The organism is Pseudoalteromonas sp. BMB (assembly GCF_001709235.1).
In the GTDB taxonomy this organism is placed as follows: domain Bacteria; phylum Pseudomonadota; class Gammaproteobacteria; order Enterobacterales; family Alteromonadaceae; genus Pseudoalteromonas; species Pseudoalteromonas maricaloris.
This window is the reverse complement of the sequence record NZ_MBQA01000067.1, coordinates 57,672-115,342: the sequence shown is the minus strand read 5'-3', so window position 1 is coordinate 115,342 and position 57,671 is coordinate 57,672. Positions and strand designations below refer to the sequence as shown.

The following is a 57,671-nucleotide window of genomic DNA, read 5'->3' as shown; positions in this document are numbered from 1 at the left end:
ACTTAATACAACTGGTATTACTTGTTAAGTTGTCGTTTGATCTTAAGCATACCTACCCCACAAATAGTGAAATACACGAGATACAAAGCGATGCGGTTAGGCCAAGTAGACTCTGGTGAAGGCATGATAACACGCAGGTAATCGTTCAAAACCAGCATACCGGCACCGACAATGATTGCTGTCAATTGAAAGTGGCGATGATTGGCTGAAGAAATGGTAAACAAGGAAACTAGGAGCAGTGCAAGGCTTAAGTAAAATGCTAAAACAGCCATGCTACCAGGTACAACACTTGGGGCTAACGCTAGCGCAGATAGACCTACAACGAACCAACCTACGAGATTTTTTACTGATTTATACGACATGTTATTTCTCCTTAAATAAATGGTCGTTTATTTATGCAACTTTGTTTGATGTATTGAATACAAACAGAACTATCAAATGTATCGGTATCGAAACAGAACATGTCGAGTGTATCGATAATGACACGCAAAATACAGTAAGAATAACGCGATAACAGCCTACATCATATTGATTGTATGAATAAAAATATAAAAAGTAAAAGCTGGTATCAAAACTGCTAATTAAGCTTACGTTAGAAAACACACAATAGTGATAATGGACACACTAAAAAGGACACAACATGTTTATTAAATCGCTTATATACATCTCTTGCACAGTTATTATTTTGTATAGTGCTTTAACTCAGGCACAGCAACCCAATTCTCAAATAACAATGCTTGAGTCTGCTTTTTATCATCGTCAGTATCAGCAAGTCACTAAAATGCTTAACACGCTAAAAGATAAAGAGCTTGATGCTGAAATAATGGTCGTGTCAGTTGCGGTTGCGCAAAATGATGATAATAAAGAAACACTGTTAAACACCTTGATTAAGCGCCATATAGACAATGCAAAGGTGCATTTTACTGCGGGTAATTTATGGTATCAAATTAAACAACAGTCAAACCTTTTTAATAAACTTAGCTTAGTTGAAAAGTCTAACAAGCACTTTATAAGAGCTGCAGAATTGGCGCCAAATAATCCTGAGTACTTAGTATCTGCAGCGAAAGCATTAGCTATAGAAAGTGGCTTTTGGGATTCTGAAAAAAAAGCATCAAAAGCGATAGTTGATAGGCTAAAAGCAATGGATGACCGTTACTATAACTTGGCTTTGATGGATTACTTACAAAACACACAAAATGAAGAGTTAGCCCTAAAAACGATAGCTTCTGTGGGTCAACATTATGCACAAGATATCGTTTTGATCCATCGAGCTGCTAACTTATTGTGGACTTTTTCAGCGAAAGACGCAGCGCAGCGTTTATTCACTAACGGGTGCCTGATTGAGCATATCGCATTAAGCCAACTACCAACGTGGAGAGATGCTTGTATTTCATCGGCTTATTTAGCGCTTCAGCAACACGGTGATAAGCGTAGGGCTGTTGACGCTATGGAACACTTATTGGAAAAAGAGCGAGTACAGGATGAGCAGCATATAGAGTATTTAATGCTTCAGGCTGAGTTATACCGGGAGCTCAAACAAAGCGAAAAGGCTAGAAGTGCCTACCTTCAGGCATTGAATCTCACCACAGAGCGTTCAATTGAGCGAGATATTCACCGGGCTCTCGCTGGACTAGATGGTACATAAGCTAGGCTCGAACAGCGGGTGGGATATGTAGGGGGAATAGATAAACTCAGGTATTGAGAGATGTTCAACAGGTTATTTTATGCAAAATAAATCTACGCCCATGTATCTAGATTCTCACCCTTATGTTCTTCGTGAGATTTTTCCTCCTCATCCTCTTCATCTTCGCTTTCTTTAATTTTCTCATGCTCAGCAGCTTGGCGTTTAAGTTCGATCTCGGTTTTTAGATCTTTCTTAACCTTTTCAATCTTATAGTGCTGCACACCAGCTACATGAAATGCAGACTTATGAGTTACATCTAGCCGTACGATTGGGCCTAAAAAAGGTTTGAATGCATCCATCTGTTCCCCCACTAACCTTCTGTTGGTCTTACTTATTATCGGCTGTTATAAGCTATTCTTTAATTTGCGTTAAAAAATGATTGCCAAGAAGAACAAAATTATGTTTATCTATAAATGAACTTTTCGAACAGCAGATATATTACAAAGGTAACATCATGCTAATGACACTGACAGCAATTCATCATCACCATCATCATACGGGATAACCTGTCAGTTATTTCGCTGGTGGGTTATTCCTTAAAGGAACCTCCGGCGAAGCAAAAAGTATAGTCAAAGTTTATTTCGCCCCGAGGTTCCGCCTCGGGGTTTTTCGTTTAAAGAATTAGGAAATAAATAATGAGCAACAGCAACCGTTTAAGAATCGCAATCCAAAAATCAGGCCGTCTTTCAAAGGATTGCCAAGCCCTACTCAAACAACTTGGTGTAAAACTAAACCTACGTGAACAGCGTTTAATCGCCCACTCTACCAACATGCCTATTGACGTACTTAGAGTGCGTGATGACGATATTCCAGGCCTTGTAATGGACGGCGTTTGTGATTTAGGTATTGTTGGCGAAAACGTGTTAGAAGAAGTTCAAGCTGAACGTGTTCGCAACGAGCAGTTTGCTGAAGTCACTAAACTTTCAAAACTGGACTTTGGCTTTTGCCGTTTAGCGCTGGCGTGGCCACAAGAGCTAGGTCAACAGGATAAAGCGTGGTTTAACGGCAAACGCATCGCAACCACCTACCCTGAGATTTTAAAGCAATATCTAAAACGTGAGAACATCGATGCTAGCGTGGTCATGTTAACGGGCTCGGTAGAAGTAGCACCTCGAGCAGGCCTTGCTGACGCCATTTGTGACTTAGTATCAACCGGTGCAACGCTTGAGGCTAATGGCCTTATGCAAGGCGATACCATCTTAGAATCTAACGCTTGCCTCATTCAAAATGCAGCATTGACTGACCAAAGTAAGCTTGCACTGATCGATAAGCTAATGCCACGCCTTAAAGGGGTGAAACAAGCAAAAGAAAGCAAGTACATCATGATGCATGCACCAAAGAATAAGCTAGATGAAGTATGTGCGTTACTTCCAGGCACAGGCCAACCAACTTTACTTGCACTTGCTGGCAGCGATGAATATGTTGCACTTCACATGGTCAGCTCCGAAACCCTATTTTGGGAGACGATGGAAGAGTTAAAAGCGCTTGGTGCTAACTCGATTCTCGTCATGCCAATAGAAAAGATGATGGAGTAACAGCATGTTTGATTGGCAGCAAGCCACCAGCGAGCAACGCAGCGAATGCTTGAGCCGTCCTGCGGTCAAAGTGGGTGATAAGGTAAAAGCGGCAGTTGAAAAGATAATTGATAACGTCGCTCGCAATGGTGACACCGCGTTACTAAGTTATGCCGAGCAGTTTGACGCCCGTGTTAGCCCAAGAATACGGGTAACGGGATCAGAGCTTATTGAAAGCGAATTTGCGTTAGCACCTGAACTTAAAAGTGCTATTGACCAAGCTTATAGCAACATTAAGAAGTTTCACCAGTTGCAATTACCACAAAGCAAGAAAATTGAGACTCAGCTTGGTGTGACCTGCGAGCTCAGATATCAAGCGATAGAAGCCGTGGGTTTGTATGTACCTGGTGGTAGCGCGCCACTGCCTTCTTCTGTCTTGATGCAAGGGGTGTGTGCGCAGCTAAGTGGTGCAAAAACAATCGTGTTGGCGACGCCAGTCAAAGGTGATTGCCAAATACATCCTGCTATTTTGTATGCGGCTAAACTGTGTGGCGTTACCGATGTGATTGAATGTGGTGGTGCAGGTGCAATTGCTGCCATGGCGCTAGGTACTAACAGCGTACCAAAAGTGAACAAAATTTTTGGTCCAGGCAATAGCTTTGTCACAATGGCAAAACAGCTGCTTTCTCAATCAGTGCCGGGACTTGCGATTGATATGCCGGCAGGTCCTTCAGAGGTGTTAGTGATTGCAGATAAGGGCGCTAACCCAGAATTTATCGCCGCCGATCTACTTTCTCAAGCGGAGCATGGGGAAGACTCGCAAGTCATATTATTGGCGTCTGACAGTCAACTTATTGAAGAAACTGAAGCTGCAATCGAGCGTCAACTAAGCAAGCTTAGTCGCGCTGATATTGCCAGAGCTGCGCTTAAAAACAGCACGCTGATTTTAGTTGAGAGCATAGAGCAAGCATTTGAGATCTCAGCAGAGTATGGGCCAGAGCACCTTATTTTACAGATAAGAGATGCAGAGCGTTTCCTGCCGCTAGTAAAAAACGCAGGCTCAGTGTTTGTTGGTGACTATACGCCAGAATCAGCAGGTGACTATGCGTCTGGCACCAACCATGTATTGCCAACCTATGGTTATTCAAAAACCTATTCAAGTTTAAATCTGATGGATTTCTATAAGGCTTACACTGTACAAACCATCACAAAAGAAGGCCTGCGTGGTTTGCGCTCTGCCATTTTACCTTTGGCACAAGCTGAGGGACTAGATGCACATGCGAATGCCGTCAAAGTGAGGCTGGAGAATAATAATGACTAATATTGCGCTACCAAATAACATTGAAAAGCTTAAGGCCTACAGTTCTGCGAAAAGTGCAAAGCTAACAGGCACCACGTGGCTCAATGCCAATGAAAGTCCATACGCTCGTGTGCTTGAAATGCGCTTTGATAACTTAAACCGTTATCCAGATCCGCAGCCTCAAGCGGTAATTGATGCCTATGCAGGCTACGCTAAGGTCGAGCAAACAAATGTACTGATGACGCGTGGTGCCGATGAAGGCATTGAGTTATTAATACGCACATATTGTGAACCGGCTAAAGATAGCATTGCAATCTTTACTCCTACCTATGGTATGTACAAAGTTACGGCAGACACCCACAACATCGCTATTAATGAATTGAGCCAAACGCAGCTTGCCAATGACGATGTGGATACACTAACCGCTGCAATTGGAGACGCTAAACTTGTCTTCGTTTGTAATCCAAATAACCCAACTGGCGCAATACAACCTGCCAGCAAAGTCGCTGCACTTGCAGATAAGCTTAAAGGCCGTGCAATCGTGGTCGTAGATGAAGCTTATATTGAGTTCTGTGAAGAAAAAACCTGTGTTGAGCTTATCAAAGAATTCTCAAACGTTGTTGTGCTGCGTACGCTATCTAAAGCGTTTGCACTGGCAGGTCTTCGCGTTGGCTTTATGTTAGCGAGTGAAGTGCTATTGGCTCCGGTGAGAAAAGTGATTGCGCCCTATCCTGTTTCTACAGTCGTGGCACAAATAGCAGCAACAGCGTTAACGTCAGATGCGATAACGCAGATGCGCCGGCAAGTCTCTATTTTGAACCTAGCAAAAAAGAAGCTTATACAATGGCTACAAGACAGCGAGTTCGTAAGCGCAATGTTATGCGGCGAAGGCAACTTTGTTACTTTACAGCTAACCGACAAACAGTTTGTGGAGCAAGCGATGCGCCAGGGGTTAATCATGCGGCCATTTGTGCTGTTTGGCGAGGACAACTGGTTGCGGATCTCTATCGGCAACGAGCAGGAATTAAAACAAGTAGAAAACTGGCTGAAACAATGCCAAGTGACTGAGGAAGTATCATGAGCGCCCCCTATTTATTCATCGACCGCGATGGCACTATTATCGAAGAGCCAATAACCGATAAGCAAGTGGATAGCCTAGAGAAGTTGGCACTATTACCCAATGTGATCCCAGCGTTATTACAACTGCAGTCGTTTGGTTACAAGCTAGTGATGGTATCTAACCAAGATGGTCTCGGTACAGATAGCTTCCCTCAAGCTGATTTTGATGCGCCTCAAGACAAAATGATGCAAATCTTAACAAGCCAAGGGATCCGTTTTGAAGAAGTACTGATCTGTCCTCACTTTGACGAAGACAACTGCCAATGTCGCAAACCCAAAACAGGATTACTCACTGAATTGATGCGTTCTGGTAAAGTGAACCTTAGCAAATCATTTGTTATTGGCGATAGGCAAACCGATATTCAGCTTGCAGAAAACCTCTGCATTGAAGGTATTCTCTACGAAGATAACTGGCCTGCTATTGTGACGCAGTTAACCACCTTAAATCGCAGTGCACAAATTGCCAGAAATACCAAAGAAACACAGATTTCGGTAGCGATAAATCTGGACCAACAAGCCAATGGAGAGATTTCAACGGGGCTTGGTTTTTTCGACCACATGCTAGATCAGATCAGAACTCACGCTAACCTTGGCCTGAATATTCAGGCGAAAGGTGACTTACATATAGACGAGCACCACCTCGTAGAAGACATCGGAATTGCCCTTGGTCAGGCCTTTAAGACCGCGCTTGGTACAAAATCACAAATCGCACGTTATGGCTTTGCGTTGCCTATGGACGAATGTAAAGCAGAATGTCAGTTGGATTTATCTGGACGCGCGTCTTTTGTACTTAATGCTGACTTTACACGAGATAAAGTGGGTGACTTAGATGTTCAAATGGTTGAGCATTTCTTTAAGTCCTTCGCGGATAATGCGGCAGTGAGTTTAATTTTGAGCGTAAGCGAAGGTAATGCCCACCACCAAGTTGAGGGTTTATTTAAAGCGTTTTCTCGTGCTATTCGTATGGCAATTGCAACGGATGCGTCACAGCAAATGGCAAGTTCTAAGGGGTGTTTATGATTGCAATTATTAATACTGGTTGTGCCAATATTAACTCAGTGCGTTTTGCATTTGAGCGCCTTGGTGTTACGCCTGAAGTGATCACTGCACCGGAGAAATTAGTCCGCTTTGAACGAGCCATTTTACCCGGCGTCGGCCACGCTAATGTGGCAATGAAACGGTTAAATGAGCAAGGCTGGGCAGACGCAGTAGCCGACTATCAACGGCCTTTGATGGGGATTTGTTTAGGGATGCAGCTGCTTTGTGAGTCGACTGAAGAAGGGGATATTCCGTGCTTAGGTCGCATTCCGGGTAAGGTTGAGTTATTAGAGACTAACGAGTTAACTGCACCGCACATGGGCTGGAATAATCTTCGTGTGGTGAAGCCTCATGCGCTCACTACAGGGCTTAGTGAACAAGACCAAGTGTACTTCGTGCACAGTTTTGCGCATACCATCAATCAATCGACACTGGTTTCGGGTGAGTACGGTCAAGCGTTTTCTGCGATTGTCGCAAACGACAATTATGCCGGCATGCAATTTCACCCTGAGCGTAGCGGCAAGGTTGGCGCGCAGCTTTTACAAAACTTTATTAATTGGCAGCTATAAAAGGACGAACAATGATTATTCCCGCTTTAGATGTATTAGAGAACAATATTGTTCGTTTGTATCAAGGCAAGTACGAAACCGCACAGTTTTACCCATTTAATTTAGCTGAGCGTTTACTTGAATACCAAAACGCAGGCGCAGCCAAGCTACATTTGGTGGATTTAGAAGGCGCTCGTGACCCGAGCAAAAAGCAATGGCGCACTATCCAAGCGGCGACTAAGGCTTTATCTGTTCCCTTTCAGGTAGGCGGTGGTATTCGCAGTATTGACGATGTAAAGCAATGGCTAGATGCCGGAGCCGCCCAAGTGGTGATAGGCTCGATGGCGGTCGATAAACAGCAAGAAGTTGCAGCATGGATTAAAGCATGTGGCGCCGATAAATTTGTGATAGCACTTGATGTGAACAAAACTGAAAGTGGCTGGTCCCCTGCCACTCACGGTTGGCTAAATGATGCGAAAAGCGATCTATTCAAGCTATTAGATTTTTATGTTGAGCAAGGTGTAAGTGATTTTTTATGCACGGATATCAGTAAGGATGGCACAATGACAGGTCCATCGTTTTCCTTATACGAAGACATCACTAAGCATAACAGTGCAATTAAAGTACAAGCATCAGGGGGCGTGAGCTCTCTTGACGATATTGCACGGCTTGCAAAGCAACAAGTAGGTGGAGTGATACTTGGCAAATCACTACTTGAAGGTGTATTTAGCGTTGAGGAGGCTTTAGCATGTTATCAAAACGCATAATTCCTTGTTTAGACGTAAAAGACGGTCAGGTGGTCAAAGGTGTTAAATTCCAAGGCCATGAAGTCGTCGGTGATATTCTTGACCTCGCCCAGCGTTATAGTGAGGCAGGTGCTGATGAACTGGTGTTTTATGAGATCAGTGCCAGCGTTGAAAAGCGTTTGCTCGATGTCAATTGGGTAGCTGAAATTGCCAGACATATCGATATACCATTTTGTGTAGCAGGAGGGATTAAATCGGTGGCTGATGCGGCTCGAGTGCTTGAGCAAGGCGCAGATAAGATCTCTATTAACAGCCCTGCTATTGCGAGGCCTGAACTCATTAAAGAGTTACATGACGAATTTGGCAAGCAATGTGTGGTTGTGGGCGTAGACAGCTTTTATGATAAGCAAACTCAAGAGTATTTAGTGTACCAGTTAACTGGCGATCCGAATGCGGCAAGTCGTACTCGATATAAAACGCAAGAATGGGTCAAACGAGTTCAAGATCTTGGTGCTGGAGAGATTGTACTTAATTGTATGAATCAAGATGGCGTGCGTAATGGCTATGACATAGCGCAGCTCAGCGCGATTAGAACGCTGTGTAAAGTGCCACTTGTCGCCTCTGGCGGCGCAGGCAGTATGCAAGACTTTGTTGATGTATTTAAACAAACTAATGTCGATGGTGCTTTGGCTGCAAGTGTGTTCCATAAAGGTGTGATTGACATTCCAAAGCTCAAGCAGTTCTTAATAAATAATAATGTGGCGGCACGACAATGATAATTAATAAACAAAACATCGCAGAAGTAGATTTTGATAAGTCAGCACTCATTCCCGCTATCGTACAAGATGTATTAACCGGGGTAGTGTTGATGCAAGGCTTTATGAACAGAGAAGCCCTTGAAATGACGCTAGAAAAGCAGCTCGTCACTTTTTATTCGCGTTCAAAATCGCGTCTTTGGACCAAAGGTGAAACCTCAAACAATGTTTTAACCTTGGTGGAAGTACATACCGATTGTGATAAAGACAGCTTACTGATTTATGCAAAGCCGCAAGGTCCAACTTGCCACCTCGGTAGCGAAAGCTGCTTTGCGGAAACCATGCCAGAGCTTGCATTTTTAGGAAAGCTTGAGCGAGTGATTGCCCAGAGGAAAAATGCATCTCCTGATAGCAGTTATACCGCTTCTTTATTTGCTAAAGACTTAAGCCGTAGTTGTCAAAAGGTCGGAGAAGAAGGGGTTGAAGTGGCGCTGGCGGCGATGAAAAACGACAACGAAGAGTTGCTCAATGAGTCCGCAGACTTACTGTATCATCTTATTGTCTTATTACAGAGACAAGGGCTTACGCTCAGTGATGTGGTCAATACGCTCAAAGATAGGCATAAGTAATTTGCGCTTTGGGTAAGTAATCCTTTCGCTTATCTTTTCGTTGGCTTGTTCTAGGCATCGTGCAGTAACAAGCCAACCTACCATAATCGGGATAAATCTGTAATTAGATCAACCCCTGTTCATATAAATAAGGTAAACTTCTCATAGTCTTACAACTATGCAGTGGCAAAATATTAGTCTAACTTTAATGGTGCGATTGCGAACAGTATGGAACGGTTTATGAAAACAAGATTACTTGGTCTAATGCTGGCAGGGTTGACAGCTGCCGGATGTTCAACATTGACCCCTGAGCAACAAGAGAAGCTCGATGATATGTCTAATTGCGAGAAACTTAATGCGCTTCTAAGTGCATCACCCAATGGATTTTCTGCGCTTAAAGGTGCTGAAGTCGGCGCAAAGTTAATCAACTCTTGGCAGGCCAAGGCACATCTAGTTGGCAATAAATGCCAAATCATAGAAAGCGCTTCTGGAAAATCAAAATATACCTGTTCTGAGCAGTTCAAGGAATACGAAAACGCGGTAAAAATCCATAACTATGCGCAGAGTCTCGCAAAGCAATGTTTAGATCACTCTTGGGTTGGTGATAGCCAAAAGAGTGGCCAGCTAATGCGTACGGAAATTATGTCACCGAGCTCTACTAGCAAAATTGCAATTGAACTAGGCAAAGGCCTCGACAAAGTCACGCCATGGATCGTTACGTTTAATGTGACTGAAAAATAAGATATAAGATACGGAGAAGCGTTGTGCTTCTCCTACCCTGTCCCCTAGCATTCCTCCTTTGCAATCCACTTCACTTTGTCTGTTTGAGCGTTAATAAATTTTTAATTGTTGCTTTACTCGATTCTAATGTCGCTTCGCGTGGCGTCTTTTATATGAAAATAGTGAATAGTAATTGTGGTGTAACGCGATAAAAATTTAGAAAAAATAAGCAGTATATATTTTGAGCGGAGTTGGGATCTGCAACAGTCTATATTTAATTGATGCTAATTATGCATTTCTCTGGTTTTTATGTGTTAATAAAAAGCTTGTTTATTAAAAAAAAGTAGCATTTAATTCAGCTGCTATTTTTGTTGTTAGCGCTAAATTAACTACTATTTTTAAAGGAATTAAGATGAACACATTGATAAAGTTGTCTGCTCTATCCCTCTCTCTTGCTATGTTTTGTAACCCTGCTTCGGCTAATGAACAAGCTAAGCCATTTGAGTATACAGTAAATGGCAGTGTATATGAGATCCCCGCTTCTCAAGCTAAGAATCTAGATGAGATAATTGCGCTAATAGAAACTAATAACGATGTTTCAGCTTATGACGTTACTGAGACTAAGTTAGCAAAAACTGAGCGCACAGAAATTGCCAGTGATTTTTCAGCGCTAGCTGGTGGTAACTTACGCGTTTATAGTGAACTCAATACGGGGTATTTAAATGATTTTGACCAAGCATTTACTTACACTTGTCCAAGTAATATGTTTATTAAATCAATCTCAAGCTACCACCAAGATAAACAAGAAGACAGACGCTTTAGCTTAGTCTGTGCAAAATTTACAACGGATAGCGGCAGTCGCATTTATCGTAAAACGACAAAGTGGAGCGGTTACGTAAATTCATACGATCAAGCGTTTAACTTTGTTTGTCCTAATGGTCAATTCTTTGTCGGAATGTCAAGTCGTCACGATAATGGCACAGAAGACCGTTTGTTTAACTTTAATTGCGCATCTATGGCAACCTCGAGCACAGGCGCTGCACTATTCGCTGAATCATGTATTACAACACAATACACAGGCTACGACCAACCTTGGACATTAGGCGGTAATGGTGCAATCATCGGCATGTCAAGTCGCCATGATAACAGAACGGAAGACCGTCAGACTGCAGTGAGTTATTGCTCAGCTGCGAGTGATTGGTAATACTTCCCTATAGAGTAGGGTTGATACCCTACTCTATGTCAAAATTTCGTCATTTCACTGTCATACAAAAGTCGCACACTCAAAATGTAATTAGTTAGCGGATTTAAGACTCATTGTGACCAAACCGAATATTTTTCTCATCAATTTAGATTCTTGTACTGATAGACTCAAGGAATCTACTCTCCAGTTTGATAAGTTCTCACTACCCTTTGAAAGGATAAGCGCTGTAAAAGGTGCAGAGCTGAGCGCAGACGTTTTAGATGCGAGCTATTGTAAGTTAAAAAACGCTAAGCAATATTTCCGGCCTTTAACGTTAGGAGAGATAGGTTGTTATTTAAGTCATATAAAAGTACTGAGCAAAATTGTTGAGTTAGAACTGCCCTATGCTTTTATTTTTGAAGATGATTTCCAACTACACGACGACTTAGCACAGATTGACCAACTGATCGCTTCATTGCCATTTGATTGGGATATGATCAAGCTATTCCAGTCTCAGAAGAACAAACGCACTCCGATAGCAAGCTTTCCGCTAAATAAATCGTTATCGTTATTTATGCAAAATAAGGTACCTGCCGGAACCGTTGCCCAGCTCGTAAGTCTTCAGGGAGCAAAGAAAATATTATCCAAATCGATTCCTTTCGGCAGACCGATTGATATTGATTATCAACATTTTTGGGAAAAAGATCTAAGTGTTTTTGTAATGAGTCCTTGTCCTGTTAGCCATGGTGAAAAGTTTGCGAGTACCATAGATAGAGCACCAAGTGTTACAGGAGCAAAGCGGTATTTTTGGCGCAAACAATTGCTTCAGATAAATAAGTTTATAAAAAACAAGTTTTATCGCGGGTTGGTTCTCAAACGCTATCAACAACACTTCTAGTTATATGGTGCGAAAGCCGCTGTACGCCTTTTGAACAATGGGTTTTATACTTGTACGTAATAGAGAAAAATTCGTGTTAAAAGTGTAATTTATGGGAAGACTTCTGAAAAAGATGTGCTAGTATCTAAGATTATTGCAATAAGTTTAACTTTTTGCTTAAACCATTAATAATAACAACGTTGAGGGAGCACAGACGTGTCTATAGAAATCAACTTTGAACTCTCTGATTCAGATCTTGAACACTTCCGTGGAATGATGAAAGCTGCTATTGAAAAAAGTGGCGATGTAAGTGATGCCGAAATCATTGCTAAAGCGCGTGATTTAGTGGCAACGATGGAGAAATCCAACCTTCCTGAATTTGTAAGCACTCGTCTAATTTCGTTACAAACGCTAATTGACGCAGTGTTAGATGAAGAATGGCAAATGCCTGAAGATGAAAAACGCGAGATCATGGCTTCTCTTGCTTACTTCAGTGAGCCTGAAGACATCGTTCCAGATCATATCCCAGTATTGGGCTATGTCGATGATGCGATTATGATTGAACTTGTGTTACAAGAACTGTCGCTAGATTTAAAAGCATACCGTGAATTCTGTGGCTTTAGAGCTACTGAAGAAGCAAGACGTGGTGATAATGCTAAGGTCGATCGTGAAAGCTGGCTTGCGGGCACACGCTCTCAGATCCGTTCTTCTATGCGTAGAAGTCGTTCTAAAAACCGTTCACGCTTCTTTTCTCGCATTATGTAAGTTAAGTAGCCCTAAGCTTAGCTAATTGCTTTTTAGCTTAGGGCTGCGGACTATAAAAGGGCTGATAATCATCAGCCCTTTTTGATTGCCATTATTTTATTTCATTTGGGTGAGAAACCCCCATCCACGCTTTATAAAGTAACGCTTGCTCGCTTGATAGGTTAGGTGTAAATGTTATCTTTTTGGGCTTATCATGGTCGCGGTCAAGCTTGATTTTCGTATTCATCAACTTATCACGACGGATAAAATCTACCGTGATTGTTTGACCTGGCTTGAAGTTTTCTAAGCTCGCTTTTAAATCTTTACGAACATGGTGCTTATCAAATGCAACGATAAGGTCGCCTGCTGTTAGTCCCGCTTGCCATGCATTTCCATCTCGAGCTACATGGGTCAGCTCCAGTAATTCACCCTTTTGTCTTGCCATACCATCTAAGCCTGCGATCATTTTAGCCGACTCTGGATAATCATAAACAAGTCCTACTTTGTCGAATAACTTGTCAAAGTCTATGTTCGCTGGTGTGTCAACATATTCATTCCACCAAGTATTGTAGTCTTGACCGGTAAGCGCTTTTAGGATGTTTTTAACATCTTCACTGGTGAAGCTATTTGGCAATTTATGCTGTTGGTAAAGCGCTTTATGAACGTCACGGTAGCTAATTTTTCCTTTTGATTTTTCGAGTAAGTCGATATCAAGTGCCATGGACACCAACGCACCTTCTGAATAGATATTGGTGCTGTAATTTATCCCATGATCGCCACCTTGATTGATCCATTTATCAAAGCTCGTTGCAGCAACCGACTGAACATGACGACCAGGAGTTTTCAAATGACGATTAACACGCTTAGTCAGCATTTTAAGATATTCGTCATTGGTGGTGATCCCTGCACTTAGCAGCAAATAATCCTCAAAGTAGCTGGTTGAGCCTTCAGCTAGCCACAACAAATCCGTGTAATTTGGTGCGACGTAATCATAAGGAACCATGCCCGCCGGGCGATAGTTTTTAACATTCCACGTGTGGATGAATTCATGTGCTGCTGTAGAGATAAAACCAATATAGTCATCTCTTTCTTTAAAACTGTCTCTATGTCTTTGAATAATCGTCGAGTTTAAGTGCTCTGTTGCCCCTCGTGCACCACTGGTTGCATGCACCATAAAGACATAACGGTCATAAGGATAATCGTGCCAAATGAGCGTGCCGGTTTGAACGAGTTTTTTAAGATCCGCGAGCATTTGGTCAGCGTCATAGTTACCCTCGCCCCAAATAACTAATTCATATTTGCGGCCATCTACTTCAAATTTGTGTAGCTGATTAATACCAGTTTCAATAGGGGAATCTAACAATATGTCGTAGTTATCAGCTTTGAAGCTGTGTTTTGAATCGGCAAAGTCCATACCAGAGACAGAACGCCAGCCTTTAGGTACATTGAGTTCAACAGAAACAGGCTCAGATCTGAAAGATTCACTAAACATCAAAAAGCCAGATGCATCAATAAACGCGTGGGTGTCATCTATGTGTCTGGCTCGAAGACCTAACTCATTGGCATAAATCTGATATTTAACCGTCAGCTCGGTAGGCTCGCTAAGGTGTACACGCCATGTGTTTTTATCAATTTTTTCCCATTTTTGTGCTTGCCCGCTTTGAGATTTTGCGTCAAAAAAGCGTACGCCGTTGGCTAAATCCAATATCTCGTAGCGACCTGTACGCCAATCTGGAAGTTGCACATCAATGGTTGATTGTGAGGATTTTGGAAACTTAACTTCTACTTCTGCAAGGTGATGCTGTGGTTGTGTAATTGAAATATGGTAGTCGACGTCAGCATAAACACTAAAGGTTGTTGTACATGCTAAGGCAATAAGACTTTTCTTCATTATTTTTGTTTCGGTAATTCGAGATAAAATCAATTTACCAAATCAGCGACTTACACGCGAAGTAATATCGATGAGTAAACAGCAAACTCCGATACTTTACCGTGTTAAATTTCTGCGCATAACGGCGTAATTTGTTGTAGACTTAGTAACTAAGAGATTATTTTATGATTGGAAATCTGTGACTGACAATGCCGTAATGCTCGAGCAGAAATTAAAGCAAGCCATAGAGGCTAGAAAAACGCTTGAGGATGCAAGAAAACAACAAGTAGAACTCCTTACTCAATTTGCTGCAAAGTTATCCTTAGCCTGCAAAGGGCAAGATGTTTCACTTGATAATCAGTTAGCTAAATTTCGTATTGCACTTAATAAAGGCGTCGATTTTGAGCTGCTTGTGCCTTTTATTGACGGAATTTCCGAGCCGCTAAAGTCACAAGAAGTGACCAATTCAAATAATCAAAAAGCATTGCAAACGGCAATTCAGCAAAGCGGAAAGTTACTGCAGAAGCTCAAGGGATTACCAGATGAGTCGCGCAGAAAGTTGCGTCATTTATTGGACGTAGAACTTGAAGATATCAACTCTACTAATGCTTACATCCCCGCATTAGAGTCTTTGGTTTCTATCTACCATACGGTTTTACAATCAAAAGTAGAAATTACTGAAGAAGCATCTCATAGCCACCACCCAGAACTAGCTGCTGAACTTCAAGCTTTGATCAACGAATTAATTTTCGAAGATGAAGTAATAGAAAAGGTTAAAGAGATCCGTGCAAGCGTTGCGGAAAACAATAGTTTAGATAATTTATATTCAGCAGCGACAGAAATCATTAAAATTATTGCGCAAACGATTGCCAAAGAGCGCCAATCCGCACAAGGTTTTTTGGTTTCACTGAATCAAACACTGGAAGAGCTACATCGCTCTATTGTTGAAACAACGGCGCGTTCAAAATCAACATCTAAAGAACTTCAGTCGTTAAACAATAAAATAGAATTAAAAATTCAAAACTTAAATCGGCAAACCCAAAACGCTAGCTCAATAACTGAGCTTAAAGCCTTGGTCGACAATGAGTTGAAACTACTGAGTGCTGATTTGATAGAGCGTGAAAAGCTTGAAAAAAATGAACGAGAGGCGCTGCTTGACTCGTTTGATGCAATTAATAATCGTATTAACACCTTAGAGTCTAAAGTTTCAAATTATAAAAAGCGACTCAGCGAACAAAAGTTCAAAAGCTTATTGGATAGCTTAACTAAGTTACCAAATAGAGCAGCTTTCGATGAGCGTCTAACTCATGAAATGCACCTATTTGAGATAAACGACTCAGATGTGACGCTGGTTGTCATCGACGTTGATCACTTTAAATCTATCAACGACCGTTATGGTCATAGTGCGGGCGACAAAACATTGCAAGTGATCGCACGAGCTCTTAAAAAGTCTATTAGGAAAAGTGATTTTATCGCACGCTACGGCGGCGAGGAATTTGTTTTGCTAATGCCAGGTATGCCGCTGACTCATGCGCAAAAACCGCTTGAAAAAGTAAGGCAAGTCATTAAATCTATACCATTCAAATTTAAAGAAAAAGAAGTCGAAATTACGATTTCTCTCGGTGCTACTCAGTTTGTCAAAGGGGACACTGCATTGAGTGCCTTTGACCGAGCTGATGCAGCGCTTTATGAAGCGAAGAACAGCGGGCGAGATAGATTGTGTTTTAAGTAAATAGAGTTAACTTTGGCAAAAGCAGAGTGGCGAAACATTATACTCGTCCCCGCTTTGCTCAGTTATACCAATTCGCTGTGCATTACAAACAAGGAGTAAGCCTATGCAAGTAGAGCTAAACCCAACTGGGGTTCTTAACTTATTATCAAGATTGGAAGTCGATTTACTTCAGCAGTCAACCACAAGTGAGAGATACAGGCTTTTTAGAAATTGTGCATTGGCGGTGTTGAATGTAGGAAGTCATACTGATTCCAGTTCTGAAATCTATAACAAATACGAAGATTTTGATATCCAGCTACTCGCACGCGAGCGAGGAATAAAAATTGCGTTAAGCAACCCCCCCGAGTCAGCTTTTGTCGATGGTCAAATAATTACCGGTATCCATGAGCACATATTCTCTGTGATCCGCGACATACTTTTTATTTGTCAAAAATACCACGGTGAAAATAAATCGCCGGTAGAAATCACCCATATGGTTTTTGACATGCTGCGCAACGCTGATGCGCTTGAAGTGAATAAAGACCCTAACATGATTGTCTGTTGGGGCGGTCATTCAATCAATGAAGTTGAATACAAATACACCAAGGAAGTGGGTTATCAACTTGGCCTTCGCGGCCTAAACATTTGTACTGGTTGTGGACCAGGCGCAATGAAAGGCCCGATGAAAGGAGCGACAATTGGTCATGCTAAGCAACGGATCTCGAATAACCGTTATTTAGGCCTTACCGAACCCAGTATTATTGCCGCTGAGCCGCCTAACCCTATTGTTAATGAGTTAGTGATTTTGCCTGATATCGAAAAACGTCTAGAAGCGTTTGTACGCATTGCGCATGGCATCATTATTTTCCCAGGCGGTGCTGGAACAGCTGAAGAGCTGCTTTATTTACTGGGTATTTTGTTACATCCAGAAAACGAAAAGCAATGTTTACCTGTGATTTTAACTGGCCCTAAAGAGTCAGCTGCATATTTTGAAGAACTCAGTGCCTTTGTTGAAAAAACACTCGGGAAAGAAGCTCTGTCTAAGTTTGAGATTATCGTAGACAATCCAGAGCTGGTAGCCAAAAAGCTCAAACAATCGATGGCAACGGTGCGCGAGTATCGTAAGTCCGAAGGTGATGCCTATTACTTTAATTGGACATTAAAGATTGAAAATGATTTTCAGCATCCATTTGCACCAACCCATGAAAATATGTCGGGCTTAGACTTACACCTAGAGCAACCAAAACAATTACTGGCCGCTAACTTAAGACGTGCTTTTTCTGGTATTGTTGCCGGTAATGTGAAAGATGAAGGTATTACAGCAATTAAACAGCATGGTCCGTATGAACTAAGTGGTGATAAATCACTGATGGCCGATATGGATAAGCTGCTGGGTGCATTTGTGGCTCAGGGGCGAATGAAGCTACCTGGGAGCAAATATATACCGTGTTATAAAATTAAAGCTTAGAGTGAATGAATAATTTGTTGTTAATAGATGCGCTTAACCTTATCAGGCGCATCTATGCTGTTAACGAACCAAAAGGTAATAAAGAACAAGAGGCCCATATAAAGGCCTCTTGTCTTCGTGTAGAGCAAGCTACTCGTAGCTTGTTACGTAAAACGGGGGCGACACACGCCGTTGCAGTCTTTGATGGTGATAAGAGTTGGCGTTATCACTTCTACCCAAAATATAAAATAAGCCGTCAACCAATGCCCGAATTCCTAAATCAGAATCTCGATAAGTTTTCAGAAGCGTTCACAAATGTCGGTGTTAAATCATTTAATCCCGAACATGATGAAGCTGACGATGTTATCGCGACCCTTGCCTGTAAAGCCGCTGCCGCCAATGTTAACTGTACGATAGTATCGACTGATAAAGGCTTCTTACCCCTGATAAATGAAGCTATCTCTGTGTACGACTATTTCAAAAAGTCGATAATTTCTATTGAAGATATCAAAAGTCGATTTTCTGTTACCCAAAGCAAGCTCGAAATGTTTTGGGCATTAAGCGGCGACAAGACGAACGATATCCTTGGTGTTACAGGGGTTGGGGTCAAGACGGCGCAAGAGCTACTCGCAAAACATGACGACTTTGAAAGTATGCTAAAAGATGAGACCTTAAAGCCTGCTGCAAAAGCAAAATTAGAGGCCGGAGCAAGCGACTATGTTACCAGCCTTGCACTAGTGACACTAAGAAGAGATATTGAAATTGGCTTTAGTTTGAAGGATATACGAGTGGTTTGAAGGGACTTTTGATTGGCAATGTATTACATCGTCGCTAAGCGCTAGGCGAATGTAGATGACTTTGATATATTGCATACAAGCGTATCTCAGTTTTTGCAGATACAAGGTCTGTTTTACCCATTCTTTATTGAGCAGTTAGATGATTAGGAAAATACTACAGTACATATTTCTTGGCCTTGCGGTTTACGTTACTGTGGTGTTTCTCGTGATCAATTATTATAAAGATGACCCGCAAGCGATGATTTGGCAGGACCGAGAAGCGTTTAACAATCGTTTCATTCGTAATCTTAGCCTTGAGAAGCCGACTGAGTTAGACACTGTGTTAGATACCTTGGGTAGCCCGGATCTAACGTATGTAAAGAAGAAACAAGACAATACGATTGTACAAATTGTGTTTTATCGCACTCAGCTTGTAAAACCAGATGGTATTACTACGGAAGATGAATGCACCGGATTATTGTTTGAAAATGGCATATTAAAGCTTTGGGGACCTGGTGCTCGGGTCACATTTGATAAAGTGTGATACCAATTAAATTAATCTTTCAACCAATTTGAAGGGTAAAATACCATAATAGCTTCGTTAACAACGCCTCATTTAGAACAACTAAATAGCAATGTTTTTGCCTTGCTAAGAAAGCTATTTTACCGTTTTAAAATAGAGCGTTTACTTAATAAAATTGGTAAAGATAGATGGATGCAAGGATAGTTACTAGTAAAACGCTGTTCGCGATAGCCCAAGGTACACACAAAGTATTACGTCTTTATTATCACAAAGAGAAGTGGTCTTCTATCTACCCTACCCTAGTTAAACTTGCACAGCTTTATATGGGCTGTTATGAGTCCTCGCCTAGTAGCATGCATGGGCAGCTTGGACTGTATTCACAAAATTTGGGTTACAACACTAATCTGGTCATGAATCAAAATGTGTTGGTTTGTATGGCTTGTCATCACTTAAAGTTTTCTCGTGCAGTGACCGAAGAACTATTGCTTGCAAGCTTTGCTGACTATTTATGCGTGGCTAGAGAAAGCGATCAACTCGCAGCAGGTAATAAGTTAGACGCACAGCAAGATAAGCTTTGGAAAGTTCGTCATCAATTGGCCGTACAAATACTGAGTGATGGGCAAACACCTAACTTGCAATGTTTGCGAATTTTATCTCGCCTTTCAAACTATGACAGCAAGCTAGTGGCTTCTACCCCTCAGCGCTTTAATGACCATGCTTCTTTGATTGTGGCAATCGCTCACCGATTAGCAAGCTTAATAACGCCAACACACAAGCAAAATTGCGTGGCTTTAGACAGAGCGATTAAGCTTCTTTATAGCAAGCTTAGTTATGCTTTTTCATTAAAAGTGCTGAGTGCAATTGCAGGAGCATTTGTTAAACATCCTGCGGGGTTGCTGTGCGAGATTAAAGGCGAAGTGGGCTTTTTGGTGATACAAAGCAATAGTGAAAAGATAATTGCTGTTGTCGAACAAGGGCAAACCAAAAAGCTGGCGAAGGCCAACCGTAAATTCCAGTTTCACTGTGGTTTAACTGCAACGACAGATGCAAAGCTACTTTACAATATCTGGGACCGAGCTGCTGAACCGGCAGCACTTCCATTCGGTTCTGAACATTTACATCTACTAGAAACAGTAAAAGCCTTATCTCACAGTCAATTTCAAAGTATTCGTGCACTTGAAAAGCTGATTTGCGAGTTCGATTCGGTGTCAAGTGCATTGCAGATCGCAGCAAAGCAGTATAACCGTGAAAATCTAAAAGCCGCATCGGTTAGGCATTCTCTCGCCATGGTAGGACTTGATGCAGCTGGATTACTGGCGCAGCGAGTATTGCTTGAGCAGATCATAGCCAATCATAAGCTTCCTTTCACAGAAGATATCGTGCATAAATATGGCGTAATTAGTCAAATTATCGCCTTATATGTTGGGGAAAGTTATGGTGAACAATTTGAGCGTTTACTGTCGCCATTTGCAGCGGTTATTGTATTTTTAGTGACTAAACAAGGGGTAGAGATCCAACATGCCACTGCACTCCATTCTCGTGAGTATTCAGAAGAACTAGTATCCATTGCTAACCTATTTGGGATCCGCGCAATAGCAAAAGATAAATACCTAGACTTTAATCAGCAGTACTTTGAAAAAAGCATTCTTCATAAGGCAATGTTAGATAGCGAAACGTTAAAAAAATCTCAGACCAATACGCAGTGTAAACTGTTCATTTTTATCAAACTGATTGCACTTAAAGTGATATCCCCCAACTTTGTGTTAACTGCATGGCAAAAACAAATAGTCGATGACGTATTAGCTGAAAGTCGTTTTGTTACCGCACAAAAGTTTGATGTAGCGCTACTAGAGGCCGGATTTTACTCATCTATTGCCTGATATTTATTCTATAAATACTATCAATAACAAGCATAAATCATATGTATGTCATTTTTTCATTCCATACTGGAATAAGACCTAATTAATTGCTATAAAACGCGGCTTAAACAAGCGAACGTACACCTTTGTTAATTTCTACTAAACTTAGTCTGCAATTCTTCTCGGGTGTATTCCAACTTTTGATAAAGGAAAAAACATGGCACAGCAAACCATCACAGTTATCCGTGGCGACGGCATTGGCCCTAGCATCATCGATTCAGCAATCGAGATCTTAAAAGCCGTAGGTTGCGACTATGAATACGAGTACGTAGACGCAGGTTTGGCTGCTTTAGAAAAAACAGGTGAATTACTTCCAGCTGCAACGCTAGAAGCAATTGAGCGTAACAAAATCACGCTTAAGGGCCCATTAACTACACCTGTTGGCGAAGGTTTCACTTCAATCAACGTGACATTGCGTAAGCATTTTGGCCTTTACGCAAACGTTCGTCCAGTTAAGTCATTTGAAGGTACTAAAGCACGTTACGATGATATTGATATCATTACCGTACGTGAAAACACGCAAGGTATGTACTCAGGTCTTGGTCAAGTTGTTTCTGAAGATGGTAACGAAGCGGAAGCAATGTCAAAGATCACTCGCGAAGGTGCCGAAAAGATCGTAACTTTCGCTTATGAGTTAGCACAGCGTGAAGGTCGTAAGAAAGTAACAGCGGTTCACAAAGCGAACATCCTAAAATCAACTTCGGGTCTATTCCTTAAAGTTGCTCGTGAAGTGGGTGAGCGTTACCCTGAAATTGAATCAGCAGAAATGATCGTTGATGCGACTTGTATGAAACTTGTAATGACGCCTGAAGAGTTTGATGTGATCGTCACAACAAACCTTTTCGGTGATATCCTTTCTGATCTTTGTGCGGGTCTTGTTGGTGGTCTTGGTATGGCACCAGGTGCAAACATTGGTACTGATGCTGCAATCTTTGAAGCGGTTCACGGTAGCGCACCAGATATCGCAGGCAAAAACCTTGCAAACCCAACTTCTGTTATTCTAGCTTCAATTCAAATGCTTGAGTACTTAGGCGAAGCTGATAAAGCGGAAAAAATCCGCAGTGCAGTAGCTGACGTTATCAAGAGCGGTGACCGTACAACGCGCGATCTTGGTGGTAGCCACGGCACTACCGATTTCACACAGGCGGTAATTGAGCGCCTTTAATTCTTAACGCTCAATTTAATTCTTGGGTGGTGCGTTAGCACCACCTTCTTCTTAATCCCACTAGCATTCCACCGATTAACGCAAACCATCCGATACTGCCGCCAGACGATCCGCTATCACCAGAGTCCGTCGGCGTTGTTGTTGGTGCCATCACTGTGATCTCAACAGTGCCTTTCGCGCTTTGATCTGCACCATCCGATAGCGTTAACACGACATTATATGTACCCGCTTGAGTGTAACTATGCGTTGTAGTCAAATCAGAACCTTGTGTGCCATCACCGAAATCCCAACTTGCTTGATAGTTACCATCACCACCAGCAGCAGTTGCGACAAAGCTTGCCTGTAAGTCAGATGTGGTCGCTGTGGCTTCAATGCTTAGTGGTACTACAACGGTCACTGAGGTCGATTTAGTCACCGTTTCACCTTCGGCGTCTTTCACATTAAGCGTTACTGTGTAGGTGCCGCTTAGCTCATAGATATGTTCAACTGAGTTTGATGTTGCTGTTGTCCCATCACCAAAGTTCCACTCAAGCGCATAAGGCGCTGTGCCACCGATGATTTCGGCATTGAAGATAAAGCCTTGTCCTACTGCGGTCGCTTTGATATCACCGACTGCAAGCGAGATTGGCTCGACGTTGCCAACGCTGACATTTGAACTTAACGCTGAACTGCTCCCGTCAGCTTTGGTTCGTGTGAACATTACCGTATAGTTGCCAATATCTTGATAGCTGTGAACAGGTGAAAGCGCGTTACTTGTTTGACCATCACCAAAGCTCCACAAAAAACTATCTGATTCGTTTAATGCTAAGCCTTTGACATTAAACTTAACGGTGTTTTGAGATTGTACTTGAGTGATTTTAGGGTCGCTGAGATAAATTACACCGACTTGCGCACTGCTTGCATCTTCTTCTATGGTATTCAATCTAAGTTGAACACCAAAACCAGGCAAACTAACACCTGACTCTTTTTGGATGGAGAAAGTGTAATCCTGAGTATCATCAAACGTACTGATTGGCGTGAGATGTTGATCGCCAAGACCTGCTTTTTGAGTATCTAAACGCAGTGTTGCATCTTTGACCTGAATAATACTCGTTGCAGGTGTCGTACCGTCGGCTTTGAAAATTGGGTTTTGGTCTTGGTCAATCACCAACATATCGCCAGAACCGGGGTGTAACGAAGTAGAATTATTGCTTTGCCCATCGTTGCTGTACCACATCAACACACCAGAATTATAACCAGACAAAGACAAACCAGCATCTAACCCTCTAAATGAGCGTAAATGCGCATAGTAAGCGTTACTAGGCTTAGCTCTGTAGCCCGAGATTTTACGAAAACCGTTGTAGACTAAGTCGTTTGTTGGCTCTGCGGTATTGGTATAAATTTGCGTACCATCCGCTGTCACTGAGATATTATCTAGTAATACCCCTTTAAGTGTTTCAAAATCGTCAGTTTGATAAACGAATGTTACGGTGACAGTTTGTCCTCGGTACGCTGATATATCAAAATCTAGCGTAATTGGGTTAGCCCCAAAAGCAGACGACTCGCCATCCATGTAATTAGTGACACTGGCATAATTTGGATGATTTGATTTTGTGGTATTGCCTGCAATTGGCTGTCCATTTACCGCCACTTGGAAAATATCGTAGTTAAGCTCGATACTATAATTTGCAAGCATGGATAATGAAATTTGGCTTGCGTTAGGTAAGCTTACGGTAAAACTTGCTTGGTTATTGAGTTTGTCGTCTTGTCCGGAGTAATAGTGATAATTTCCATCAAGTGGCGTTACAAATTCCTCTAGTTCCGCAGGCAAATTTATCTTTATTTGATTCGTAGTACCATTGTTCACCCCAATATCTGTGAGTGTTACCGTTTGTTCTGTGCTCAAATCATCAAACGTGTACTCGGTTTGGGTTAACCAATTTCCTGCATAATTTTGTTGCAAAAACTCAAGGCTTTTAGGGGAGAACTGGGTGGGCTGCGAGCCACTTAATTGACCTAAGTAACTGCCTGAAGACATGACTGACCAAAGCGCAACGGGTTCACCTATGTCATTGGAATTTAAATCGTATTCGTCCGGTAATCCGAGGTCATGACCAAACTCGTGGACAACCACACCGATTGCAGCATCAATCGGATTAATGGTGTAGTTATAAACCTTGTAGTTGGTATCTGGAATTGCCTTAGGTTGGTTGTTTTCGTCAAATACGAAGAAGCGATGTGACCAAATTGCGTCCGTATCTAATACGCCGCCGCCCGCTTCTTGACCAATACTTGAGTGAAATAACATGACATGGTCGATAATGCCGTCAGGCTCAAGGCGGTTGCCATCACCATCTATGTCGTTCAAATCTGTTTTATCGTACTCAGATAAGTCGATATTAAATTGGGTCACAGCTTTGCTTACAGCTTCGAATACCAACTCTTCCGGTCGTAAGTCTCGGGTATCGCCTTCTTGTTCACCATAGTAGGCTGCATTTTGAGCGGCTCTTACCCAGCCAAATGCATTGCCAGATACCTTAAAGCTGCCGCCTGAGGCCGCTTGATAAAACTGGGTAGCGGATTGCAACGATTCGTTGTTAGGCCCGTTATAGCCGCTATCTGAGTACAATAGTGATTGGTAGTGAGACGCGGGATAGCTTGGGTAGTACATATCCGTATCACCCGGGTTTAGTCGGTTTTGGTCGTTAGGCAAATCCGGGAAATCAACCAGAATAGCAAGAATTTTCGCTTCATTAAGTGTTTGCGCCGTGCCCACCGCAAATTGTTTGCCTAACTTAGTATTGCCAAGGTGCACATTTTTAATTGCATACGGTGTTTTTATTTGGCTGGCAATGGGCTTTGTTTTGGTGAATTGCTCAATTGCAATTTTCCGCTCGTATTCACTCAGTGTCCGGCCGAGCTTTTTCTCCTGCCAGTAGATAACCTGATCTTTGTAGAGCACCTGCGCTGACGCAGCACTTGATAGCAGCGTGACCGATGACAATATGCTTAGTTTAAAAATATTCATCTAAGAGACCCCAGTACAATTGAGCTTTAAGTTTAGCATTTTTATCGCTTTGTTCCCGTATAAGTGCTACTAAATAAAAAATCTAATTGGTGGTGAATTTTAAATTGAAATGTAATATTTCAACAATTGAAAGGTGGAAAGGTGGAATTTATATCTAATACTGTGTAGGCTAACTTTGAAATCAACTTAAAGGCAAAATAATGACTAATTTCTTTCAACTAATCGTTCTCGTGGTGGTACTGGTCTCTTCATAGAGTTCAGCGGGGAGCTATTACTTGAAAGAAATACTCAAACCCCGCAACCAGCGGGGTTTTTTTTTGATTTTAGAAATATAACAGGCACGCACAGTCAACGAGGAATGAGGTAATGGCAGAGCAATACAACGGCTCCGAGCTAGTAGTAAAAGCATTGAGCGCATTAAAAGTAAAATACATATTTGGTTATCCCGGCGGATCGGTTCTTGATCTTTATGATGCCTTGTTTCAGCAATCAGATATTGAGCATATCTTGGTTAGACATGAGCAAGCAGCAACCCACATGGCAGACGGTTATGCCAGAGCAACGGGAGACGTCGGTGTCGTCCTTGCGACCAGTGGCCCTGGTGCCACTAACTGCATTACAGGGATCGCGACCGCTTATATGGATTCAATCCCAATGGTTGTACTCTCAGGGCAAGTACCTTCAAACCTAATCGGCGATGATGCGTTTCAAGAGACGGATATTGTTGGTTGCTCTCGCCCTATCGTTAAACACAGTTTTAACTGCCGCGATGCGACAAAAATCCCAGAAGTATTAGCTAAAGCATTTTATCTAGCCAACTCTGGTAGACCGGGACCGGTTGTGGTTGAGCTGCCAAAAGATATTTTGAACCCTGCGCTTAAATTCTATTATCAGATGCCTGAACAGATTGATATGCGAACTTACAACCCGAGTGTAAAGGGGCATTCCAAGCAGATCCGCAAAGCGGTTGAAGCCATTATTGAAGCGAAGCGTTTGGTTATCTATTCTGGCGGCGGCATTATTCTTTCGAATACCTCGGAAAAACTAACTGAGCTGGTTGAGAAATTAAACGCGCCTATCACCAATACCCTAATGGGTCTTGGCGGGATCAGTGGCACACACCCTAACTTTATTGGCATGTTAGGGATGCACGGAAGTCTTGAAGCGAATAAGGCAATGGCAAATGCCGATGTTATCTTAGCGTTAGGGGCGCGTTTTGATGACCGTGTGACCAATAACGTTAAGAAGTTTTGTCCGGATGCCAAAATTGTTCACGTTGATGTCGATCCAACTTCAATTTCTAAGACCATTCAAGCGCATATTCCAGTTGTGGGCTGCTTAGATACAGTGATGGAGCAATTGCTACGCGGTATCGAAAAAAGCGAGAAGCGCATCGACCGCGCTGCACAAGAAGATTGGTGGCAAGCAATTACCACATGGCGTGCTCAGAAATGCTTGTCGTTTACTGCGGGTGTAGAAAAAATCAAACCGCAAACGGTTATCGAAAAGCTATACCAAATGACCAGTGGTGACGCGTATGTTTGCTCGGATGTAGGACAACACCAGATGTTTGCAGCGCAGTACTATCCGTTCAAATCACCTCGTCAATGGATCAATTCAGGCGGCCTTGGCACCATGGGATTTGGTTTACCCGCTGCGATGGGCGTAAAAATGGCATTTCCGCAAAGTGAAGTATTGTGCGTAACTGGGGATGGCTCTATCCAAATGAATATTCAGGAACTTTCAACCTGTTTGCAATACGGCCTTGCTGTCAAGGTCATCTCGTTAAACAACCGCTCGCTTGGTATGGTACGCCAATGGCAAGACATGATGTATGAGGGACGTCACGCGAGCTCTTATATGGAGTCACTGCCTGATTTTGTTGCGCTTGCCGAGAGTTATGGTCATATCGGTATTCGGGTTGATAAGCCTGAGCAACTTGATGCGGCGCTGGAAAAAGCAATGTCGATTAAAGACCGACTTGTATTTTTAGATATTTTGGTTGATGAGTCTGAGCATGTGTATCCAATGCAAATTAAGCAAGGTGCGATAGACGAGATGTGGTTGAAAAAAGGAGTAAAAGCATAATGAGAAGAATACTATCGATTTTATTAGAGAATGAACCTGGCTCCCTTTCTCGTATTGTGGGTTTATTTTCTCAACGTGCGTACAACATTGACAGCTTAACAGTGGGTACAACCGCAGACAAAACGCTATCTCGTATTACCATCACGACCCAAGGCGATGACCGCATTGTTGAACAAATCACCAAGCAAGTTAATAAGTTGGTGGATGTGCTTAAGGTTATTGATCTAACTGATATGCAGCACATTGAAAGAGAGCTGCTACTGGTAAAAGTCTATGCCAGAGATGAAGTAACACGAGCTGCTATCAATCGTGTTGCTGAGGTGTTTCAAGCCAGTATTATAGATATGGGCAAGCAAAGTTATATATTACAGATGGTAAGCTCAGCCGACCGTCTTGAGTCTTTCTTGGATCTATTACGTCACGAAAGCGACATTATTGAACTTGTGCGCTCTGGCGCGGTAGGTATTGGCCGAGGTGACAAAGCGCTGAAAGGTTAAAACTACTTACCTTTTAGCTGTCACTGTTATCTTTTTACGCGGGTAAGCACGTAGTATTACGTACAACCCGCTTCAGCTATTTTGCATGGCAGCTTCGATTTACTCTCATTAGGTTACTGGTTATAATTTCGTTTTTATCAAGTTAGATTATGCACATGGAACTCGAACGCTTCTGGCAGCTTGTCACCGCCCCCGATCATTCAAACGATAATGAATATTTAAAAACGCGTTTATCACCGCTAAGTTCAGAAGAAATTGCTCAGTTCGATGCATTATATACCAAAGAACTAAGAGCACTGTGGCATTGGGATAACTGGAAAGTGGCCTACGTGATTGCAGGCTGTAATAGCGAATATGACTTCTTAGATTTTTGTAATTGGATTATCAGTCGCGGCCCTGAAGCGGTAAGCGTACTCACTGCGGAACCAGACGAATTAGCTAATAAGTTTGCTATTCCGAATAAAGACGACCTGCCCTACCCGTTTATTGACGAATTAGATTTAGTTGCAGGGTTGCTTTTTGAAGAAAAAAATCAAGACGAACTCCCATATCACAGTGTCGTGAACTTTCCGCCGCAAGGCAAAAAGTTTAAAAATAAACCAAAACAGTTAAAGGCTGAACTACCTCAACTTTTTGGTCAATATTGGCTTGGATAAGGTTTAGTTTATTGTTTTATGTGATGGGTTTTAGTTGTTCTAGAGTTAGACGCTGAAACTCATTATTACAATCGCAAAATGTCACCGCTCCAGATAGCCTATCAATCCTTCCCGCTAACCTACCAAAATGACTTTGCTAAAAACACAACCTCTTGTTAAGTCTTAAGCAGTGGAATACTATGCTTATTCACTATTTCGGGAACAAAAAGAATAGTGAACTTAAACATTGATTCTTTTCTGCCTCTCTGTCCATTTCTTAATTTTTTTGAGTGAAAAACACCTAAGTTGAAGTTGCGATTTTATGCCCGTATTTCGATTAATAAAAAGCTTATACATGAATTCCTTGGCTGGTAGTCATATATGATTGCTGGCATTAACAACTTCCGCCATCTCCACCATTGCAGCCACCATCCCCTCCTGAATTGCCGAAAAAGCCTCCGCCATCACCATTCGTTCTGCCCGTATAGTTGCCAGAGCCTCCAAAGGAAGAAGTAACTTTACCAACCAACAAGATTAGCAATAGGCCTGATAAAATGGGACTAAAGATCCCTTCAAACCCTGATGAAGAAGAAAAGTCAGTGAAAAATGAGAATAATGCTAACCCTACGACGTAGATTAAAGTTTTCATATTTTCCGCTCTCTATTAGAGTATCATAGGTTATTAGCACTAATATACCTTGTAATGCTGAAACCGTCACCGTCCTCTTATAGCTGTCTGGCAGGTGAATTCTAAACCTAATAAGTAATACTGATCGTAAGCTCATTTATGCGCTGGTAAAAATTAGCTGATACTTATACCGTCAGTATCTCTTGGTAATCACGCAAAAAACAGAGCAAATATTTACACCAATAATTTGCACTTTCAAAAGTCCCCCAGCATTGATGCAAATGGTGGTAGGCGTCACCAATTCCCGTTAACGGCTGAATGAAATTACAGCTATAGGCTCAGGTATTCTTTGGCAGATAAAAACGCCAAAGTACACGTTCGAGCTATCTGAAGTTCATATAACTTCGTCTTGCTAGTACTGCCCTTTTATACGAACCATTTCATTCGCATACACTGACTCGCCATTATATTCAGTGAGAAATTCATCAGACACTTCGAATCCGTATGCCTTGTATAACTCCTTTGCAGGCTCATTTGTCTTGGCGACAAAAAGGTTCGCCCTGCCGCATATTTGTGACAAAAGGAATTCAAGTATTTTTCTTCCGATTCCGTTTCCTCTAGCACTAGGGCAAACAAATAGTGCCCTAATCTCTGACCCAAATATTGCTCCAAACCCAAGAATACTCCCATCATCAAAAACGTATATCTTTGATTCCTTTAGCGCTGATAGTCTCTTTTCATCATTTTCTAGAGGTAAGAGCTTAAATGTCTTCTTCTCAAAACGAAGCTCATCCAGCTTAGATTTCGAATAGATCTCAAAAATTCTCGGATAGTCTTCCTCTGTCAACTCTCGAATATTCATATGGTGCTAGCTCTTATCAATTTTAAATATATCCATTGTACGTTGTAGCGTATCGCTGTTTAGTTTCATATCTTTAAACAATTCATTTAACGCTTTCGATGTATCTAATTCATGGTTTGCAGCGTCAAGTACAGCAGCGGTATTTTGTGATATATCGGCGGCCACTTCAGACTGTTCGCAAGCTGCTGTGGCAACCGAAGTCGTGAGTTTTTCAACATGCGAACTGTGTTCGTTTACTCTGAGGGATACTTTTCGCGTTTCTTCTACTTCGTTCATGGTATTTTGTGTGAGCAGTGTGTTTTCTCTGATTGATTTAACAACGCTTTGGCTTATCTCTGACAGGCTAAGTAACAGCGTGGAAATTTGCTCTGAAGATTGTTTACTGTTGTTTGCAAGTCCTCGCACTTCGTCGGCTACAACAGCAAAGCCGCGGCCATGCTCACCTGCACGGGCTGCTTCAATTGCGGCATTGAGTGCTAGCAGGTTAGTTTGTTCGGCAACACTGCGAATTGAATCCAAGATAGTGTTTATTTCAGATACCTGCTTTTCCATACTCGCGGCCATCTCGTCGACGGCGTTCATACTCGTCGAGAGGGTTTTCATAGTGTCTAAGTTCTTTTGGTTGTCTGCAAGTAACTGTTGTGATTCGATGTTAAGTTGGTCGCTGGCATCCAGTGTATCTTGCGCGAGTTTTGCAATTTCTTGGCTGGTTGCGGCCATTTCTTCTATTGCAACCGCAATGGAAGATGCCATGCCTTGGGTTTTTTGTGCATCCTCATTGACGTTAGAGGCTGCTAAATGCATTTTTTCGCCAAGCCTTGTACCTACTTGTACCGACTTAGCTAAGCCAACCATTAGGTCTTTAAACGCATAAATCGTATTGTAAATTGACTCGGAGATTTGCCCAAGCTCATCGCGCGTGTTTAAGCGCATATCTAAAGTTAAGTCGCCCTCTTCAGCTACGCGTTTTAATATACTCGTTAATTGTGAAAGCTCCGAGCGTAACGAGCGAATCAGGTGAAAGTTGACGAGCGCGATAAAGCTGAGAACGACGACAAAAAGCACAAACATTAAGATACTTTCAAATGCGATATCTGATTTGTGCTTTTGGCTATCTTTAATTGTCATTTCCCACACTGAATCGAGTTTGGTCTTGAACTTACCTATTAGACTTGTCGCCGCTGAAAACCACTCGGCACTTGAAGGTAAGCGACTAAAGTCAACTTGCCCTTGGCTTTCAAGAGTATCAAGAATTTGATTGAATGCTTTTGCCTCGCTTGAAGATAAAATAGTTTGTACGTTGCTTTGGCCTGTACCTTCGAGTGCGGTTTCTAATTGATGTAATGACATCTCTAGCTGTTGGCGATAGTACTTGATATCGTCTTTGAGGGTGTCTGACATTGCTTTTTTCGCAAGCACACCATTCACTTTGCCACGGATCTGTCCAAGGCGCTCTTTACTTTGGGCAATAAGGAAAGCAATAGAAAGTTCAGAAGATAAGGTTCTATCTGATACGTAGGCTTGAATTTTTGCTGCTGTGTTTAATGAAACTTGATTAAGTTTGCTGTAGTAAGCAAAAGCATTACTGCCATTTTTCCTGTCGACCTCACCTCTTACGCGGTTCTTATTGGCTTCCACTTCAAAAATATAAGGTAACCATTTTTGCACATTTTTATCTTTAAGAAACAGTGAAGAGTGAATACTCTTAAGCGTTGATATTGTTTGGTCGGCAATTTCACGTTGCGCGTCGACCTTTCGTTTGTTATCACTACTTGGATTACCAAGGAACCCAGCCGTTAAGCCGCGCTCTACCGCATGATGATGCGCTACTTTCTCAATGGCGTCGAGCAAAACGACATAGTTGATATTTTGATCGGCCGCATTGTACTGTCTCCAGTTATTCAAAACGTTTTTGCCAACTAAAAATAGTAAAAATGCAAGCAGCGAGAAAGAACTTATCATCGTGAGCTGCATAATCGAAAATCTTTTCAAAATACCCATTCGTCTCTCCGTAGCGCGAGCGTAGATTATTGTTTAATCAAGGTAACTATAGTCCAACAAAATTAAGGTGAGATATTTTGTAACAAACATCGTAATTGAATTAGCGTTTTGAGGCAGTAAGGATATGATAAATGTTACTTGAAGTAATTTTTCTGAAAACAAATGGTAATGCAGTGTTGCTACCTTCTTGTTGCTAATAATGGTATTGGCGTCAAAATTAAATAGAGGAATGTATGAAAGGATTTATCAAACTAATGTTAGTGAGCCTTGCGCTTATCTCATTGAAGTCATATGCGGTTGTATTTACGTGTAAAGGGATCGTGTACGACCTTTACTCAAAAGGTGACAATCGTTATGAAGTAAGGTTTGAGCGAGAGTCTGGTTTCGACCTTGAGCCTGTTGTTATCTATCCAGAACAGCACTACCTTTTGGCTCCGGTTTTAGATGCTATCCGTGAAGGTGAAAAATACCGCACTGTATATCGCTTAGTTATTGAAAATAGAGATAGCGGTGATACTCGATGCCACGATGGTGAGAGTGAAAATGCCTTAATCGGTCTTACAAAAGTCATCGATTAAAAAAACAAAAGGCGCCAACGGCGCCTTTAGAAATTAACCTGTAATGATCCTTAACATTCTACGAAGTGGCTCTGCCGCCCCCCATAAAAGTTGATCACCAACAGTAAATGCACTGATATATTTTTCACCCATTGTGAGCTTTCTTATCCTGCCTACAGGAATACTCAGTGTGCCAGTAACATTTACCGGAGTTAGCTCTTTTGCCGTAATATCACGCTCATTTGGAATGACGCGAACCCATTCATTATGTGCCGCTAGAATTTCCTCTATTTCTTCGACGCTTCGATTTTCTCGTAACTTGATGGTGAGTGCTTGTGAATGACAGCGCATCGCGCCAATTCGTACACACAATCCGTCGATAGGAATAGGCTGCTTTGACGAGCCAAGGATTTTGTTTGCTTCTACTTGTGCTTTCCACTCTTCTTTACTTTGACCAGACGGCATTGGAACGTCAATCCATGGAATTAAGCTGCCGGCTAACGGCACACCAAATTGATCTTGTGGTAAAGATTCATCTTTGATTTTTTCTGCCACTAGCTTATCGATTTCTAAGATGGCTGAACTTGGGTCGTCAAGTTGTGCTTTAACCGAGCTGTGGATCTCACCCATTTGAGTGATGAGTTCACGCATATTTCTTGCGCCTGCACCTGACGCCGCTTGATAGGTCATTGGGCTCACCCACTCTATTAAGTCTTGCTCGAATAAACCACCAAGCGCAAGTAGCATAAGAGAAACCGTGCAATTACCACCGACAAAGGTTTTTACACCTTGTTCAAGACCTTGTTGAATGACATCTTTGTTGACAGGGTCAAGCACAATAATACTGTCTTTTTCCATTCTCAGTGCTGAGGCTGCATCTATCCAATAGCCTTCCCAGCCCTGTTCACGCAATGAAGGATATACAGATTTGGTATAATCTCCGCCTTGGCAGGAGATGATAATATCCATTTCGCTAAGCGATTGAATATCGCTTGCGTCTTGAAGCGGCTTTGGCTCACCACCGCCTTTAACAACGGGGCCGAGTTGACCTGCTTGTGAGGTAGTAAAGAAGTGTGGATCAATGACATCGAAGTCATTTTCTTGCTGCATACGCTCCATTAGCACGGAGCCAACCATTCCACGCCAGCCGACGAGTCCTACTTTTTTCATGTTATGTGCCTTAATTCTTGATTATACGGATCATTGCGTGAGTCGTATGTCTAGATGGCTACCATAGCAAAAGAAGACGCGGTGGACTAGCTAGAAATTAGGAATTTAATAAATAAAAAACCCCGCATGGCGGGGTTTGGATACAACATGTAAAGGTTGTCCTAATTAAACGCATTTGCGTCAACAAGAACTCGGTACGAAACGAGCTATGGTTTTGTTTTTAAAGCTCTTAAATAATGTTACTGGTTAAATATGACAAGTATATTAACAACCTAGTAACCTACTGAAGTATTTGGATATATTTTTATATATAGACCAACTATACACAAAGTTACAGAACTTAGTCCATGAAATAATGAATTAGTGGGAAAAAATATCTCGAAGATTGATAAAGATCAAAAAAGCCAAGGCTGACCTTGGCTTTGGTTAAAGCTTAGTTGTTCTTTAGAACTCGTAGCTGTAGCTCAGGCTAACAGAGGTACCGACATCTTTTTGTCGAACCACTACGTCAGATTGAGTTACTTCTTGATCTTCATTTAGCAAGTTCTTGACTTTAAATTTAACTTTAGAGTTAAAGTCGGGATACCAAGTATATACTAGGTCAAGTGAGTGGAATGGTTGCTCATATGCATCATCTCTACCGCCGATCCCTGAAGCCAAAATACGCTCACCAAAAACGTTATACACTAATGAACCACTGTGTTGACCATCAGCAGAGTCATAGTTTAATTGCATATTAACTACATACTCTGAGTGACCCGTCATACGCTTCGTTGGGTTGGTTAAGTTACCAGCACGAGCAGGATCTATCGATACTTCAGAATCACTCAGGGTGATGTTACCTGACGTAAAGAAGCCACTTGCAAGGCCCGATAAGTCGTATAACCATTCGGCTTCAATACCGTATACTTCACCTTCCTCACCGTTTACGAAGGTTGCTGTATAGTCTTCATCACCAACGCGCAAGATAGTTTCTATTGGCGCTGTAATATCTTTATAGAATGCCGCAACTGAGAAGTTATCGCCATTATCCATATAGTATTCAAAGCGCGCGTCATAGTTTTTCAGGTCGCTACTTTTAAGGCCAGCTACACCGAAGGTGCGGATATCGGTTAATGGATCATAGTAGGCAACCGGTACTAACTCACGTAAGTCTGGACGTACCGTGGTTTCACCATAACCAAAACGTACTTGATAGTTACCGTCTGAAAGATACGTTAGCGATAGTGCGTTAAAGAAGTTATCTTCGTTAACAGTACCGGCTAAAATACGCTCCTCGTCGTAAATCGTTTCCATCGTTACGCGGTCGAAGATTAGACTCGATGTTGCAAGTGACACTTGTTTAAAGTCTTCGTAACGAATACCACCACTAATACGCCAAGTATTGTTGAAGAAGATATCAAACTCACCATAGCCCGCATCAATCTTTTGAGCCGCGATATAATCGTCTGCCGCTGGTGCCTGAGGTTCGTTGAAGGTCAACAAGAAAGTGTTGTTGTTCAAAAACTCATCGTCAAGATAACCCGATAATCCATAGATCTCAGATTCATCAAAGTTTACTGGGATGGATATGCCACTTTTGTTATTTACAACGAAGTTGCTGGTATTGTAAACACGCGCTCTATCCATAAAGTCGTAACCACCTTTAAGGGTAATTTCTATACCCTCGAAGGTTAACGGTAAGGTAACATTGCCGCTGTAAGACTTTACGTTGTCTTCCATGTCTGTATAGGCGTACGTTATACGGTTATCATCACCGGTAACGATAGAGTTTTTATAAGAACCGTCTTCGTTATAGTTATCAATAAACTTAAAGTCGATTTCTGTTGGAATATCGGTTTGCGCTTTTGACTCTGTATACTGCCAGTCAAAGCCTATCCCCCAGTAATCGAGGAACGTGTGTTGACCAATCACTTGGTCGATATCCAACGTGCGCTCTTCGTAATCAAACTGATGTGAACGCTGTGCAGCGCCCGTTCCTGCGATTGTTCTAACGGTACTGCCGTTAGGACTTTGTAACACGGAAAACTCTGATTCGGTCTCGTTATCTTCGAGATAAATCTTAGAATAAGTAATGCTATGCTGATCTAAGCGGTAACCGATATTGAATACACCATTTAGGCGTTCAGTCTCAGTCGTTACTTTAGATTCTTTAAGTGTCACATAACAGGAATTGGCTGTGTCTTCTGCGGTTTCTAGTTTTGAAGTACAGTTTTCAGCTAATGTGTCGTCAATAACGCCCGTCGTGCGGTCGCTATAATTCCAATCGTTGTCATAGGAACCCGCAAGCATAAAGCCTACCGTGCCGCCTAACCAATCTTCTTGGAAACTATTGCCAATGTTGGCTTTTACATCAAAGTTTGGATCTAGGGACTCTTCTTTGACTTGAATATCGCGAGGAAGTGATGACACAAAACCTTTGATCACGTCAATTGCTTGATCCGCACGTGTTAGCCCGTCTTTATCCTTGAAACCGTTTTTGTCTACAACTTCACCGATGTCAAAGTTACCACGATATCTTACAACTGCATCTTGTAGTACTTGAGGTATACCTTCCGTGGTTCCGCTGTAGGTAAAGCCTTTATCAGAATTAAAGTTTTGGCCAATACCTACCTCAATACCTGCGGTGAACTCCGATGGTACAGACTTAGTACGGATATCTATGTTACCACCACCGAATGCAGCTGGCATTGACGGAGAATAAGCTTTTTGTACCGCTAGACTTTCAATAATGCTTGCTGGAAAAATATCGAGTGGAATAACGTTTCGGGTTAAGTCTGGGCTCGGTACTGCGGCACCATTCAGGCGAGCACTTGAGTAACGCTCACCTAGGCCACGAACATAGATAAACTTGCCGTCAACTAACGTAAGACCGGTAACACGGCGTAGCGCGGATGCTGCATCACTATCACCCGTTCTAGATAGCTGCTCTGCGCCTAAGATATCCGCAACGAAGGCTTGGTTTTTACGTTCTTCAATTACCGCTGCAGCACTACCTTGCAAACGAGTACCTACCGCAACAACTTCTTCGATTGCCTGTTCTTCTTCTGCAACGCTTGGTAGAGAAGTTGCGACTGTGAGTGCCGTACTGATGGCTAAAGCAACTTTTTTAAATTTCATTTGAGTATCCATATGCAATCCTGCCAAAAAATCATAAAAAAGGCGCAATGACTGCGCCTTAATTGTAATAACTAAGGTCATTACGGATAATTAGTCAGCGTTTGAAGCCTCAATTGCTTTCTTAACCCACTGATACCATTCAGAAGATGTATCTTTATCAGATACCGCACCAATGTAATCAACAGTCGTGAAGAAGTTATCATTTAGGCTGCTTAGGTCGTTTGCTTCAACAGTGATAGCGGTAGAGCTTGAATTTGTTGAGAAGCCGTCTGCTGCAAGTACGTCAGCTGCACCGTTTAGAATTTGGTTAGAACCTGCGTTAACAAACCAGTCTTCTTTACCTTCACCTGCAGGTAATGGGTCAGAACCATTTTTAAAGTTTGCTGCACAAGCAAGTACAGAGCTTACATAGTTAAGCGTATCGGCTTCAGCGTTTGCCGCTGCGTCTGGGTCTTTGAATTCAAGACATTCAGTGCCATTCGAAGCTGATGATTTAACTACTAACGCGTTGTAATACATACCACGGATTGCATCGTCAAACTTCATGCCTTGTGATTCGTCATCATCACGGATAGAGTTACCATCAGTCGTTATCACAGTTACGTTTGCGAAATTAAGCGTAGATGCTGGCGCTTGGCTATAATCAGGGCCTGCTGCTTTTTCACCATCGGTTTCAAAACCGTTGTTACCCATGAAGCCTTCTGTGCCTGCAGGGATTAGTACCGCGTCGCCGTTATCATCAGCATAAGTAACGTCACGCTTTGTTTGAATCGTACCGTGTTTAACAATAATGAACTGACCTTTACCCTGCCAGCCCGCATCAACGTCGATACCATCATCTTGAGTATCTGTTACTACGATATTTTTGATGTTTGCAGCACCACCGAAGAATTCGATACCATCGTCAAAACCTTGGTGAATGTGAAGGAATTCGAAGCTTGAACCAGAACCCACAGCATTCAGTGTTAGTGAGTTTAAGTCGTCCCCAGGGCCGCCATCACGAGGACCAGAACCTGCATACCAAATGTGTGCATATTTGATTTGACCGCTGCTATCTGCGTTGTTTTTACCGCCATAGTAGCTTGTTACACCTTCAGAATCTGCATTACAAAGGTCTCCATCACGCTCTGCATCAGTACATTCGTTTGTGATACCAAAACCGTTAACCATGATACCACCCCAGTCAGCAAACTGTGGACCGATACCTGCTAGGTTAAATGCGTCAAATTCTGCTGCTGAAGTGAAACGAATTGGCTCAGCTGCAGTACCAACTGCGTTGATTTTCGCACCACGCGCGATACGAACCACTGACTCACCAGAAGTGAATGCCATTACTGCACCTGGCTCTACAGTTAGTGTTGGGCCGTTCGCCTCGATTGTACAACCTGTTGAAGTGTTACAATCTTTACCGATTAAAAGTGCACCTTTAAATACGTGAGCGCCACCATTCTCAAGCTTTTTGAATGTCACATCAGCTTGTACTTCTAGCGATTTAGAAGCAAAGTCAGTACCGTATACACAGTGTGGTGCTTGGAACGTACCTTGAACTTCAGTGCTTCCTACAGCGCGAGTTGTACAAGGGTTTTCTACAACTGGATCTGGAGTTTCACCGCCATTGTTTGTCGTATTGTTTGAATTGTTAGTGCTGTTATCGTTTACAGTAGGTGTAACTTCGATGTCACCACCACAACCAGTAAGTGCCATAGCAGCGACGATTGCAGAGACTCTGAAGAGGTTTTTTAGTTCCATTGCTAACTCCAATAGTAGACTTTTAAAAAATTATTTTTTTACTGTGTTTAAATGATGTGACTAAATTAATGGGGTTTTATTACACGAAGATTACACAAAATAATTGTAATTAAATCTTCATAATAAAAATTGGAACTTTTAAAAATAAAAAAACCGCCCGAAGGCGGCTTTGGTGTTGCGATTATAAAATATTATAATAAAGCTTGTTTTAATGTTTCAGCATGAACTTTTTCTCGCTTCACATATTTAATCCATTGTTTAGCGAGGTTTGCTGATTTTTTGTGCTTTTCAGCTTGTTCGAATGCCAATATAGAAGCATCAAAGTTTTGCAGGTTAAACTGTGCCATTCCAAGTGCAACATAGGCGTTAGACTCAAACGTTAAATCGCCTTTATTGAGAGCAAGTCGGGCGTGATCTGCGGCTTCATCATACTTTTCAAGATTTAAGTAGATCTCTGCAAGTCTCTGATCTAAATTACCATGTTCAACTTTTTCAGTTGCTGCTAGGAAGAAAGGTAGTGACTTTTTATCTTCTCTTGCTTGAACGAAAGCTTCTGCGATAAAAGTTAGGTTTTTGGCGCTGTCTTCAACGACACCTGCTTTTATTCCGTTATCGAGTGCTTCCGCTGCTTTAAAAGGCAAGGCGTTCATTAAATAGACTTGAGCAAGTTGCATATAATCAGATTTTGATTTTATAAAGCCCCTTTGCTTCGCAGTTTCAAATGTTGCTAGCTGTTTTTTCTCGGCACCTATCTCACCGTACATACCACCAAGCTGGACCCAGTATTGTGGTTTGTCATAAAGAGTAACCATTTTCTCTAAAACATCCGCTACTTTTTTCGGCTGATTTAATGAGTAATATATCGCACGTTGAAGAACTAACCAGTTTTCTTTAGGTAGTTCACCGTCGGCTTCAACTAAATCAATCGCAGTATTTATGTTGTTTATCGCATCATTATATTTTTTTAGTTGATATTGTGCTTGCGCCTTTAAAATATAAAAGTTGCTTTTTGGGGCCTGCGTATTAACTTCTTTCCACTGATCAAGGAATGATAATGTACTTTCAAAATCATTGTTTGCCATGGCCAATTGAGCCAAGCTAAATGTCGTAGAAAGACGCAGGGACTCAGGAATAGATTCTTCCGCAATAACTGCTTTGAAAGATTCGATTGCTTTGTCGAGCTTGTTTTCGTTGTAATAAATAAAGCCATAGAAGTTATACATCATTGCCACTTCGTAGCTATTCATACTCGAAACGCGTTCTTTCACCGAATCTAATGCGGCGAGGCCTTCTGCAACTTGCCCATCGTCTGCAAGTTTTTGCGCGCGGGCCAGTTGACTATACACTTTTTCGCGTAGCGCGGGCACACGCTTGGTTTTAGTTTCTGAGTCAGCATAAGCCGTTGCCAAATTAACATTTGGTATGACCGAAATGAGACTCGGCGCTATTAAACCTGTGCTAAATAACGCACTTATTAACGTAATTTTTTTAAACATTTTCATAATCGCAATCCTTAATGACGGTTAGCCATTAATTTGAAATGAAATCTTATTTTGAACACCCGCAACTTCAACCGGTTCACCGTTTACTACGCGAGGTTTGTATTTAAATTTCAATGCCGCATCAAGCGCTGCTTGGTCGAAGATTGATTCCGGTTCGGCGCTTACTACAACAGGGTTTCTCACAGTGCCTTGTTTAGTTACAATGAACTCAACAATCACATACCCCTCAATTCCGCGTGATAACGCACGTCTTGGATATACCGGTGCAACTTTAACGATTGGCAGATATTCACCATCACTGGACTCAAGTGCTAAACCACCCGCCAAATCTACGTCAGCGTCCACATTGGCACTGAAATCAAAGTTGCCGCCTGTTGCGTCAAGATTGTTGTTCTGTGTCTGTGGTGCATCCATTGGTGGAGGCGGCTCTTTAGGTGTTGGTGGCTTTTGTGGCTTACGCTCTTTTTTCTCCACCGTCTCTTCTTTTTTAAGACGGACGAAATCTAGTACTTGTCCTTTTACAGGATCTGTCATTGCTCCTTCCCCTCCTTGGATAAGCGCTTGCATACCCAAGAAAAGGAAAAAGGTAACTATGCCTGCAATTACTAAAGCAATTAAGTAACGCATGGTATGTTCCTATGACTCCTGTGCTGCAATCGAAACATCAAATGCGCCAGCTGCGCGTGATGCATCCATTACTTTAATTAGCGTGTCAGTAGTTGCCTTTTTATCAGCTTGAATAACCACACTACCCTGCGGATTCTCCGCTTTAAGACGCTCAATGTTTGCTTGAACTGCACGGATGTCTACTTGGCGTTTGTTAATCCAAATTTCACCAGTATCTGAAATTGCAACCAGGATATTGGCTCTTTGCTTTTTCACTGCGGTGGCCGCTTCTGGGCGGTTAACATCAATACCCGCTTCTTTAACGAAAGAGGCCGTTACAATAAAGAAGATAAGCATGATAAATACAACGTCCAGCATTGGCGTCATGTTGATTTCTTCTGCTTCTTCTTCTTGGAATACTTTTGCAAGTGGTGCTCTCATAATTCTTTCCTCACACGACCGATTAATGGTCTAGTAGCATTTTATCTTCTAACAACTCAACTTCACGCTTGGCTTTACGCTGAAGGTAGGTCGATGCAAATACACCCGAAAGCGCGCCAACCATGCCTGCCATTGTTGGGATAGTTGCTTTTGATACCCCAGATGCCATCGAACGTGCACTGCCTGACCCGGTAATCGCCATTACATCAAATACTTCAATCATGCCGGTTACCGTACCTAGGAGTCCTAGTAAAGGACACAGTGCCACCATGACATTGATATATGGTAAGTTGGCGTTGAGTTTGATCCCCACGCGAGAGATAGTAGCTTGTCTTATCTGCTCTGCGTTCCAACTGTTACGCTCATTTCGAGAGTTCCAGGCTTGTAGGACTTCGTTTTTGTAGCCTCTGTATTTACCGAACACAAACATGAAGCGCTCGAGAATAAGTAGCCACATGGCGAAGGTTACGAAGCCGATGACCAGGAGAACCTGGCCACCTGTATCAAGGAATTCACGTAAAGCGTTAATTGCATCAAGCAATAAAACCACGATTACGCTCCTTTCTCGCTACGCTCTGCAATGATCCCCGCGCTCTGCTCTTGAAGAATAAGGAGCAAGTTACGAGAACGTGTGTTTAGTAGTGTGTAAAGGAATACGGTTGGGATAGCGACAACCAGGCCAAGTACGGTGGTTACAAGGGCCTGAGATATACCACCAGCCATGAGTTTAGGGTCGCCCGTACCAAACAAGGTAATTGCTTGGAAGGTGTTGATCATACCGGTCACTGTACCTAGTAGACCAAGTAGAGGTGCTACGACTGAAATAATTTTGATTAAAGTCAGGTTACGAGTGATCTTTGGCATCTCACGAAGGATTGCTTCGCTTAACTTAAGTTCTAGCGTATCGTAAGCTACATCTGGGTATTGCTCCTTCACTTTCATCACACGACCTAGCGGGTTGTCGTCACGGGCAACACTATCTTTAAGCTGACGGTTGATTTTAGAACCCATCAACATGAGTGATACAAAACGCTCAATTGCAATAAGTAGTGCGAGTAAACCAACACCTAGGATCACATAACCTACCGCGCCACCTTGGTGTACTTGTTCTTCGGTATTTGGCGCTTGTACTAGTAGACCGAGAATTGAACCGCCTGTTGGGTCAAGGGCAAAATCAACAGAACCTTTCTTCGCATTTTGTAATTCACCCGCTGTTGAGGTGAAACGAGACGCTGGCTGACGAGTCAGTTCAGAAAGTGTTTGTGTATCGTTGTTGTAAGTCAGGTATTTACCATCAGCGATTAAGTTGAATGCACCAACGCGAAGCACTTCTTTATTTTGCTTGGCACCACCGGCTACGATAACTTCGGTATTAAAGCGCGATACTTTACCTTGTTCTGTCATTTCACGTTGCATCTCAAACCAGACTTTTTCAATGTCTTCGATTGATGCTAGACGCGATGTTGAGCCCATCTTTTTCGCAAGCTCAGTCATATAATCATCACGACCTTTAATTTCAGCCGATACAGCTGAAGTTGCGAACTTATTTGAACTATCGCCAGCTACTTGTTGAAGCACACCGAATAGCTCTTTTAATGTACCCATACGCTTGCTAAGGGTGTCACTTAGGTTGGCCAGTTTAATTTCGTTTTCTTCGAAATTGGTTTCTAGACGCTCTGATTTAGCCAACGCTTGGTTACGTTCACCCGTTAGCGCATTCAACATTTGGATTTGGTTGTTTTGCTGCGCTTTGAACTCGGCTTCACGTTGTTTGTTTTGCGCTGTTTGTGCCGTTTGCCCTTGCTCTAAGGTTTTAAGTAGTGAATCTAAATCTAATGCTTGTTCAGCATGCGCAGATGCGGTTAACGCAAGTGTTGTTGCGAAAATAGCGTGTTTAGTGAATTTTTGTACGAATTTCATAGTGGTCTCACCTATTACTCTGCAGCCTGAACTGGAAGCGTTAACATGTCAGGTGCTAACTGCTTACGTGCGATGCGAATGCCTTTATTGATTTGGCTGATGTTGGTATCTGGTAATGTGTCAAAAGCGTTACTGTCTTTGTTCCAAAAACCAGCTTGGCTGCCATCTTTTGTGACATAAAGTAGCTCAAGGCGACCAATTCGTAGGAAGTCTACTTCACGTTCTTGTCCATTCACGTCAAGTAATGAGGTATAAGCTTCGATAGTACGTCCGTAGTCCACTTCAACTTGGTAAGCTTCAAGTACGCGGCGGAACTTCTCGCTTGATGAAATATCAGCACGGTCCATCAAGTTAGTTAACTGAGTAATACGCTCAGCACGCTCTTTGGGAAGGAAAGGCACATCTAATTCAACGAACTGTTTCAGACCTGTGATCATGCGCATCATGAGAGGTGTGATTTGACGCTCGATCACCGAAACCTGATCCATAGAGGTGTTAATTGCCGCCATTTCTTCAAGTTGGTTTTTGATTTGTTTTTCTAATTGAGCGTTGTAAACAGATAGGCCGTCGATTTCTTTGTTCAACGTCTTGAACTTTTGCAAACGAGACTGCATATCGTCTGCAATACCATCGATTTTCCCTTGAGACTTTAATGCAGATTCATTGATAGCTGCACTTTTGTCCATCGCTTGATTTAATTCTGTTGCTCCGGCAGAGGCCGTTGCTAGCATACCTGCTATAAGCAAGTGGTTAACGCACTTCATCGCATACACCTTATAAATTATTGCTAGTTGCTAAAAAACTGGGTGCAGTCTAATTACGAAAAATGACAACCATGTTGCGCAACTAATACACAAATATGACAGCTGTCATTGAAATTACATTAATCAATTAACTTATTGGTTTTAATGGAATTTTGTTGGTTAACGAGATGTTGCAGGTGTTTTGTGTCATAAAAGGATCACAAAAAAGCCGCTTTTGTTAAGCGGCTTTTAAGCATTATTGGAATGGCGTTAGACTCTAAACTTGAGCACCATTTGTTCTAATTCGTCGAACTGTAGTTTCAATGACTTACACTCCTCAAGGGTTGCGGTTAGGTTATTACTGCCTTGCAGGCTGAGGTCACTAATATGATGAATGTCGCTATCTAATGTTTGGATAACGGTGTTTTGCTGGTGTGTGGCGCTGGCAACTGCATGGTTAACGCCGTCTATGGCATCAATCGAATTGCTCACCTCTTGCATTTTAGTACCAGAAGCATTGGCTCTATCGGCGCTTCTTGCTGAGTCTTCTATACTCGCTTTCATTACAGCCACAGCTGAAGCCGAGCCTTGTTGTAGTTGAGCAATAGTGCTTTCGATTTCTTGCGTTGACTCTTGCGTGCGCTGTGCCAATTGCCTTACTTCATCGGCAACGACAGCGAATCCACGTCCGGCCTCACCTGCCCTAGCCGCTTCAATGGCTGCATTTAACGCCAGTAAATTGGTCTGCTCGCTAACTCCTTTGATCACTTCAAGCACTTGTCCGATGCTGCCTGAGAGTTTATCTAACCCGTCCAGCGTGTCTTGTGCCTGAGACATTTTTTGTGTCAGTGAAGCGATTTCTTCGATATTTTGAGTGAGTGAATGTTGGCTTTCAACAGCAAGCTTGTTAGCGTTACTGGCAAGTTCTGAAGCATGGGTTGCATTGTTTGAGATCTCTTGTGCACTTGAAGAAAGCTCGTTGATGGCTGTCGCGACGCTATCGGTGCGCTTGGACTGATCTGTATACATAGATAAGGTATCTTGCGTTTGCGCAACCAAACTATTCACGACGTTTTCAAGTGTTACTGTAGTATTTTTTACCTGCGTAATAGAAGCGTGAATTTTGTCGATAAATTGGTTGAAATAATCGGATAACTCGCCAAATTCATCTTGATTTTCTACGACTAATCTACGAGTAAGGTCACCTTCACCTTGGGCAATGTCTTTGATGGCCGCGTTGAGATTGTACATCGGGCGCATCAGATACTTGAGCAATAGTTGTAGCATCACCACAATTGCAATCACGCCAAGCAGCATATAGATTGCCGCCATATTTCTAAAAGAAGATACGGACGAATAGGCAATTTCTTTATTAATGACAACGCCAAGATACCAGTCGACATTTTTAATGCCTTTCATTTTTACAAATGAAACGAGCTTTTCTGTGCCATCAATTTCAAGCTCCGTGAAATCCCGATTTAATGACAGGCGTTTACCAAACAGCTCTGACATCGGCTTGTCATTAAGTTTAGTATCTGGATGACTGAGTATTTTACCGCTTTCATCAAGTAAAAAACCGTAACCAAACCCTAAAAAGTCAATTTCGTTGATAATTTCTGTGATGGTTGACATGTCTATGTCCCCCCCAGCCACACCTGCAAATCGGCCTCCTTGTTTTACCGGTACAACGGCAGAAATAGTGAATTCGTTGGTGGTAACGTCGATATAAGGTGCGGTAAATGCTGTATCTTGTTTTTGCTCCGCGAGCTTGTACCAAGGGCGGCTAGTCGCATCAAAATCAGCAGGAAGTTGGATACTTGGATCGTCCAACACAAATGTACCATCTGGCGTGCCAATGAAAACGTTTTTGAAATCCCCCGCAGTGTCTGCGGTTTTTAACCGTCTTCTTATCTGTTCAGTGGAGTCATCAGCTCTATGTCCATCAGCAATCGAGACCACGATTTCAAGTCTGTCATTTAGCCAATTGGCGATATTTTGTGAAACCGAGCTGGAAATCTCTTGTAAAACCAAGGTAAGCCTAGCTTGAGTTTGCTCTCGCATAACGAGAAAGTTGTTTACGGTAAATAAGCCGAGCACAATCACTAACACAAGGGAGGCTGCTACGGTTACTTTGGTGGTGAACTTTAGCGCTTTAAACATCATGATCCTGTTGAACTTGTTCTTTTCTTCAGCCAAACAAAAAACTCGTTGGCCGATTGTTATTAATAGATTTAGGAATTGGATTCCTTTGTAACTATTTTTATCAAAAACTCAAAGGTTTGTCTTTGATTATCGGCAGGAAATAAGAGAGGTTTAGAGTGAATGTTAAATAAAGGTGAGACTACGCTCACCTTGTGTTAAAGTAACGACGCTTGATAACGTCGCCAAGCAGTATCTAATTTAACACCTGCTGACTGCTCGAAGTATTGCCAGTCCCACTTTATGTCGTCATGTGGGTCCAACTGAGCATTGATCTCCTGAAGTAGGTCTCGATTACTTTGCTTCGATAACCAATCGATAAAGAATGCAGTATTTTTATAGCCATCTTTATAATTGCCACCAGGATTTTGGATGTCATCAGGAATATATCCAGCTTTTAGTCTAACAACATCCGCTATTCCCTCAATGATTGGCCCTATTTCCTTGTAATTATGATCATCTAGTTGATAAGCATGGGCAATTTCATGATAGAGAATACCGATAAGTTCGTCGACTGATTCTGTTTCGCTGTGCGATTTAGAAAAGTTTTCCATGTAGTTTGCGCTGATATGGATTGTTGCGCCGTTAAAATCGCCCTCTTTATATGCAACCCCTTTTAGGTCTTCAAAGACGATATGGAGTGTAGGTAGTTTAGGCGCCATTCTCATATCTTTATACAGTAATCTAGCCACGTTATAACTTATCTGCTCTATTACTTTGTTATCAATTTCTTGCCATGCGAAATGGTTAATTTTAGTTGTTTTACTGAGCGAGACGGCTGGCAGGGGAAATTGACGCCATGCTAAGTCTGATTGAAACGCGATCGGTTTTAATTGCGCTGCGGCATTATCGATGTCATTTGCAAGTGCGAACGGCGCACTTGCAAATGTGGTCATAGCCGCAAGAAATATTCCTGCTTTAACCATTATTTATACTCCGACAATGAAGGCGGTCTTTGCGTTTTGGATTGACCCCATGCTTTATTAGGCTTGCTGGACATTTGATACTCCAATGTACCGCCTTTCATAATGTCGTTATGTGTGATGTAGCTGCGATTAAGCGGTTTGCCATTTAATTTAATGGATTTTATGTATTTATTCTCGTTACTGAAACCTTTCGCAACGGTTCTAAATGCTTTTCCGTTTGCAAGTTTCAACGTAACTTCAGGCACCTGAGGCGCACCAATCGCGTAGCTTAGGTCGCCTGGCGCTACGGGATAAAAGCCCATCGCTGAGAATATATACCAAGCAGACATCTGACCTACATCGTCATTACCTGCAAGGCCATCCGGTTTGTCTGAGCTTAAGGTATCCATGATCTGACGAATACGCTCTTGGGTTCTCCACGGTTTACCCGCGTAGTTATATAAATAGGCAATATGATGGCTTGGTTCATTACCATGGGCATAGTTACCAATCAGACCTGCAATATCTTCGTGCTCTTTGATCATCTCTTCAGAAAGGTGGGTATCAAACAGTGCATCTAGACGTGCTTCAAATGCATCGTCACCACCCATTAATTCAATCAGGCCAGCTACATCATGCGGTACATAGAAGCTATATTGCTTAGCGTTACCTTCGGTGTATGGGCCCATGTATTTTGCTTCAAACGGGTCAAATTCGGGATCCCAGTTTCCTTTTGAATCTAACCCTTGCATGTAACCGGTTTCTTTATTGAACACATTTTTATAGCTCATTGCGCGGCGATAATAGTCTTTTGCTTTGCTGGTATTGCCCATCGCTTCGTACATTCTTGCAATGGCAAAATCATCGTAAGCATATTCAAGTGTGATAGAAATAGACTCAGGAAGTACGTCCATTGGTACATAGCCAAATTTCTTGTATTCAGGGATGGCATCGTACACTGGGTTGTTAGCTGTGTTTTCAATGGCTTCTACTGCTAAATCAATATCGTAATCTCTGATCCCCTTTAGATATGCATCAGCAATGACTGAAACCGCATGATAACCAATCATGGTCCATGTCTCGTGGGCATGGAACGACCAAATAGGTAACATTTTTTCATAGCTTTGCTGATAATGTACAAGCATTGATTGGATCATGCCGGATACGCGGTCTGGGTCGATATAAGTGAGTAATGGATGTAATGCACGATAGGTATCCCACAACGAGAATAAGGTATAGTGCTCAAAACCTTTGCCGTCATGAATTTCACCGTCAACGCCTCGATACTGTCCATTGACATCTTGGTAGATATTAGGCGCTTGTAGCGCATGGTAAAGCGCAGTGTAGAACTGACGTTTTTGCGCTTTGGTGCCTTCCACGTCGACTTTATCTAAATAATTCGCCCACTGAGATTTGGCATTAGCGCGAACGGTATCAAAATCCCAATTTGGCACTTCAGTTTTAAGATTCTCTAATGCATTTTTGCGGCTAACTGCAGAAAGTCCGACCTTCACTAACAGCGGCGTTTCGTCTAGATCATCAAAGCTTGCAACAAACTTAACGGCTTTACCTGCTGTCATTTTTACTGCGGTATTCTCAATCGTAGAGTGTTTGCTGTCTTTTCCTAAGCAATTCATACAACGATAACGGTTGTTGTCTAGATTATAAAACTGATAGTCAGTGATAGGTTTTGAAAACTCAATGGCAAAATACATTTGGCGGTTACGCGCCCAGCCATTAGTTGCACGGTAAGCAACCAATGTGGTGTCGTTTATTTTGCGGATGTCGCTCCAAATCACTTTGTTTTCAAAGTTATAGATTGCTGAGGTCAAATCAAGCAATACATGGCCTTGTTTTGCTTTATTGAAGCTGTATTTATGCATACCCACTCGTGTGGTTGTGGTGACTTCGGCTTTCACACCATAGTCGAGTAAGTCAACGCCATAATAGCCAGGCTCAGACCATTCTTGGTCATGAGAAAAGCGTGAGCGATACCCTATGTCTGGATTTTCAGCGGTACCAGCATCGAGTTTTACTTCGCCTGTCATTGGCATGATCAGCAAGTCGCCAAGATCTGAGTGACCAGTGCCAGAGAAATGCGTGTGGGAGAAACCAACAATAGTATGGTCGTCATAGTGGTAACCGGCGCAGCGCTTGTAGATTTCTGGTTGAGGGGAAACACCGCGCATAGGGTTATCTGTATCTGGGCTTAATTGCACCATACCAAATGGGACGACAGCGCCTGGGAAGGTGTGGCCATCACCGCCAGTACCAATGAAGGTATCGACCCACTGTGTATTTGATTCAGTGGCGTGAACTGTTGCGCTTAACAACACACTTTGTGTGATTGCCAACGCCCAAGTTTTAGCTCGCATTACTCTCTCCTAGTTTTTGTTTTGAATTGGAGCGTTCCAATTTTATTTTATAATACCCTTTATGAATACGTATTCAATACTCTGCGACGAAAAAATTATGCAATAAAAAAGGCGAGCTATGCTCGCCTTGTAAACTTTCGTTAACTTAATTCAGTTTTGCTTGCCACTTTTGCGACAGCTTAACCACGTTTAATCCGTACCATGCGATGTAGACATAACAAAGCAATGGCACAATAAAGCTGACCTGAATATGGAATTTATCCGCAACCACACCTTGAATAAGCGGCACAATAGCGCCACCGACAATGGCTAAACACAGCCAGCCAGAACCTTTACTGGTTAGTGAACTCAAGCCTTCAATTGCCATTGAGAAGATTGTCGGGAACATGATGGAGTTAAACAAGCCAATTGCGAGCACGGCAATCATCGCAATGTTGCCACTGGTGCTCATGGTCAATGCCAGTAATAAAATAATAACGACAGCGTTAAAAGCCACCGCTTTTGAAGGTGCAATAGTCTTTAAGGCAGCAGAGCCGATAAAGCGCCCTACCATAGCACCACCCCAGTAGTAACCGATAAGTTTTGCTGCCGCGTGCTCTTCAAGTCCTGCGATTTCAGGTTCTGCAAAGTAATTTACAAGGAAACTCCCAATCGCAACCTCTGCACCGACATAGCAGAAAATAGCTACTACACCCATTACTAAGTGTGGCGCTTCAATCAGGTTATGGTGTTTCGCTTTACAATCTACCGCTTCAGTATGCTCAGCAATAACGGGTAACTTTAAAAACGCGAATACAACGGCGATTGTTAGTAGCGCAGCTGCCAAAATAAGATAAGGTACCTTTACCCCCTCTGCGCTTGCCGCAGCTTCAACGGTTAGCGTACCGGCTGAACCAAACAATAAAAAGCCACCCACGATAGGACCAATTGTGGTACCCAGTGAATTAAGCGCTTGTGCGAGGTTTAAGCGACTTGATGCAGTGCGAGGATGTCCGAGTGCTGCTACATAAGGATTCGCTGATACTTGCAAAACAGTGATACCAGATGCAAGCACAAAAAGGGCTGAGAGAAAAATCCAATATTCGTGAACAACAACGGCAGGATAAAACATGATGCAGCCAATGGATGCCACGATTAAGCCCGTTAGTACGCCATTTTTATAGCCAAAGCGTTTAACTAAATACCCAGCAGGTAAAGAAATAATAAAGTAGGCACTAAAAAAGCAAAACTGGATCAGCATTGCTTCTGTGTAGTTAAGGTCAAATACGCCTTTTAGACGTGGGATGAGGACATCATTTAAAACGGTGATAAATCCCCAAAGGAAAAAAAGCGTTGTCATTGCAATAAGCGGAAGTCGATAATTATTATTCTCGGTATTCCCGCTTGTGACGAAGGTTTGATTTGTATTTATTTCGCTCACAAGTGATACTCCAATCTGTTTTCACCTAGATTCTACACACTGTTACATGAAAATCACAAATGTTTTGTTGGATCGTTCCATGTTTTATCTGCTAAAGTAACGGAAATGTTCAGCAGTAGGTTAAAAGTTAGATGAATTTTAGAACAACGCAATTTTTAGAAGCACACATAAAAAAGACGCTCAGCTTTTACGCACCAAATTGCGTGGATGAACGTGGTGGCTTTAATCACTTCTTCAAGGATAATGGCGAGATTTATGATGCGAAAACGCGTCACTTAGTATCAAGCACCCGCTTTGTCTTTAACTATGCTATGGCTTATGACTATTTTAAAGAGCCAGCTGATTTAGATAAGGTTAAGCATGGTATCGATTATTTAGAAACCGTCCATAGACAAGAAAGTGGCGGCTATGCGTGGCTGCTTGAAGGCGAAAATGTTATCGATGGCACTAACCATTGTTATGGCCTCGCCTTTGTTTTATTGGCTCATGCCTGCGCGCTTAAGGTTGGTTTGTCGGGAAGCAAGTCTGCAATCGAGCGAGTATGGCAGCTGTTAGAAGATAAGTACTTTGAGCCTGAGTTTGGGCTCTATAAAGATGAATTCGATGTAGACTTTAATCAGGCAGATAAGTACCGTGGTCAAAATGCCAATATGCATACCTGCGAAGCGCTAATTGCTTGCTTTGAAGCAACGCAGGATGAAAAGTTTTTACAGCGTGCATATTTGCTTGCCGACAATATGGTAAATCGTCAAGCGGCTAAGGCAGAAGGGCTGATTTGGGAGCACTATGATAGTCTATGGCAAATCGACCTCGAGTATAACAAAGACGATCCCAAACACTTATTCAGACCTTGGGGATTTCAGCCCGGTCATCAAACTGAGTGGTCAAAATTATTATTGTTGATTAACCGCTACATGCCAAAGTCATGGCTTGTGGAAAAAGCCGAGCACTTGTTTGATGAGTCATTAAAAGCAGCTTGGGATAGTGAATTTGGGGGGATTTGCTACGGCTTTGCACCGGATAAGTCGATTTGTGATGATGACAAGTACTTTTGGGTTCAAGCTGAGTCATTCGCTGCGGCTGCACTACTAGCACTTGAAACCGGTGATGAAAAATATTGGCAGTGGTACGACAGAATTTGGCAATATGCTTGGGATAACTTCGTCGACCATAAATACGGTGCTTGGTATCGTATTTTGGATAATAAAAATGAAAAATACAGTGATGAAAAAAGCCCGGCTGGCAAGACCGATTATCACACTATGGGCGCGTGTTACGAAGTCCTGCGTTCAATGAAGTTAAAAGGCGAATAACATGGCACTTGTTTGTTTTGGTGAGGCGTTGATTGATTTTTTATCGGATGGCAAAACACCAGAATCTTTTACTAAATATGCAGGCGGCGCGCCTGCAAATGTGGCAGTAGCTGCGGCAAAGCAAGGCGTTGATGCGTATTTTTGCGGCATGTTAGGCAAAGATATGTTCGGCCAGTTTTTAGCTGAGGAGTTACAGGCTAATGGCGTAAATACTCGTTACCTTGAGTATACAGATAAAGCCAAAACGGCATTGGCATTTGTCTCTTTAGATAAACAAGGTGAAAGAAGCTTTAGTTTTTATCGGCCACCAGCGGCGGATTTGTTGTTCAGGCAAATACATTTTTCTGAGGATATGTTTACAGAGCATTCTGTATTACATATATGCAGTAACAGTCTTACTGAAGAGAATATCTATAAAACCACGGTTTATGCGCTTGAGCGCGCACGAGCAAACAACATGCTTGTTAGTTTTGATATGAACCTCAGGTTGAACCTATGGAGTTCGACTGTGCATATTCTTGATAGAATTTGGCATTGTATCGCGCTAAGTGATGTCGTTAAGCTCTCACGCGAAGAATTGGAATACCTGAACGCGAATAGTCATGCGGGTAAAACACAAGCGCAAACCATAGCCGCAATCATAGATAAGCAAACTCAATTATTATTAATAACCGACGGTGCAAACCCCGTAGAGATTTATCTACCAAATGATAGTGCAAAAGTCGCTGCGCCAAATGTTGTTGCAGTGGATACCACGGCTGCGGGAGATGCGTTTGTCGGGGGGTTGCTTACTGAGATCATTCGAAAGTTTAAACCTACCCGAGATACTGAGTTTGTCATCTCACTGGATGAGACAAAAGAATTAGTCGCGTATGCTGCGAAATGTGGTGCGTTCGCCGTTCAACGCTACGGTGCATTTGCCGCTTTGCCGTCTAAAGCTGATATTGGCGATTAGTAGCCTTTTTCTAGGATAGATGCATACTCTACCGCAAAGCATTTATCCTAGGACTTGTTTCTTTAGTCGCAGTCTTTGTGGGGCCACTCAACAATATGCGCTTCAAAATCAGACTCTAAATCTACCTCCAGCTCAGAGATTGCCTTACCAAAAATACTGATCCCTGCATCTATCATGGCCTGTTTGGAACCATTATTTCTAAGAGGATGCCAGCTTGCCAGTCCCCTGCCCTCATGAAGTCGTCGATAACTACAACTGTTTGGCATAAAAAAGATATCTTTGAGGTTTTCTTTGGTTAGCTGTACGCAAGACGGTACTAGAACTTGCCTTTCGCTGTAGCGGCTACAACCACAGCTATTTTTATCGTTATATTGGCAAACAACATCGGTGTAGAGTAACTCTTCACCTTCGCGTAAAAAGTCGGTGCTTTCGAATGATTCGTCTTCCTCATCGCTGTCGATAAAAGAGTGTAAACAGCATTTACCACAGCCATCACAAATCGCTTCCCACTCATCTCTGGTCATTTCTTCGAGTGTTTTTTCTTGCCAAAAGCTCATTACTTTGCCCCTTCATTACGCTTTTTTGCATCATATTTGATTTGTGACGTTGGAATCGATCACATCAAACAAGCGGCGCATTCTATAGGATAGTTGAACGTAATTCAAAATTGGCGAACTATTTATGGCTGACTATGATTAAAGTACTATTTTTATTTCATAATCTTTGATGTTTGGGCTCGCAGGCTTTTGACCTTGCAGAGAAGATCAGAATGACATATGAGGCTAACCCATTGATAGGCGAAAGCTATTGTATCGAGATGACATTAAGTGCAGGATTACATACTCAGACTAAGCCACCTTACAACGGGAAAGAATTGCTCGCCTCAGCAGATCCGGCGCTTTATTTTGCCAAGCGTAATGGTCGTAACCAAGTGGCAATTTCAGGAGAGTTGTAAAGTTGGAATTCGCCTGTAAATGAATTAGTGTATTTAGCTAAGCCATCATAGAAAAAGATATAAAATGAAGACACTTTACAGAATCGCTATTTTATTGGCTCTCGTCATTGGCGCAATAGCGGCTTATAGCTATAGCAGCCATACAGGGATGTTCATTTTTGTGATATTGGGTGTGGCACTTGAAATTGCATTTTGGCTTAAGCTAATACCGCGACGAAATAATAAAACGTGAGCGCGAAAACATACTGTTGTATATCAGCTAAAAGCAGGCACTTTAGTTAACGGAAGCTTGATCTCCATGTTCAATCCGCCTAATAGACTATTAAAGGATTCAATTTGTCCACTGTGAGCTTCTACCACTTTTTTGCACATCGCAAGGCCCATCCCCTTGGATTTTCCCGAATTGGTCCTTGCAGATTGTGATTTGTAAAGCGGGTCAAATAGCTGTTGGTGCGCCTCATAGGATAGCGGAGTGCCTGAGTCTTCAATGCGAATGATTAGATTGCTGTCGACACTAAAGAAACTCATCTTTACTTGGACCTTATCTCCACCATGCTTAATCGCATTACCTAAGATCTCGAGAACGCAGTTAGTGATCGCGTCTAGGTCGATGGTTATCTTTTCTGTACCAGATATTTGATAGTTAACCTCTAATTGCTCCTTATTATCCTTAAATAAGCCCGCAGCCTGAGTATGTACTTGATTTACCAATTTGCAGATCGTGAAGTCTCTTAGATTAAGCATAGTTGCTAACTTTTCATTGTCAGTGACCAGCATCAATTGATTAATAAAGTGGTTTAGCTCGTCAATTTTATCCATGAGCTTGCCGTAGCTTTCCTGAACATTCTCTACAATATTGTATTGTAGAGATTCAACTTGTACCTTCATCACCGTAAGGGGGGTACGCAGCTCATGAGAGAGATCGGTAAATAAACGTTGTTCTTTCTTTTCTAACGCCTGCTGATTTTGACGGTTGAACTGCTTTTCTGTTTGTACTGTATTCGAGAGTGCATTCACCTGAGTTTGTAGCGTTGATAGCAGATTATTTTGGGCTGACTTATTTTGTTGCGCAAGTGCCAGCGTAAATAACATGACCTCTATTAAGTAGCCAAATTTAATCGCGCTTGATATATGATAAACATTGATAAAACCCGCATACATTGTCCCACCGATAGCAATGAAATTTACAAAGATGACATGATTTAGCAGGCTGAGGGAAAAAGTGACAGAACCAGGAGCACTCTGTTTCAAAGACCAATAGCTGGTATAAAGAAATAGCGGGATGATACTCAAGCTTAATACTAAGTTGTAGTGAACCGATTTTGAATAGATTGCTACTGGGATAAGCAGTAGGTAAGCCGCTAAAAATCCATTATATAAAAGGTGTAAGGATTTATTTCTATGCTTTAATTGCAGAAATTGTTTGATGAAAAGAAGATGAAACACTGGTACAAAAGTCATCAAACAAGCTGAAAATAAGGTGGCAAATTTGCCTTGTGAAGGCCAAAAATATTGAAATGTGAGCCCTGACATATCCAACACAATAAGCAAAAACAATAGCGTCCAAATACAATAATAAGCGTTGGTCGCGTTGGCATTAAAGTAGAAGTTAACCAATACAATAACAAACACGGCTGCTATGATCCCGCTAAGTGCAGCATTGGTAACCGTACTGGTAAGAACATTACTGTTTAGCTCATTATCATTTATTAACCTAAGGTCAGCGGGGGCATTCGCAAAAGTCTGATAGCGGACAATAAGACTTGCCCCTCCTAAGTGTTCTTTTGATATTGGTAGATATAATTGCGGTGCTTCTACTTCCCTAATATTAAACGCGGTATTCAGGGTGTGCTGCGTTAAAAATGAGACCTCGCCGTTGTTAACCAAAGCAACACTTAACCAAGGCAATCTAGCAAAACCAAATGCGATGTAATTTTTGCCCTCGGATATAAGCATATTTGGGGTGATCAACGCCCACTGATAAGACTCATTCTTTAGCTCAGGTGCTTGGCTTGAAAGTATCTCTGCAATAGATTGGCTTTCGCGCTCATTTATGCCGAGCGTTGAAGATAATTGCGCAGCATCGACTTCTCCAAAATGGATTGTTAATGGTTCACTTACTCTATGCTCGGCACTAGGCGTAAAGTCAACTGCACCAGCCTGCATAGAAAAAAGCATAAAAATTAACGAGAAAAGTCTTAACATAGTGATATAAGGCACAATAATTATAGTTAAATCCTACTTTTAAATAGTGAAGCAAATGTGGATCAAATTTGGAGAAGTAAACAAATGTAAATGCATCACATAACTAATAATCAGTAAAAACAGCATATTACTACTATTAGTTACCATTGCTTTAAAAAATGAGATGAGAAAATGAGCATACGTGTCGGGTTACATAAAACTGAAATATAACTGTAACAATTGGGTGGTTAAATGCGCGGCTGAAATAAAAGTGTAATGAATGAACATTACTTACTCTAAGAGCGAAACTATGGTTAATCAATCTCAGACTTCAGCATCAGCTAAACTTTTTAACTGGCTGTCAATCGTATTACTTGTTTACTTAGTCTTAGTCGCAGTTGGCACTGTGAGTGGCGGTTTTAAATTGGCCTCAGGTGGAAGTGAAGGCGCGAAGGAAATCTTCGCATTTGCAACCAATCCAATCGTCGCCCTACTCTTAGGGGCTTTAGCAACTGCATTGGTGCAGTCCTCTTCAACGGTGACTTCCGTTATTGTTGGTCTCGTTGCTGGTGGATTACCTATTAGTATCGCAATTCCTATGGTGATGGGCGCAAATATTGGTACGACTATTACCAACACACTCGTTTCTATCGGCCACATTCGTAGTAAAGAAGAGTTTAGAAGAGCGTTTGCCGCATCCACCGTACATGACTTCTTTAATTTATTAGCCGTTGCTATTTTCCTTCCTTTGGAAATCATGTTTGGCATGTTAGAGAAACTTGCGTCAGGACTAGCCCATGTATTTGTTGGTGATGCTGACTTATCGTTAAAAAGTTACAACTTTATCAAACCACTAGTGAAACCAGCGGTTAGCGTGGTAAAAGATGGTGTTAGCTTCTTAGATTCTACAGCAGCAGGTATTGCCATGGTTGTTATTGGTATCATGATGATCCTGTTCGCTGTGACTTACTTAGGTAAATTACTCAAAAAGGCGTTGGTAGGTAAAGCGAAAGAATTATTACATAGTGCGATAGGCAGAGGCCCTGTTGTAGGTATAAGCTCAGGCGCTTTAGTTACGGTAATGGTACAATCGTCTTCGACAACAACAAGCTTGATGATCCCACTTGCTGGCAGCGGCGTATTTACCACTCGCCAGATATATCCGTTCACTTTAGGTGCAAATATAGGCACTACAATTACCGCTTTATTAGCTGCAACATCTATTACAGGTCCTGCTGCAGAAGTCGCATTAACGATTGCACTTGTACATGTTATGTTTAACGTTTTTGCGGTGGCACTTATTTACGGGTTACCACTGCTGAGAGAAATCCCGCTTCGGCTAGCTGAGAAGTTAGCTGAGATTGGTGCGCAGAATAAACCAGCAGCTTTGGCTTACGTATTAGGTTCGTTCTTTGTATTTCCGGGACTCATTATGCTCGCAGTACGATAAATAAAACGAACAAAGAATGCATTTAAAGCTCGGTATTGCCGAGCTTTGACTTTTTTAGCCTTTGGTTGGTAAGTCATAATTCTGTAATCTAGCTTTGAGATAATTAACATTGTCTTGTAAATAACGAAAGAAAGTAATGAGT

50 protein-coding genes (1 of these 50 only partly in view) are annotated in these 57,671 nt (G+C 42.1%); 28 read left to right on the top strand and 22 right to left on the bottom strand.

Annotation, left to right across the window (positions count from 1 at the left end; all coding sequences use genetic code 11):
- Positions 1–17: 17 nt before the first annotated feature.
- The gene (locus tag BB427_RS05510) at positions 18–362 is read right to left on the bottom strand and encodes a hypothetical protein (RefSeq protein WP_069019213.1); all 345 of its coding nucleotides are present in this window, start codon (positions 360–362) and stop codon (positions 18–20) included.
- 278 nt (positions 363–640) lie between these two features.
- Between BB427_RS05510 and BB427_RS05505 the strand changes: the two genes are divergently transcribed.
- Positions 641–1,645 carry a tetratricopeptide repeat protein gene (locus BB427_RS05505; protein WP_069019212.1) on the top strand — a complete coding sequence of 335 codons (1,005 nt, stop codon included), beginning with the start codon at positions 641–643 and terminating at the stop codon, positions 1,643–1,645.
- Positions 1,646–1,737: 92 nt separating this feature from the next.
- On the opposite strand, the gene BB427_RS05500 is transcribed toward BB427_RS05505, so the two are convergent.
- Positions 1,738–1,983 carry a hypothetical protein gene (locus BB427_RS05500; RefSeq protein WP_010605471.1) on the bottom strand — a complete coding sequence of 82 codons (246 nt, stop codon included), beginning with the start codon at positions 1,981–1,983 and terminating at the stop codon, positions 1,738–1,740.
- 336 nt (positions 1,984–2,319) lie between these two features.
- On the opposite strand from BB427_RS05500, the gene hisG reads away from it, so the two are divergent.
- From hisG to BB427_RS05440, 12 genes are all read left to right on the top strand, one after another.
- Entirely contained in the window at positions 2,320–3,219 is a 900-nt protein-coding gene (gene hisG, locus BB427_RS05495) for an ATP phosphoribosyltransferase (RefSeq protein WP_069019211.1), read from the top strand.
- Positions 3,220–3,223: 4 nt separating this feature from the next.
- Positions 3,224–4,519, top strand: a complete 1,296-nt coding sequence (gene hisD, locus BB427_RS05490; protein ID WP_069019210.1) for a histidinol dehydrogenase — start codon at positions 3,224–3,226, stop codon at positions 4,517–4,519.
- Positions 4,512–5,579, top strand: coding sequence for a histidinol-phosphate transaminase (hisC, locus tag BB427_RS05485; protein ID WP_069019209.1), 1,068 nt, complete (start codon positions 4,512–4,514; stop codon positions 5,577–5,579). The genes hisD and hisC overlap by 8 nt, the downstream gene beginning before the upstream one ends.
- Positions 5,576–6,637: a bifunctional histidinol-phosphatase/imidazoleglycerol-phosphate dehydratase HisB gene (gene hisB, locus BB427_RS05480; protein WP_069019208.1), complete on the top strand. Its 1,062-nt coding sequence runs from the start codon at positions 5,576–5,578 to the stop codon at positions 6,635–6,637. Before hisC ends, hisB begins: the two co-directional genes overlap by 4 nt.
- On the top strand, positions 6,634–7,224 hold the full coding sequence (hisH, locus tag BB427_RS05475) for an imidazole glycerol phosphate synthase subunit HisH (protein WP_069019207.1): 591 nt from the start codon (positions 6,634–6,636) through the stop codon (positions 7,222–7,224). The genes hisB and hisH overlap by 4 nt, the downstream gene beginning before the upstream one ends.
- Before the next feature lie 11 nt (positions 7,225–7,235).
- Entirely contained in the window at positions 7,236–7,970 is a 735-nt protein-coding gene (locus BB427_RS05470) for a 1-(5-phosphoribosyl)-5-[(5-phosphoribosylamino)methylideneamino] imidazole-4-carboxamide isomerase (RefSeq protein WP_069019206.1), read from the top strand.
- Positions 7,952–8,725 carry an imidazole glycerol phosphate synthase subunit HisF gene (gene hisF / locus BB427_RS05465; RefSeq protein WP_069019205.1) on the top strand — a complete coding sequence of 258 codons (774 nt, stop codon included), beginning with the start codon at positions 7,952–7,954 and terminating at the stop codon, positions 8,723–8,725. Before BB427_RS05470 ends, hisF begins: the two co-directional genes overlap by 19 nt.
- Entirely contained in the window at positions 8,722–9,333 is a 612-nt protein-coding gene (hisIE, locus tag BB427_RS05460; RefSeq protein WP_045990131.1) for a bifunctional phosphoribosyl-AMP cyclohydrolase/phosphoribosyl-ATP diphosphatase HisIE, read from the top strand. Before hisF ends, hisIE begins: the two co-directional genes overlap by 4 nt.
- Before the next feature lie 219 nt (positions 9,334–9,552).
- Positions 9,553–10,053, top strand: a complete 501-nt coding sequence (locus BB427_RS05455) for a hypothetical protein (RefSeq protein WP_039495275.1) — start codon at positions 9,553–9,555, stop codon at positions 10,051–10,053.
- Between the two features lie 391 nt (positions 10,054–10,444).
- Positions 10,445–11,236: a dermatopontin-like protein gene (locus tag BB427_RS05450; protein WP_069019204.1), complete on the top strand. Its 792-nt coding sequence runs from the start codon at positions 10,445–10,447 to the stop codon at positions 11,234–11,236.
- 115 nt (positions 11,237–11,351) lie between these two features.
- Positions 11,352–12,113, top strand: coding sequence for a glycosyltransferase family 25 protein (locus tag BB427_RS05445; RefSeq protein WP_069019203.1), 762 nt, complete (start codon positions 11,352–11,354; stop codon positions 12,111–12,113).
- A gap of 195 nt (positions 12,114–12,308) precedes the next feature.
- Positions 12,309–12,857 (top strand): YkvA family protein, encoded by a 549-nt coding sequence (locus BB427_RS05440; RefSeq protein WP_045990127.1) that lies wholly within the window; start codon positions 12,309–12,311, stop codon positions 12,855–12,857.
- 91 nt (positions 12,858–12,948) lie between these two features.
- On the opposite strand, the gene BB427_RS05435 is transcribed toward BB427_RS05440, so the two are convergent.
- Entirely contained in the window at positions 12,949–14,727 is a 1,779-nt protein-coding gene (locus BB427_RS05435) for a M61 family metallopeptidase (RefSeq protein ID WP_069019202.1), read from the bottom strand.
- A 178-nt stretch (positions 14,728–14,905) separates the two neighbouring features.
- Here BB427_RS05435 and BB427_RS05430 point away from each other — a divergent pair, with 178 nt between their 5' ends.
- From BB427_RS05430 to BB427_RS05405, 6 genes are all read left to right on the top strand, one after another.
- Positions 14,906–16,438, top strand: coding sequence for a GGDEF domain-containing protein (locus tag BB427_RS05430; protein WP_069019201.1), 1,533 nt, complete (start codon positions 14,906–14,908; stop codon positions 16,436–16,438).
- 103 nt (positions 16,439–16,541) lie between these two features.
- Positions 16,542–17,885, top strand: a complete 1,344-nt coding sequence (gene ppnN, locus BB427_RS05425; RefSeq protein WP_039495285.1) for a nucleotide 5'-monophosphate nucleosidase PpnN — start codon at positions 16,542–16,544, stop codon at positions 17,883–17,885.
- A gap of 5 nt (positions 17,886–17,890) precedes the next feature.
- Positions 17,891–18,661 (top strand): flap endonuclease Xni, encoded by a 771-nt coding sequence (xni, locus tag BB427_RS05420; protein WP_069019200.1) that lies wholly within the window; start codon positions 17,891–17,893, stop codon positions 18,659–18,661.
- 139 nt (positions 18,662–18,800) lie between these two features.
- Positions 18,801–19,184 (top strand): DUF3192 domain-containing protein, encoded by a 384-nt coding sequence (locus BB427_RS05415; RefSeq protein WP_010377120.1) that lies wholly within the window; start codon positions 18,801–18,803, stop codon positions 19,182–19,184.
- Between the two features lie 167 nt (positions 19,185–19,351).
- Entirely contained in the window at positions 19,352–21,043 is a 1,692-nt protein-coding gene (locus BB427_RS05410; protein WP_069019199.1) for a hypothetical protein, read from the top strand.
- 196 nt (positions 21,044–21,239) lie between these two features.
- Positions 21,240–22,247 (top strand): isocitrate dehydrogenase, encoded by a 1,008-nt coding sequence (locus BB427_RS05405; RefSeq protein ID WP_010377116.1) that lies wholly within the window; start codon positions 21,240–21,242, stop codon positions 22,245–22,247.
- Positions 22,248–22,281: 34 nt separating this feature from the next.
- On the opposite strand, the gene BB427_RS05400 is transcribed toward BB427_RS05405, so the two are convergent.
- Positions 22,282–25,254, bottom strand: a complete 2,973-nt coding sequence (locus BB427_RS05400) for an immune inhibitor A domain-containing protein (RefSeq protein WP_069019198.1) — start codon at positions 25,252–25,254, stop codon at positions 22,282–22,284.
- 366 nt (positions 25,255–25,620) lie between these two features.
- Here BB427_RS05400 and BB427_RS05395 point away from each other — a divergent pair, with 366 nt between their 5' ends.
- The 3 genes from BB427_RS05395 to BB427_RS05385 all read left to right on the top strand — a co-directional run bounded on the left by BB427_RS05395 (position 25,621) and on the right by BB427_RS05385 (position 28,495).
- Positions 25,621–27,342, top strand: a complete 1,722-nt coding sequence (locus BB427_RS05395; protein ID WP_069019197.1) for an acetolactate synthase 3 large subunit — start codon at positions 25,621–25,623, stop codon at positions 27,340–27,342.
- Positions 27,342–27,839, top strand: coding sequence for an acetolactate synthase small subunit (ilvN, locus tag BB427_RS05390; RefSeq protein WP_010377111.1), 498 nt, complete (start codon positions 27,342–27,344; stop codon positions 27,837–27,839). Before BB427_RS05395 ends, ilvN begins: the two co-directional genes overlap by 1 nt.
- Positions 27,840–27,994: 155 nt before the next feature.
- Complete coding sequence (locus BB427_RS05385) at positions 27,995–28,495, top strand: DUF4240 domain-containing protein (protein WP_010377109.1); 501 nt, start codon at positions 27,995–27,997, stop codon at positions 28,493–28,495.
- Between the two features lie 373 nt (positions 28,496–28,868).
- On the opposite strand, the gene BB427_RS24395 is transcribed toward BB427_RS05385, so the two are convergent.
- From BB427_RS24395 to BB427_RS05370, 3 genes are all read right to left on the bottom strand, one after another.
- Positions 28,869–29,123, bottom strand: coding sequence for a hypothetical protein (locus BB427_RS24395; RefSeq protein ID WP_069019196.1), 255 nt, complete (start codon positions 29,121–29,123; stop codon positions 28,869–28,871).
- A 391-nt stretch (positions 29,124–29,514) separates the two neighbouring features.
- Positions 29,515–29,964: a GNAT family N-acetyltransferase gene (locus BB427_RS05375; RefSeq protein WP_069019195.1), complete on the bottom strand. Its 450-nt coding sequence runs from the start codon at positions 29,962–29,964 to the stop codon at positions 29,515–29,517.
- A 6-nt stretch (positions 29,965–29,970) separates the two neighbouring features.
- Positions 29,971–31,965, bottom strand: coding sequence for a methyl-accepting chemotaxis protein (locus BB427_RS05370; RefSeq protein WP_069019194.1), 1,995 nt, complete (start codon positions 31,963–31,965; stop codon positions 29,971–29,973).
- 233 nt (positions 31,966–32,198) lie between these two features.
- Here BB427_RS05370 and BB427_RS05365 point away from each other — a divergent pair, with 233 nt between their 5' ends.
- Positions 32,199–32,543 carry a hypothetical protein gene (locus BB427_RS05365; RefSeq protein ID WP_010378719.1) on the top strand — a complete coding sequence of 115 codons (345 nt, stop codon included), beginning with the start codon at positions 32,199–32,201 and terminating at the stop codon, positions 32,541–32,543.
- A gap of 33 nt (positions 32,544–32,576) precedes the next feature.
- Here BB427_RS05365 and asd read toward each other — a convergent pair whose 3' ends face one another.
- The 13 genes from asd to BB427_RS05300 all read right to left on the bottom strand — a co-directional run bounded on the left by asd (position 32,577) and on the right by BB427_RS05300 (position 50,672).
- Positions 32,577–33,692: an aspartate-semialdehyde dehydrogenase gene (gene asd / locus BB427_RS05360; RefSeq protein WP_069019193.1), complete on the bottom strand. Its 1,116-nt coding sequence runs from the start codon at positions 33,690–33,692 to the stop codon at positions 32,577–32,579.
- 444 nt (positions 33,693–34,136) lie between these two features.
- On the bottom strand, positions 34,137–36,824 hold the full coding sequence (locus BB427_RS05355; protein WP_069019689.1) for a TonB-dependent receptor domain-containing protein: 2,688 nt from the start codon (positions 36,822–36,824) through the stop codon (positions 34,137–34,139).
- Between the two features lie 78 nt (positions 36,825–36,902).
- Positions 36,903–38,561 (bottom strand): hypothetical protein, encoded by a 1,659-nt coding sequence (locus BB427_RS05350; RefSeq protein ID WP_045990111.1) that lies wholly within the window; start codon positions 38,559–38,561, stop codon positions 36,903–36,905.
- A 191-nt stretch (positions 38,562–38,752) separates the two neighbouring features.
- Positions 38,753–40,063, bottom strand: coding sequence for a tetratricopeptide repeat protein (locus tag BB427_RS05345; RefSeq protein WP_069019192.1), 1,311 nt, complete (start codon positions 40,061–40,063; stop codon positions 38,753–38,755).
- A 21-nt stretch (positions 40,064–40,084) separates the two neighbouring features.
- Positions 40,085–40,690 (bottom strand): energy transducer TonB, encoded by a 606-nt coding sequence (locus BB427_RS05340; protein ID WP_010378710.1) that lies wholly within the window; start codon positions 40,688–40,690, stop codon positions 40,085–40,087.
- 9 nt (positions 40,691–40,699) lie between these two features.
- The gene (locus tag BB427_RS05335; RefSeq protein WP_010378708.1) at positions 40,700–41,110 is read right to left on the bottom strand and encodes an ExbD/TolR family protein; all 411 of its coding nucleotides are present in this window, start codon (positions 41,108–41,110) and stop codon (positions 40,700–40,702) included.
- Between the two features lie 22 nt (positions 41,111–41,132).
- Positions 41,133–41,660: a MotA/TolQ/ExbB proton channel family protein gene (locus BB427_RS05330; RefSeq protein ID WP_010378705.1), complete on the bottom strand. Its 528-nt coding sequence runs from the start codon at positions 41,658–41,660 to the stop codon at positions 41,133–41,135.
- 2 nt (positions 41,661–41,662) lie between these two features.
- Positions 41,663–43,030 carry a MotA/TolQ/ExbB proton channel family protein gene (locus tag BB427_RS05325; RefSeq protein ID WP_069019191.1) on the bottom strand — a complete coding sequence of 456 codons (1,368 nt, stop codon included), beginning with the start codon at positions 43,028–43,030 and terminating at the stop codon, positions 41,663–41,665.
- A 14-nt stretch (positions 43,031–43,044) separates the two neighbouring features.
- Positions 43,045–43,794 carry a DUF3450 domain-containing protein gene (locus tag BB427_RS05320; RefSeq protein WP_069019190.1) on the bottom strand — a complete coding sequence of 250 codons (750 nt, stop codon included), beginning with the start codon at positions 43,792–43,794 and terminating at the stop codon, positions 43,045–43,047.
- 249 nt (positions 43,795–44,043) lie between these two features.
- Positions 44,044–45,933: a methyl-accepting chemotaxis protein gene (locus tag BB427_RS05315; protein WP_069019189.1), complete on the bottom strand. Its 1,890-nt coding sequence runs from the start codon at positions 45,931–45,933 to the stop codon at positions 44,044–44,046.
- 197 nt (positions 45,934–46,130) lie between these two features.
- A complete protein-coding gene (locus BB427_RS05310; RefSeq protein ID WP_039495311.1) occupies positions 46,131–46,898 on the bottom strand; it encodes a basic secretory protein-like protein in 768 nt (255 codons plus the stop codon).
- Positions 46,898–49,252, bottom strand: coding sequence for a GH92 family glycosyl hydrolase (locus BB427_RS05305; protein WP_069019188.1), 2,355 nt, complete (start codon positions 49,250–49,252; stop codon positions 46,898–46,900). Before BB427_RS05305 ends, BB427_RS05310 begins: the two co-directional genes overlap by 1 nt.
- 145 nt (positions 49,253–49,397) lie before the next feature.
- Positions 49,398–50,672 carry a sugar MFS transporter gene (locus tag BB427_RS05300; protein WP_069019187.1) on the bottom strand — a complete coding sequence of 425 codons (1,275 nt, stop codon included), beginning with the start codon at positions 50,670–50,672 and terminating at the stop codon, positions 49,398–49,400.
- Positions 50,673–50,803: 131 nt separating this feature from the next.
- Here BB427_RS05300 and BB427_RS05295 point away from each other — a divergent pair, with 131 nt between their 5' ends.
- Both BB427_RS05295 and BB427_RS05290 read left to right on the top strand, forming a co-directional pair.
- Positions 50,804–51,985, top strand: coding sequence for an AGE family epimerase/isomerase (locus tag BB427_RS05295; protein WP_069019186.1), 1,182 nt, complete (start codon positions 50,804–50,806; stop codon positions 51,983–51,985).
- A 1-nt stretch (position 51,986) separates the two neighbouring features.
- On the top strand, positions 51,987–52,940 hold the full coding sequence (locus tag BB427_RS05290) for a carbohydrate kinase family protein (RefSeq protein ID WP_069019185.1): 954 nt from the start codon (positions 51,987–51,989) through the stop codon (positions 52,938–52,940).
- A 62-nt stretch (positions 52,941–53,002) separates the two neighbouring features.
- Here BB427_RS05290 and BB427_RS05285 read toward each other — a convergent pair whose 3' ends face one another.
- Positions 53,003–53,497: a YcgN family cysteine cluster protein gene (locus BB427_RS05285; RefSeq protein WP_069019184.1), complete on the bottom strand. Its 495-nt coding sequence runs from the start codon at positions 53,495–53,497 to the stop codon at positions 53,003–53,005.
- 212 nt (positions 53,498–53,709) lie between these two features.
- Between BB427_RS05285 and BB427_RS05280 the strand changes: the two genes are divergently transcribed.
- Positions 53,710–53,895, top strand: a complete 186-nt coding sequence (locus BB427_RS05280) for a diguanylate cyclase (RefSeq protein WP_069019183.1) — start codon at positions 53,710–53,712, stop codon at positions 53,893–53,895.
- A gap of 255 nt (positions 53,896–54,150) precedes the next feature.
- Here the strand turns inward: BB427_RS05280 and BB427_RS05275 are convergent, their stop codons facing one another.
- Complete coding sequence (locus BB427_RS05275; RefSeq protein WP_254663585.1) at positions 54,151–56,073, bottom strand: sensor histidine kinase; 1,923 nt, start codon at positions 56,071–56,073, stop codon at positions 54,151–54,153.
- Between the two features lie 316 nt (positions 56,074–56,389).
- Between BB427_RS05275 and BB427_RS05270 the strand changes: the two genes are divergently transcribed.
- Together BB427_RS05270 and BB427_RS05265 are read left to right on the top strand one after the other, a co-directional pair.
- Positions 56,390–57,529 (top strand): Na/Pi symporter, encoded by a 1,140-nt coding sequence (locus BB427_RS05270; protein ID WP_069019181.1) that lies wholly within the window; start codon positions 56,390–56,392, stop codon positions 57,527–57,529.
- 136 nt (positions 57,530–57,665) lie between these two features.
- A protein-coding gene (locus tag BB427_RS05265; protein WP_069019180.1) for a hypothetical protein crosses the window boundary here: on the top strand, positions 57,666–57,671 show its beginning. Its footprint extends 474 nt past the window's final position; 6 of the gene's 480 nt are visible here — the first part of the coding sequence; the start codon lies at positions 57,666–57,668; its stop codon lies beyond the right edge, outside the window.

Coding starts and splice junctions, on each gene's coding strand:
- BB427_RS05510 (WP_069019213.1), bottom strand. CDS start 362: ATGTCGTATAAATCAGTAAAAAATCTCGTAGGTTGGTTCGTTGTAGGT.
- BB427_RS05505 (WP_069019212.1), top strand. CDS start 641: ATGTTTATTAAATCGCTTATATACATCTCTTGCACAGTTATTATTTTG.
- BB427_RS05500 (WP_010605471.1), bottom strand. CDS start 1,983: ATGGATGCATTCAAACCTTTTTTAGGCCCAATCGTACGGCTAGATGTA.
- hisG (WP_069019211.1), top strand. CDS start 2,320: ATGAGCAACAGCAACCGTTTAAGAATCGCAATCCAAAAATCAGGCCGT.
- hisD (WP_069019210.1), top strand. CDS start 3,224: ATGTTTGATTGGCAGCAAGCCACCAGCGAGCAACGCAGCGAATGCTTG.
- hisC (WP_069019209.1), top strand. CDS start 4,512: ATGACTAATATTGCGCTACCAAATAACATTGAAAAGCTTAAGGCCTAC.
- hisB (WP_069019208.1), top strand. CDS start 5,576: ATGAGCGCCCCCTATTTATTCATCGACCGCGATGGCACTATTATCGAA.
- hisH (WP_069019207.1), top strand. CDS start 6,634: ATGATTGCAATTATTAATACTGGTTGTGCCAATATTAACTCAGTGCGT.
- BB427_RS05470 (WP_069019206.1), top strand. CDS start 7,236: ATGATTATTCCCGCTTTAGATGTATTAGAGAACAATATTGTTCGTTTG.
- hisF (WP_069019205.1), top strand. CDS start 7,952: ATGTTATCAAAACGCATAATTCCTTGTTTAGACGTAAAAGACGGTCAG.
- hisIE (WP_045990131.1), top strand. CDS start 8,722: ATGATAATTAATAAACAAAACATCGCAGAAGTAGATTTTGATAAGTCA.
- BB427_RS05455 (WP_039495275.1), top strand. CDS start 9,553: ATGAAAACAAGATTACTTGGTCTAATGCTGGCAGGGTTGACAGCTGCC.
- BB427_RS05450 (WP_069019204.1), top strand. CDS start 10,445: ATGAACACATTGATAAAGTTGTCTGCTCTATCCCTCTCTCTTGCTATG.
- BB427_RS05435 (WP_069019202.1), bottom strand. CDS start 14,727: ATGAAGAAAAGTCTTATTGCCTTAGCATGTACAACAACCTTTAGTGTT.
- ppnN (WP_039495285.1), top strand. CDS start 16,542: ATGCAAGTAGAGCTAAACCCAACTGGGGTTCTTAACTTATTATCAAGA.
- xni (WP_069019200.1), top strand. CDS start 17,891: ATGAATAATTTGTTGTTAATAGATGCGCTTAACCTTATCAGGCGCATC.
- BB427_RS05415 (WP_010377120.1), top strand. CDS start 18,801: ATGATTAGGAAAATACTACAGTACATATTTCTTGGCCTTGCGGTTTAC.
- BB427_RS05410 (WP_069019199.1), top strand. CDS start 19,352: ATGGATGCAAGGATAGTTACTAGTAAAACGCTGTTCGCGATAGCCCAA.
- BB427_RS05405 (WP_010377116.1), top strand. CDS start 21,240: ATGGCACAGCAAACCATCACAGTTATCCGTGGCGACGGCATTGGCCCT.
- BB427_RS05400 (WP_069019198.1), bottom strand. CDS start 25,254: ATGAATATTTTTAAACTAAGCATATTGTCATCGGTCACGCTGCTATCA.
- BB427_RS05395 (WP_069019197.1), top strand. CDS start 25,621: ATGGCAGAGCAATACAACGGCTCCGAGCTAGTAGTAAAAGCATTGAGC.
- ilvN (WP_010377111.1), top strand. CDS start 27,342: ATGAGAAGAATACTATCGATTTTATTAGAGAATGAACCTGGCTCCCTT.
- BB427_RS05385 (WP_010377109.1), top strand. CDS start 27,995: ATGGAACTCGAACGCTTCTGGCAGCTTGTCACCGCCCCCGATCATTCA.
- BB427_RS24395 (WP_069019196.1), bottom strand. CDS start 29,123: ATGAAAACTTTAATCTACGTCGTAGGGTTAGCATTATTCTCATTTTTC.
- BB427_RS05375 (WP_069019195.1), bottom strand. CDS start 29,964: ATGAATATTCGAGAGTTGACAGAGGAAGACTATCCGAGAATTTTTGAG.
- BB427_RS05370 (WP_069019194.1), bottom strand. CDS start 31,965: ATGGGTATTTTGAAAAGATTTTCGATTATGCAGCTCACGATGATAAGT.
- BB427_RS05365 (WP_010378719.1), top strand. CDS start 32,199: ATGAAAGGATTTATCAAACTAATGTTAGTGAGCCTTGCGCTTATCTCA.
- asd (WP_069019193.1), bottom strand. CDS start 33,692: ATGAAAAAAGTAGGACTCGTCGGCTGGCGTGGAATGGTTGGCTCCGTG.
- BB427_RS05355 (WP_069019689.1), bottom strand. CDS start 36,824: ATGGATACTCAAATGAAATTTAAAAAAGTTGCTTTAGCCATCAGTACG.
- BB427_RS05350 (WP_045990111.1), bottom strand. CDS start 38,561: ATGGAACTAAAAAACCTCTTCAGAGTCTCTGCAATCGTCGCTGCTATG.
- BB427_RS05345 (WP_069019192.1), bottom strand. CDS start 40,063: ATGAAAATGTTTAAAAAAATTACGTTAATAAGTGCGTTATTTAGCACA.
- BB427_RS05340 (WP_010378710.1), bottom strand. CDS start 40,690: ATGCGTTACTTAATTGCTTTAGTAATTGCAGGCATAGTTACCTTTTTC.
- BB427_RS05335 (WP_010378708.1), bottom strand. CDS start 41,110: ATGAGAGCACCACTTGCAAAAGTATTCCAAGAAGAAGAAGCAGAAGAA.
- BB427_RS05325 (WP_069019191.1), bottom strand. CDS start 43,030: ATGAAATTCGTACAAAAATTCACTAAACACGCTATTTTCGCAACAACA.
- BB427_RS05320 (WP_069019190.1), bottom strand. CDS start 43,794: ATGAAGTGCGTTAACCACTTGCTTATAGCAGGTATGCTAGCAACGGCC.
- BB427_RS05315 (WP_069019189.1), bottom strand. CDS start 45,933: ATGTTTAAAGCGCTAAAGTTCACCACCAAAGTAACCGTAGCAGCCTCC.
- BB427_RS05310 (WP_039495311.1), bottom strand. CDS start 46,898: ATGGTTAAAGCAGGAATATTTCTTGCGGCTATGACCACATTTGCAAGT.
- BB427_RS05305 (WP_069019188.1), bottom strand. CDS start 49,252: ATGCGAGCTAAAACTTGGGCGTTGGCAATCACACAAAGTGTGTTGTTA.
- BB427_RS05295 (WP_069019186.1), top strand. CDS start 50,804: ATGAATTTTAGAACAACGCAATTTTTAGAAGCACACATAAAAAAGACG.
- BB427_RS05290 (WP_069019185.1), top strand. CDS start 51,987: ATGGCACTTGTTTGTTTTGGTGAGGCGTTGATTGATTTTTTATCGGAT.
- BB427_RS05285 (WP_069019184.1), bottom strand. CDS start 53,497: ATGAGCTTTTGGCAAGAAAAAACACTCGAAGAAATGACCAGAGATGAG.
- BB427_RS05280 (WP_069019183.1), top strand. CDS start 53,710: ATGACATATGAGGCTAACCCATTGATAGGCGAAAGCTATTGTATCGAG.
- BB427_RS05275 (WP_254663585.1), bottom strand. CDS start 56,073: ATGCTTTTTTCTATGCAGGCTGGTGCAGTTGACTTTACGCCTAGTGCC.
- BB427_RS05270 (WP_069019181.1), top strand. CDS start 56,390: ATGGTTAATCAATCTCAGACTTCAGCATCAGCTAAACTTTTTAACTGG.